This is a genomic window from Citrobacter sp. wls757 (genome assembly GCF_005280935.1).
GTDB classification, from domain to species: Bacteria; Pseudomonadota; Gammaproteobacteria; order Enterobacterales; family Enterobacteriaceae; genus Citrobacter; species Citrobacter portucalensis.
The window spans coordinates 46,824-104,494 of record NZ_SZWU01000006.1 but is presented as its reverse complement, the minus strand read 5'-3'; the positions used below and the strand labels follow the sequence as shown (position 1 = coordinate 104,494).

Here is a 57,671-nt window from a genome sequence, read left to right as displayed (position 1 = left end):
TTGCGCCATTTCTGGCACGCCCAGCCCCAGCAGCGAGAGCACCAGATTTGCCGGGATATCACCGTCAACCGCCGCACCAAGGATCCTGACCAACTTTTGACAAAAGAAGATCAAAAGCAGGATGAATAGGATCGCAAGTTGGCTTTTGAGCGTTTCCCGAACCAGATATCTTATGATTATCACTTTAAATACGCCCGTAAAAACCCGTCTTTTGCCGGAATTTAGCTTGTTTCATGGCTTAAACGTCATTTATTCTCTTGAGTCGTCGAAATCGTCGCTAAGATCATTATACTCAACGGATCCACCTCTCAGAAATTGTTCTGACGTGCCAATGCCGTAATAACGTTAAGATTAACACGAAGTCACCGCAACAGCGGGTATGAGTTACGAAAGCTTGCAATTCTATCCGTAGCCACCGCCGTTGTCTTTAAGATTCAGGAGCGTAGTGCATGGAGTTCAGTGTAAAAAGCGGTAGCCCGGAGAAACAGCGGAGTGCGTGCATCGTCGTGGGTGTCTTTGAACCACGCCGCCTCTCTCCGATTGCAGAGCAGCTCGACAAGATCAGCGACGGGTACATCAGCGCACTGCTGCGTCGCGGCGAACTGGAAGGCAAACCGGGTCAAACCCTGTTGCTGCACCATGTTCCTAACGTTCTGTCTGAGCGAATTCTCCTTATTGGGTGTGGCAAAGAGCGCGAACTTGATGAGCGCCAGTACAAGCAAGTCATTCAGAAAACCATCAATACCCTGAATGATACAGGCTCAATGGAAGCCGTCTGCTTTCTGACTGAGCTGCACGTCAAAGGGCGCAATAACTACTGGAAAGTGCGTCAGGCCGTTGAGACGGCACAGGAAACGCTGTACAGCTTTGATCAGCTGAAGACCAACAAAAGCGAGCCACGTCGCCCGCTGCGTAAAATGGTCTTCAACGTGCCGACCCGCCGCGAACTGACCAGCGGTGAGCGTGCGATCCAACACGGTCTGGCGATCGCCGCCGGCATTAAAGCGGCAAAAGATCTTGGCAACATGCCGCCGAACATCTGTAACGCCGCCTACCTGGCCTCTCAGGCACGCCAACTGGCAGACAGCTACAGCAAAAATGTTGTGACCCGCGTAATCGGCGAGCAGCAGATGAAAGAGCTGGGCATGCACTCTTATCTGGCCGTCGGTCACGGCTCGCAGAACGAGTCGCTGATGTCGGTCATTGAGTACAAAGGCAATCCGTCCGAAGACGCGCGTCCGATTGTGCTGGTCGGTAAAGGGTTAACCTTTGACTCCGGCGGTATCTCCATCAAACCAGCCGAAGGCATGGATGAGATGAAGTACGACATGTGCGGCGCAGCAGCGGTATACGGCGTGATGCGCATGGTGGCCGAGCTTCAGCTCCCCATCAACGTTGTCGGCGTGCTGGCGGGCTGTGAAAACATGCCGGGTGGCCGCGCGTATCGCCCAGGCGACGTGCTGACCACGATGTCTGGACAGACCGTTGAAGTGCTCAATACGGATGCCGAAGGCCGTCTGGTGCTGTGCGACGTGTTAACCTACGTCGAGCGCTTTGAGCCAGAAGCGGTGATTGACGTCGCGACCCTGACCGGCGCGTGCGTGATTGCGCTGGGCCATCACATCACCGGCCTGATGTCGAACCACAACCCGCTGGCGCATGAGCTGATTGGTGCGTCCGAGCAGGCTGGTGACCGCGCGTGGCGTTTGCCGCTGGGTGATGAATACCAGGAGCAGTTAGAGTCCAACTTTGCGGATATGGCGAACATCGGCGGACGTCCTGGCGGTGCCATTACCGCGGGCTGCTTCCTGTCACGCTTTACCCGTAAGTACAACTGGGCGCACCTGGATATCGCCGGTACCGCATGGCGTTCAGGGAAAGCCAAAGGCGCAACCGGTCGTCCGGTCGCGTTGCTGTCGCAGTTCCTGCTCAATCGTGCCGGTTTTAACGGCGAAGAGTGATGTAAAACGCCGGGTGCGCCTTACCCGGCCTACAACATCACTCAACCGTAGGCCGGGTAAGCGTAGCGCCACCCGGCTTTGCATTTAAATCCACAACAAGAAGCCCCATATCATGAGAAACGCAACGTTCTATATTCTGGACAATGACAACACCGTCGATGGCTTAAGCGCCGTTGAACAACTGGTGTGTGAAATTGCCGCAGAACGTTGGCGTGCTGGCAAGCGCGTGCTGATCGCCTGTGAAAACGAAAAGCAGGCTCTTCGACTGGATGAAGCTCTGTGGGCAAGACCGGCAGAAAGTTTTGTTCCGCATAATCTGGCGGGCGAAGGCCCCAGAGGTGGCGCGCCGGTAGAGATTGCCTGGCCGGAGAAACGCAATAGCAGCCCGCGCGACCTGCTCATCAGTTTGCGCGTTGGCTTTGCAGATTTTGCCACCGCTTTCACAGAAGTGATAGACTTCGTTCCTTACGAAGATTCTTTGAAACAATCGGCACGCGATCGCTACAAAGCTTACCGCGTGGCTGGTTTTAACCTGAATACGGCAACCTGGAAATAATGGAAAAGACATACAACCCACAAGATATCGAACAGCCGCTTTACGAGCACTGGGAAAAGCAGGGCTATTTCAAACCTAACGGCGATGAAAGCAAAGAGTCCTTCTGCATCATGATCCCGCCGCCGAACGTCACCGGCAGTTTGCATATGGGTCATGCTTTCCAGCAAACCATCATGGATACCATGATTCGCTACCAGCGCATGCAGGGTAAAAACACCCTGTGGCAGGCCGGTACCGACCACGCGGGTATCGCTACCCAGATGGTGGTTGAGCGTAAGATTGCCGCTGAAGAAGGTAAAACCCGTCACGACTACGGTCGCGAAGCGTTTATCGACAAAATTTGGCAGTGGAAAGCGGAATCCGGCGGCACCATTACCCGTCAGATGCGCCGTCTCGGCAACTCCGTTGACTGGGAGCGCGAGCGCTTCACTATGGACAAAGGTCTTTCCAATGCCGTGAAAGAAGTCTTTGTTCGCCTGTACAAAGAAGATCTGATCTACCGTGGCAAGCGTCTGGTCAACTGGGACCCGAAACTGCGCACCGCTATTTCTGATCTGGAAGTGGAAAACCGCGAGTCTAAAGGCTCCATGTGGCACATCCGCTATCCGCTGGCTGACGGCGCGAAAACCGCAGACGGTAAAGATTACCTGGTCGTCGCCACCACCCGTCCGGAAACCGTACTGGGTGATACCGGCGTAGCCGTTAACCCGGAAGATCCGCGCTACAAAGATCTGATCGGCAAATTCGTTGTCCTGCCGCTGGTTAACCGTCGCATTCCGATCGTCGGTGATGAACACGCCGACATGGAAAAAGGCACCGGCTGCGTGAAGATCACCCCGGCACACGACTTTAACGACTACGAAGTCGGGAAACGTCACGGCCTGCCGATGATCAACATTCTGACCTTTGACGGCGACATCCGCGAAACCGCGGAAGTATACGACACCAAAGGCGAAGAGTCCGACGTTTACTCCAATGAAATCCCGGCTGAGTTCCAGAAGCTGGAACGTTTTGCTGCGCGTAAAGCGGTGGTTGCCGCCGTTGATGCCCTGGGCCTGCTGGAAGAAATTAAACCGCACGACCTGACCGTACCTTACGGCGACCGTGGCGGCGTGGTTATCGAACCGATGCTGACCGACCAGTGGTACGTCCGTGCCGACGTGCTGGCAAAACCGGCGGTTGAAGCGGTTGAGAATGGCGACATCCAGTTCGTACCGAAGCAGTACGAAAACATGTACTTCTCCTGGATGCGTGATATTCAGGACTGGTGTATTTCCCGTCAGCTGTGGTGGGGCCACCGTATCCCGGCATGGTATGACAACGACGGCAATGTCTACGTTGGCCGTACCGAAGACGAAGTGCGTCAGGAAAACAACCTCGGCGCCGACGTTGCGCTGCGTCAGGACGAAGACGTTCTCGATACCTGGTTCTCTTCTGCACTGTGGACCTTCTCTACGCTGGGCTGGCCGGAAAATACCGACGCGCTGCGTCAGTTCCACCCAACCAGCGTGATGGTTTCCGGCTTCGACATTATCTTCTTCTGGATTGCCCGCATGATCATGATGACCATGCACTTCATCAAAGATGAAAACGGCAAGCCGCAGGTTCCGTTCAAGACCGTCTACATGACCGGTCTGATTCGTGACGACGAAGGCCAGAAGATGTCCAAATCCAAGGGCAACGTGATTGACCCGCTGGATATGGTCGACGGTATCTCTCTGGCAGAACTGCTGGAGAAACGTACCGGCAACATGATGCAGCCGCAGCTGGCTGAGAAAATTGCCAAACGTACCGAGAAGCAGTTCCCGGACGGCATCGAGCCGCACGGCACCGACGCCCTGCGTTTCACCCTGGCAGCGCTGGCCTCTACCGGTCGCGATATCAACTGGGACATGAAGCGTCTGGAAGGTTACCGTAACTTCTGTAACAAGCTGTGGAACGCCAGCCGCTTCGTGCTGATGAACACCGAAGATCAGGATTGCGGCTTCAACGGCGGCGAAATGACCCTGTCTCTGGCAGACCGCTGGATCCTCGCTGAATTCAACCAGACCATCAAAGCGTACCGCGAAGCGCTGGATAACTTCCGCTTCGATATCGCCGCGGGCATTCTGTACGAGTTCACCTGGAACCAGTTCTGCGACTGGTATCTGGAGCTGACCAAGCCGGTCATGAACGGTGGTTCCGAATCTGAACTGCGCGGCACCCGCAATACGCTGGTCACCGTGCTGGAAGGTCTGCTGCGCCTGGCGCACCCAATCATTCCGTTCATCACCGAGACCATCTGGCAGCGCGTGAAAGTGATTTGTGGCAACACTGCAGATACCATCATGCTGCAGCCGTTCCCGGAATATAACGCAGCGCAGGTTGATGAAGCGGCGCTGGCCGATACCGAATGGCTGAAGCAGGCGATCGTCGCCGTACGTAACATCCGTGCGGAAATGAACATCGCCCCGGGCAAACCGCTGGAGCTGCTGCTGCGTGGTTGCAGCGCTGATGCGATGCGTCGCGTGAACGACAACCGTAGCTTCCTGCTGAACCTGGCACGTCTGGAAAGCATTACCGTGCTGCCAGCCGATGACAAAGGCCCGGTCTCCGTGACCAAAATCATCGACGGCGCCGAACTGCTGATCCCAATGGCTGGCCTCATCAACAAAGAAGATGAGCTGACACGTCTGGCGAAAGAAGTGGCGAAAATCGAAGGCGAGATTGCCCGTATCGAAGGCAAACTTTCCAACGAAGGTTTCGTTGCCCGCGCACCGGAAGCGGTTATCGCCAAAGAGCGTGAGAAGCTGGACGGTTACGCAGAAGCCAAAGCGAAGCTGATTGAACAGCAGGCGGTCATCGCCGCGCTGTAATTGCCTATGCCGGATAGCGCTGTTCTTATCCGGCAAACGGGCACCGTCATCGTAGGTCGGATAAGCGTAGCGCATCCGACACCACAGACGATAAAGCCTCTGACGCATATGCTCAGAGGCTTTTTATTGAATTATCCTCGCTTGCGCTTCCCCTCACCGCAGTGGTATTAACTGCATATGTCTCACTTTTATGTCATGAGTTCGCTATGAGTGCCATTACCTCCGTCGCGGCAACGCTGCGCCGAATTTCTGCCGATGATAACGCCGCCATTGCCCGTGTTATCCGCAAAGTTTCCGCTGAATACGGGCTTACCGCCGATAAGGGCTATACCGTTGCCGACCCTAATCTGGACGAACTGTTCCAGGTTTACAGCCAGCCGGGCGCGGCCTACTGGGTGGTTGAGCAAAATGGTGAAGTCGTGGGCGGCGGCGGCGTTGCGCCGTTAGGATGTAGTGAACCAGGCATTTGCGAGCTGCAAAAGATGTACTTCCTGTCGAGCGCGCGCGGTCAGGGGCTGGCGAAAAAGCTGGCATTGATGGCGCTCGAACATGCCCGCGAGCAGGGTTTTAAACAGTGCTATCTGGAGACCACAGCGTTTCTGACTGAGGCAATCCGCCTGTATGAGCATTTAGGCTTTGAGCATATCAGCGAAGCGCTGGGCTGTACCGGGCACGTGGATTGTGAAGTGCGGATGTTAAAGCCCCTCTGACCTTACGCCGAGAGGCTTTAGTCGCGTTACTGCATCTCGGCTGAGAGCATCAGTCGAATAACGCCAGCCGCGCGGGCGGTTGGCAGCTTCAGCACCTGTGACCAGAGATCCTGCACTATCTCACAGGCAATTTTCTCTTTGCCGATCGCTTTAGTCGGATCGGCCATGATCTGAATATCCGGCCCATAGCGCTGTACTAGCCCAGGACTTATTGCTTGCAGATCCTGCAACGCCAGCTGTTTCTCATCTGCCGTGACCGTATGTTTGTTCGGACCATAGGCAGCACGCATCATACTCATATCACTCGCCATACGACGGTTCATGATCTCATGCGGAACCAGACGTGCCGGGTTAATCCCCCCTTTCACTGCCGGAAACAGAAAGCGGAAGCATTCGTCATCACCTATTTTGGCCACAGCAGCGATCTGCTCAAGGTTAATTTTCATATATTCAATGACATTGGCATCTGGCGCCTGCTGCAATCTTGCCATTTGTAACTGAAGAATTTGCGGCTGTATCGCGTCGATAACCTGCTGTTCGCTACTCCCTGCTTTCTTCATCTGCGCTGCCTGGCTGATAATTTTTTGTGTCAGCTCAGGTTCCTGCTCCTTAATCACCTGAAACGCCGGATTGGAGAGCATCGCCTTTTCAAACTGCTGCTCTTCGGTCAGACCATAATCCGGGCTTTCGCGTGGGATCAGGTAGTGCACATCAAACAGATTCCACGCGATAATCGCCACCACAAAAACCACCGCGCCGGAGATCTTGCCCAGCCAGCCTTTTTTGCGAAACATGCCGACGACGATAGCAATCACCGCCCCGATATAACCTGCCAACAAAACGTGTGCCCAGTTCATTAACCATCCTTATGCCAAATCATCTCTGTTACGGGGATATATTTCCCCTTCGTGTGTTTTGATTATTACGGCAGCAGCGAGCGATTTCCAGCCACCAGATTTTGCTAACAGAAACAGGAAGGATTAATCCGCGCGGCGATGGACACCGCGCGTCAAACAAAGGAACTAAGCTGGCACACCGCTGTGGAAGCGGAATTCATCGTCAGGAGAGGTGATCAACGCGGCTTCTACTTCGCCAAAAAACTGCACCCGACTACTGATATCATCGGTTGAAACCTGCTGCGCCAGCGCCAGGTAATCCTGATAGTGCCGCGCCTCGGATCGCAGCAGCGACAGATAAAACGCCTGCAAATCGTCATCCAGATACGGTGCCAGCGCGGCGAACCGTTCACAGGAACGCGCCTCAATATAAGCCCCGCAAATCAGTTTATCGATTAACGTCAGCGGCTCGTGGGTGCGTACCTCTTTGAGCATGCCTTTGGCATAACGGCTGGCGGTAATCTTGATATAGGGAATGTTGCGGCTCATCATCGCCTCACGCACCTGCCAGAAGTGATGAAGCTCTTCTTTGATAAGCAAAACCATGCTGTCGATAAGCTTGCGTCCCCACGGGTCGTCGGTTTGCGGCATCACGCTTTTGCTTATCTGTTTATTCAGCGCGATAAAATCCGGCTCATCTCCTTCTCTGAAAGCAAACGCTTCATAGGGTTTCAGCCAGTCCAGCAGCGCCTGCGATCCCTGTTTATCCGCGACATACTTACGCACCAGCAGCATCGCCGTTTGCGCCGCTTTCAGCTCACAGACGAGGTGATCGGTCAATAACAGAGGCAGATATGCCGGGTCTCGCGCTTTATCAAGCCAGGCCTGGGGCGTTTTACAGTGCAGGAAATTGTGGATCGGGGAGAGTATTTGCAGGTAATCCATACGTTGTCCTTGGCCTGCGGCAGCCTGGGCTACCGCAGGTCAGTAGATGACTTAGTGACGCACGCCGTCATCATCTTCGTCGACGAGGTCTTCATCGTCGCCGTCTTCACCTTCTTCGCCGTTCGGGTCTTCAAAATAGGTGCCCCAACCGTCGTATTCCACATCATATTTTTCAGCCAGGTTCATCAGTTGCTCAACCTGAGCATCTATCAACTCCGCATTCAGTGCACATTCGCTCAGAATGTCACAGCAAATAACCGTGTCGCCTTCTTCCACTTCCAGCTCTTCCGGCTCGGTCACTTCATAACCCAGCTTGAAGGCTTCTACTGCCGCTTTTTCCAGGGTTTCGAAGTCATCCGCGGAAAGGTGATGCTCGATGGTGTACAGCGCGTCTGGATCGCTGCCATCTTCGAGTAACTCTTCAATAATCAAGCGTGTTTCTTCACGCTGTTCTTCCAGTAGTTCCGGGTTTGCCATGGCTCGTTCCTCATAATGTCCTGCCGATACTCTTATTGTCACATACCGCTGTCATTGCCTCCACCTTTCCAGGAAAGATTTGTTAAACAAGGTTGCAAATGAATAAACATCCATATAAATTGAATTTTAATTCAATAAATGGCCTAAGCCATGTGAGGGAACCATGTCTGCGTTTTATCAGAAACATTTTTTGAAACTGCTTGATTTCACCTCTGCTGAACTCACGTCACTGCTTCAGCTCGCCGCACAGCTGAAGGCGGAAAAGAAAAACGGCACTGAAGTCGCAAAGCTCACCGGTAAAAACATCGCGCTCATCTTCGAAAAAGACTCAACCCGTACCCGTTGCTCTTTCGAAGTTGCCGCATACGATCAGGGCGCGCGCGTGACATACCTCGGGCCAAGCGGCAGCCAGATTGGCCATAAAGAGTCGATCAAAGACACCGCCCGCGTGCTCGGCCGCATGTACGACGGTATTCAGTATCGGGGCCACGGTCAGGAGATTGTCGAGACGCTGGCGGAATATGCCGGAGTTCCGGTGTGGAACGGATTAACCAACGAGTTTCATCCCACCCAGCTGCTGGCGGATCTGTTAACTATGCAGGAACACCTGCCGGGTAAAGCGTTTAATGAGATGACGCTGGTCTACACCGGTGATGCCCGCAACAATATGGGCAATTCCATGCTGGAAGCCGCCGCGTTAACCGGGCTGGATCTGCGTCTGGTCGCACCGCAGGCCTGCTGGCCGGAAGAAAGTCTGGTTGCGGAGTGCAAAGCGCTGGCACAGAAAAACGGCGGCAATATTACGCTGACCGAAGATGTCGCCACGGGCGTGAAAGGCGCGGACTTCATCTATACCGACGTCTGGGTATCAATGGGCGAGGCAAAAGAGAAGTGGGCCGAACGTATTGCGCTGCTGCGTAAGTACCAGGTTAATAGCGCGATGATGGCGTTGACCGGCAATCCGCAGGTGAAATTCCTGCACTGCCTGCCCGCGTTTCATGACGATCAAACCACGCTTGGAAAACAAATGGCACAGGAATATGGTCTGCACGGTGGAATGGAAGTGACCGATGAGGTCTTTGAATCCCCCGCCAGTATCGTATTTGATCAGGCAGAAAACCGGATGCACACCATCAAAGCGGTGATGGTGGCGACGCTGGCGAAGTAAGAGCATGGATGAAAAGAATGCCGGATGGCGATGCTAAGCATCTTATCCGGCCTAAAATCGCGCTCCCGTAGGCCGGGTAAGGCGAAGCCGCCCCCGGCAAATACGCTTATGCCACCCGCATTTTCACCACGGCTTTGCGTACCAGCGCTGGTGCACCGACCGCGCACAGCGGTTTATGCACTTCGCCCGGATAAAACACCACGAAATCACCTTCGTTCAGCACCACCGTTTTCTCCTGTACTCCTTCCGGCAGGAAGGCGATATCTTTATCCGCCAGCCAGTCAGTTTCCGGCGCGCCCGCAGGCTGCGTGCTGAAGGTCATGCCTTCCTGACCTTTGAGCAGGATCTGAATATCCAGATAGCGCGCGTGATACTCGGCGCGGCGCTGTGCAAACGGCTCCGTCATATCTTCAGCAATCAGATAAAACAGACGATCGCCGTCGATGTCGTGCTTACCTTTTTCCGTCTCATCCGTCACATGCGCTTTAATGTGTTCAATCGCCTGACGCAGCTCTTCCGGCAGCCAGGCATCCAGGTTGTGAATATTGCCGACAATCATCTCAAACCCCTTAATTAAAACATCGTTTCATTTTAGTTGTTATACGAAAAAACGGTCTGCCATACTACTGCTATTTGCCAATATTTTGCGTCAACGCATGTTTATCTCATTGTTGCTGTTTGGCATTCAGGGTGAATGAATATTCATGAGAATCGTTTGCGATGAATAATTTGTGCATTTTTCGCTTGATCCCACAACGGAGCTGAGTATAATCGCGGACAATTTGCCGGGAGGATGTATGGTTCAGTGTGTACGACATTTTGTCTTACCGCGTCTGAAAAAGGACGCTGGCCTGCCGTTTTTCTTTCCGTTGATCACCCATTCCGAGCCCCTCAATTGAGGGGCTTTTTTTTTGCCCAGGCGTCAGGAGATAAACATGGCTAACCCGCTCTATCAAAAACACATCATTTCCATAAACGACCTCAGCCGCGATGACCTCAATCTGGTCCTCGCAACAGCGGCGAAATTAAAAGCTAACCCACAGCCGGAGCTGTTAAAGCATAAGGTTATCGCCAGCTGCTTCTTTGAAGCCTCAACCCGCACCCGTTTATCCTTTGAAACCTCCATGCACCGCCTGGGCGCCAGCGTGGTGGGTTTCTCTGACAGTAGCAACACCTCTCTGGGCAAAAAAGGTGAAACACTGGCCGACACTATTTCCGTCATCAGCACCTATGTCGACGCCATCGTAATGCGCCATCCGCAGGAAGGCGCCGCGCGTCTGGCTACGGAGTTCTCCGGTAACGTTCCGGTACTGAACGCAGGCGACGGCTCCAACCAACATCCCACCCAAACGCTGCTGGATCTGTTCACCATTCAGGAAACTCAGGGTCGCCTGGACAATCTGCACATCGCCATGGTGGGTGACCTGAAATATGGCCGCACCGTCCATTCCCTGACCCAGGCGCTGGCGAAGTTCGAAGGTAACCGTTTCTACTTCATCGCCCCGGACGCGTTGGCCATGCCGCAATACATTCTGGATATGTTGAATGAAAAAGGTATCGCCTGGAGCCTGCACGGCACTATTGAAGAGGTGATGGCGGAGGTCGATATCCTCTACATGACCCGCGTACAAAAAGAGCGTCTGGACCCGTCCGAATACGCCAACGTGAAAGCGCAGTTTGTTCTGCGCGCCAGCGATCTGAACGGCGCCAGAGCAAACATGAAGGTACTGCATCCGCTGCCGCGTATCGATGAGATCACCACCGACGTCGACAAGACGCCGCACGCCTGGTATTTCCAGCAGGCTGGCAACGGCATCTTCGCCCGCCAGGCGTTACTGGCACTGGTACTGAATAGCGAACTGGCACTGTAAGGGAGAAAAAGAGATGACACACGATAACAAACTGCAGGTTGAAGCCATCAAACGTGGCACCGTGATTGACCATATTCCCGCACAGGTTGGTTTTAAGCTGCTGACGCTGTTCAAACTGACGGAAACCGACCAGCGTATCACCATCGGTCTGAACCTGCCGTCAGGCGAGATGGGCCGTAAGGACCTGATTAAAATTGAAAACACGTTCCTGACCGATGAGCAGGTAAACCAGCTATCCCTGTACGCCCCGCAGGCAACGGTAAACCGCATTGACGATTACGACGTGGTGGGTAAATCACGTCCGAGCCTGCCAGAGCGTATCGACAACGTACTGGTTTGCCCGAACAGCAACTGTATCAGCCATGCTGAGCCGGTTTCCTCCAGTTTTGCAGTGAAAAAGCGTGCCGATGACATCGCACTCAAATGCAAATACTGTGAAAAAGAGTTTTCGCATTATGTGGTGCTGGCCAACTAATTGGGGTTGGTTATGAGATCCCGGCTCCCTATAATGAGCGGGAACATTCTACTACCGCTGTAATTCAGGAGAAATCATGAGCAAGACTATCGCGACGGAAAATGCACCAGCAGCAATCGGCCCATACGTTCAGGGCGTTGATCTGGGTAGCATGGTAATCACTTCCGGTCAGATCCCGGTCGATCCGAAAACCGGTGCCGTAGCGGAAGACGTGTCCGCTCAGGCACGTCAGTCGCTGGAAAACGTAAAAGCTATCGTTGAAGCAGCAGGCCTGAAAGTGGGCGACATCGTAAAAACGACCGTCTTCGTAAAAGACCTGAACGATTTCGCAACTGTAAACGCGACCTACGAAGCGTTCTTCACCGAACACAACGCGACCTTCCCTGCGCGTTCTTGCGTAGAAGTTGCCCGTCTGCCGAAAGACGTGAAAATCGAGATTGAAGCGATCGCCGTTCGTCGCTAAGTCTCCTTGTGCCGGATGGCGGCTTCGCCTCGTCCGGCCAATGCACGGGTCGTTTACAGGCCCGGTAAGCGTAAGCGCCACCGGGCATTTATCACATCACACCAAACAGTTTCGGCAGGAACAGCGAAATCGCCGGAATGTACGTCACGAGCATCAGCACCAGGAATAGCACAAGGTAGAATGGCAACATCGCCTTCACCACCTGCTCTATTTTCTGTTTACTCACCGCACTGGCCACAAACAGCACCGACCCTACCGGCGGCGTAATCAGGCCGATCCCTAAGTTCACCAGCATGATCATGCCAAAATGAACCGGATCAATGCCGAGCGCGTTGGTCACCGGCAGCAGAACCGGCGTCAGAATAAGGATCAGCGGTGCCATATCCATCAGCGTACCGATCAGCAGCAGCATGATGTTAATACACATCAGGATGACGTATTTGTTGTCCGAGATGCTGGTGAAGGCTTCAGTGATACGCATCGGCAACTGCATATAAGTCATGACGGCCCCAAACGCGGCGGCAAAACCTATCAGGATCATGACGATAGTGACCGTCTTCACCGTGCGGAACATCAGCTTCGGCAGCTCAGACCATTTATAGTCACGATAGATAAACATGGTGACAAAGAAGGCCCACAGGCAGGCAATTGCCGCAGACTCCGTTGCGGTAAAGATACCTGACAGGATACCGCCCATGATGATCACAACGGTCATCAGGCCCCACAGCGTATCAACGAAAATCTTCAGCGCCTGGCGAAACGGTACACGTTCTCCTTTTGGATAACCGCGCTTGTGCGCAAAAGCCACGCACATCACCATCAGGCTGAGGCTTAACAGCAGCCCCGGCAGGATCCCGGCGATGAACAGCGCGGCAATCGACACCGTGCCGCCGGTCGCCAGCGAGTAAATAACCGAGTTATGGCTGGGCGGCGTAAGAATCGCCTGTACCGAACCACTGGCCGTTACCGCTGCGGCAAAGTCACGCGGATAACCTTTTTTATCCATCTCCGGGATCATTACCGAACCGATGGACGCGGTATCAGCCACAGACGATCCGGAAATAGCACCAAAAAAGGTTGATGCCACAATGTTTACCAGCGACAGTCCGCCGCGGATAAAACCAACAAAAATATAGGCAAAGTTCACCAGTCGCCGCGCAATTCCCCCTTCGGCCATAATAGCCCCGGCCAGAATAAAGAATGGGATCGCTAACAGAGAGAACTTGTTCACCCCGCTGGTCAGTTGGATCATTACCGCTTCCAGCGGAATATCAATATACCAGGCCCCAATGATGGCGCTAATGCCAACCGCGTACGCTACCGGTACCCCAATCGCCAGCATAATGCCGAGCGTAAAGACGAGAATAAATGCATCCATCTGCTTTCCTTTCTGAAATGGGGGCGGTAACTAGCTGGTCGATCCCAGCATGACAACGGGACGTTGATACTGCGGACCACGGAAAATCTTTTCTGCGATAAACAGCAGCGTTATGGCAGAGCCAATCGGCAACGGAAGATAGTTTTGCCCGGCGCTTAAAAGCGGGAATTCCGCCACGGGCTGGTCCCACAGTTCAAGACAGAGATTGGTTCCGTACCAGAGGATAAACAGGCTTATCGCCACCAACATAACGTCTGCGATTACCGAGCAATAACGGCGGGAAGCATCCCCCAGACGGTCAGTCACCATGCTCACCGCGATATGCGAGCCTGCACGATAGCTCACCGCCGCGCCAATAAAGGTGAATGTCACCATACAGAGAATAGCGACGGGTTCAGGCCATGACAGGGCGTTATTCAGAACATAACGCGCGAATATACCAATGGGGATAATGGCGACCATGACCAATAATGCGATACCGGCAATCCACATTGACACCCGATAAAGAAAATCCATTACCGATGAATAGCATTCACCCATAATTATCACCTCGAATTAATCAAAAGATTCAGGCGGAGGGTTGATATCCTCCACCTGATGAATTACTTCACATCCTGAATACGTTTGATCAAATCCTGGTGGTCTTTACCGTAATTATCCCGCACTGACTGCGTGGCTTTATAGAAATAGTCCGTATCAATATCGTGGAACTGAACGCCGTTGGCTTTCATGGTCTCCAGTGATTTCGCATTATAATCCTGCCAAAGTTTTCGTTGCTCTATCTGTGCTTCCTTGGCGAGTTTAATAATGAGATCCTGATCTTCTTTTTTCAACTTATCCCATTTAGCTTTCGAAAACAGAAAAAGCTCAGGAATAATAAAGTGTTTGCTCCAGGTATAGTTTTTCACGACCGGCAAATAGTTATGCGCAACAAACGTTGGCGGGTTATTTTCCGTGCCATCAATAACGCCGGTCTGCATGCCGCTAAATACTTCACTGACGCCCATGACAACGGAGTTAGCGCCCATCGCTTTCAGAGTATCCAGCGCTATCGGACTTCCTTGAACGCGGATTTTCATACCGTGTAAATCTTCCGGTTTCACCACCGGATTTTTGGTGATCAGGTTACGCGTGCCGGCATCCATCCAGCCGAGAAACACCAGCCGCGATTTGGTATTGGCCGTCAGACGATCGCCAATTTCCTGCCCGATCATGCCGTCGAGAACCTTATGCAGATGGTCCTCATCGCGGAAAATATATGGCAGGGTAAACACGTTAATTTCAGGGAGAATGGCGGCAACAGGCGTCATTGAGACACGAATAATATCGATAGCGCCTAATTGCGCCTGTTCAATCATCTGTTTTTCATCGCCTAACACGCCACCAGGAAATGTTTTAATCTCCAGACGACCGTCGGTCGCGGCGCTAAGTTTTTCCCCCATATGTTTGACAGCAACAACGTTAGGGTAATCAGCCGGATGCACATCTGCGGCGCGAAAAGTTTGTGCCAGCGTTGCATGACTCATCAGTAATACAGACGCGCCAATACATAGACTTAACAGGTTTTTTGTCAGTTTCATTTGTCCTTCTCCAGAAGTTCATAATATCCATTAACAGGAATAGCTTGCAGAGCAAATGACTGCCGGAATTAAAAACGGGCAGCGAGAAACTTTCTTAACGACGTTACCTGCGCAGACTAACTGGTGTAACAATTTATTTCGATGACTGCGTTCACAAAAAATCGCAGACGCTTAAAATTTTTAGCACACTGTTTCATTTTTGCAATGCAGATCGTTTTATTGATAAAAAAACAACGCAAGGAAGGCGATTTGATACTAATAACACCCGTTAGCATTTCAATAAAAATAAAACACTAATGTTGTGAGGTAATATCTTCGAATGAAAATGAGGAATGCAGGATGGTATTAACACCATCCTGCTGAGGCGTTTGATGTTTACTGCCAGCCGTAGCGACGGCTATAAAAACCTTTCACTAATTGAGTCAATGTCATGTAACCCGCCAAAATCGCAATCAGCCACGGGAAGTAGCTCAGCGGCAATGCCTGCAATTGCAGATAGCTGGCCAGCGGCGAGAACGGTAATGCAATGCCGACGACCATCACCACCAGCGTCATCAGCATCAGCGGCCACGCGGCGCGGCTCTGGATGAACGGCACGCGACGGGTACGAATCATATGCACAATCAACGTTTGCGACAGCAGGCCCACCACGAACCAGCCAGACTGGAACAATGTCTGATGTTCAGGCGTATTGGCATGGAAGACGAACCACATCAGGCAAAAGGTCAGAATGTCGAAGATCGAGCTGATCGGTCCAAAGAAGATCATAAAGCGGCCCAATTCGCTGGGATTCCAGCGCTGCGGCTTTTTGATCTGCTCTTCGTCGACGTTATCAAACGGAATCGCCACCTGGGATACATCGTACAGCAGGTTCTGAATCAGTAAGTGCAGCGGTAACATCGGCAGGAACGGTAAGAAGGCGCTCGCCACCAGCACGCTAAATACGTTACCAAAGTTTGAACTGGCCGTCATTTTGATGTACTTCAGCATGTTAGAGAAGGTACGGCGTCCTTCAATCACCCCTTCTTCCAGCACCATCAGGCTCTTTTCCAGCAGGATGATATCCGCCGCTTCACGCGCAATATCAACCGCGCCGTCAACGGAGATACCAATGTCCGCCGCACGCAGCGCCGGAGCATCGTTTATACCATCGCCCATAAAGCCGACCACATGGCCTTCGCGCTTGAGCAGCGTGACAATGCGCTCTTTGTGCATTGGCGTCAGACGGGCAAACAGCGTGGTGCGCTGAGCAAGCCGAGCCAGCTCATCATCGCTTAACCCTTCAATGCTGCTACCGACAACCACATCGCCCGCATCCAGGCCCACTTCATGACACACTTTTGCCGCCACCAATTCGCTATCGCCAGTGAGGATTTTCACCGTAATGCCGCTGGCTTTCAGCGCTTTAAGCGCAGGTGCGGTGGTCTCTTTCGGCGGATCGAGGAACGCAATATAGCCTTCGAGGATCAGATCTGATTCATCAATACGCTGGTAATCACCTTCACGCGCTGGCAGGTATTTCGTCGCCACCGCCACCACGCGCAGCCCCTGCCGGTTCAGCGTGTCCGTGACGCGTTTCACCCGACGCAGCATGTTGTCATCTAACGGGACTATCTCACCGTTGTGACGCACCTGGGTACATACGCTGAGGATCTCCTGTAGCGCCCCTTTACAGACCAGCTGGTGCACATCGGTTTCTTCTGCCACCACTACCGACATGCGGCGACGTTCAAAATCAAACGGGATCTCATCGATTTTCTGCCAGCGAGTCGAGAGCTGGCGGGCTGATTCTTCGTCCACACCTTCCAGCACCGCCGTATCCAGCAGATTCTTCAGCCCGGTCTGATAATGGCTGTTCAGCCACGCAGAATGCAGGACATGTTCGCTGGGCTTTCCAGAGATATCCGTATGATTCTCAAGTACAATTTTATCCTGAGTCAGGGTGCCGGTTTTATCGGTGCACAGGATATCCATCGCGCCAAAGTTCTGGATAGCGTCGAGGTGTTTAACGATAACCTTTTGTTTTGACAGCTTCACCGCCCCACGCGCCAGCGTTGAGGTGACGATCATCGGCAGCATTTCTGGAGTCAGTCCCACCGCCACAGACAGGGCAAACAGCGCCGCTTCCCACCAGTCACCTTTGGTGTAACCGTTGATAATAAGCACGATGGGCGCCATCACCAGCATAAAGCGGATCAGCAGCATGCTGACGCGGCTGATCCCTTTCTGGAAGGCATTCTGCTCGCTTTCCTGCTCGCTGACGCGACCCGCCAGTTGCCCGAACCAGGTATTGGCGCCGGTTGAAATCACGATGGCCTGCGCCGTGCCGCTCACCACGTTGGTGCCCATAAAGCACAGGGTATCGCATTCCAGCGGGTTGCTTTGCTGCGGATCGCGACTGGTTGCCACTTTCTCCACCGGCAGCGATTCACCGGTCAGCGAAGCCTGGGCGACGAACAGGTCACGAGCCTGCACCACGCGCAGATCGGCTGGGATCATATCCCCTGCCGCCAGCTTGATGACATCGCCGGGAACCAACTGGTCGATCGGCAGTTCAACCCAGCCGTTCTCCCCTTTCTCGTTGATGACGCGCAGCACCGTGGCGGTGTTGCTGACCATCGCTTTCAGCGCATCAGCCGCTTTGGTGGAACGCGCCTCTTGCACAAAATTCAGCAGCGTAGAGATGACGACCATCAGGGCGATGACGCCAGCGGCAAACAGATCTTCGGTGGCATAGGAAATCGCCCCGAGAATGGTCAGCAGTATATTAAACGGGTTGCGATAGCAGACCCACAGATGCACCCACCAGGGTGACGGCTTCTGTGCCGGCAACTGGTTCTCGCCATGTATTTCGCGGGCGTTCTCGACTTCTGCGGCGTTTAAGCCTTCCGGATGAGCGCCGAACGTTTTCCACAGCGCGTCTTCGTCCATCAGCGCCATTTTCAGGCAATGTTCGCTCAGCGATGGCGGGATCGGTGTGCTGGCAACGGTCTGAGCATTCGGCAACGGATCGCGATGCACCAGACGATGTGGTAAATGGCGGCTTAGCCGGGCAAACAGCTGGCGAGTCATATTTTTGAACATAGGCAGTCCCTCTGCACCAGTATAAACAGGCGCAGTAAATCCTTCAGGCGTGGCAAAGCCTTGCCTGGTGGCAATATTAAAATCACAACAGGGACGTCAGAACGTCACTGTCTTACTGTTCCGGTAAGACAGTGAAAGACAGGCTTACCGGAAAGGGTTGTTTCTCCATCTCGGGAGAGGGGTGGGATCGGGATCCATATAGCCTCCGGTAAGTGAATGATTTGCGCCGCGGATTATACGCAGAAAACCATAAGGTTTGTGGCAATTATGGCGGTATGATAAACCATGGAAACTAAACCAAACGTATACCAGACTTTGCCCATTGCGCCGCGCTTGAGTAAAGTTATTCTCTATTTGGCATAACTTCACACGCAACACGGGAAAACAGGATGCAAAATCGGCTGACCATTAAAGACATCGCCCGCTTAAGCGGTGTGGGAAAATCAACCGTTTCCCGTGTGCTCAACAATGAAAGCGGCGTGAGTGAACGCACCCGCGAACGCGTTGAGGCGGTGATGAATCAGCACGGTTTTTCCCCTTCCCGCTCCGCACGCGCCATGCGCGGACAAAGCGACAAGGTGGTGGCGATTATCGTCACGCGTCTGGACTCGCTTTCGGAAAATCTCGCCGTGCAGACCATGCTGCCCGCCTTTTATGAACAGGGCTACGATCCGATCATGATGGAAAGCCAGTTCTCGCCCGAGCTGGTTGAAGAACATCTCGGCATGCTCAGACGCCGCAACATTGATGGCGTGGTGCTGTTTGGTTTTACCGGCATTACTGAAGCCATGCTCGCCTCCTGGCAAGATTCTCTGGTGCTGCTGGCAAGAGATGCCAAAGGCTTTGCCTCCGTCTGCTATGACGATGAGGGTGCCATTCGTACCCTGATGCAGCGTTTATACGAACGCGAGCATCGCCATATTAGCTTTCTTGGTGTTCCGCATAGCGATGTGACCACTGGTAAACGCCGCCATGAGGCCTACCTGGTATTCTGTAAAAAACACAAACTACATCCTGTGGCCGCGCTGCCGGGTCTGGCCATGAAGCAGGGCTATGAGCAGGCCGCCAACGTCATCACCCCGGAAACCACTGCCTTAGTCTGTGCGACGGATACCCTTGCCCTTGGCGTCAGCAAATATCTGCAGGAGCAGCGGATTGAGAACCTGCAGTTGGCAAGCGTGGGCAGCACGCCGCTGATGAAATTCCTCCATCCGGAAATTATCACCGTCGATCCTGGATACGCCGAAGCCGGGCGACAAGCGGCCTCGCAGCTGATCGAACAGATCAACGGCCGCAGCGAACCACGACAAATCGTTATTCCTTCCACCCTCTCCTGATCGCTTTCTGAGCATTAATTTGTGATCTTCGCTGCGTTTCGGGAACGTTCCCATTTTTAAATATTCATCGAAGATATACTCTGGCGCCAACAACGAGAGAGTTGCCGAATGACGACGCAACAGCGTCTTTTCCGGTCTACGGGGAACACACACCATCATGAGCAAAATAAAACAAGCAGACATTGACCGGCTAATTGAGCTGGTTGGCGGGCGCGACAATATCGCTACAGTGAGTCACTGCATTACTCGCCTGCGTTTTGTGCTGAATCAGCCTGCAAACGCCAGACCGAAAGAGATCGAATTGTTGCCAATGGTCAAAGGCTGCTTCACCAACGCCGGGCAGTTTCAGGTGGTAATTGGCACCGAGGTGGGCGATTACTACAAAGCGCTGTTGGCGACCACCGGACAAGCCAGTGCCGACAAAGAGCAGGCAAAGAAAGCGGCGCGGCAGAACATGAAATGGCATGAACAGCTGATCTCTCACTTCGCGGAGATCTTCTTCCCGCTGCTGCCAGCGCTGATTAGCGGCGGCCTGATCTTAGGTTTCCGTAACGTGATCGGCGATCTGCCCATGAGTAACGGGCAGACGCTGGCGCAGATGCATCCTTCGCTGAAAACCCTCTATGACTTCCTGTGGCTGATTGGCGAAGCGATCTTCTTCTATTTGCCGGTCGGGATTTGTTGGTCGGCAGTCAAGAAAATGGGCGGTACGCCGATCCTCGGTATTGTGCTGGGCGTGACCCTGGTTTCTCCGCAACTGATGAACGCCTATTTGCTCGGTCAGCAGGTGCCGGACGTGTGGAACTTCGGCCTGTTCAGTATTGAGAAAGTGGGCTACCAGGCGCAGGTCATTCCGGCACTGTTGGCCGGGCTGGCGCTCGGGTTTATTGAAACACGCATGAAGCGCATCGTCCCGGATTACCTGTATCTGGTGATCGTCCCGGTGTGCTCGCTGATCCTTGCGGTATTCCTTGCGCATGCCTTTATCGGTCCATTTGGCCGCATGATTGGCGACGGTGTCGCGTTTGCGGTCCGTCATCTGCTGACCGGCAGTTTTGCTCCGATTGGCGCGGCGCTGTTCGGCTTCCTGTATGCCCCGCTGGTGATCACCGGTGTGCATCAGACCACGCTGGCTATCGACATGCAGATGATTCAGAGCATGGGCGGTACGCCGGTATGGCCACTGATCGCACTGTCGAATATCGCTCAGGCCTCTGCGGTGGTCGGGATCATTATCTCCAGCCGCAAACACAACGAACGTGAAATCTCCGTTCCAGCCGCGATCTCCGCCTATCTCGGGGTAACTGAACCAGCGATGTACGGGATCAACCTGAAATACCGCTTCCCAATGCTGTGCGCGATGATCGGTTCCGGTCTCGCCGGACTGCTGTGCGGCCTGAACGGTGTGCTGGCGAACGGGATTGGCGTCGGCGGTTTGCCGGGCATCCTCTCCATCCAGCCGACTTACTGGCAGGTCTTTGGTATGGCGATGGTCATTGCGATTGTCATCCCAATGGTACTGACCTCATTCGTTTACCAGCGTAAACACCGTCTGGGCACATTACAGATTGTCTAACTTTTCTTCGGGGCGCAGTTGCGCCCCAGCGTATTTCCAGGAAACAACCATGAATATTCCCCACTGGTGGCAAAACGGCGTTATCTATCAGGTTTACCCCAAGAGTTTTCAGGACACCACCGGCAGCGGCACCGGAGATTTACGCGGCGTGACGCAGCGCCTCGACTATTTGCAAAAGCTGGGCGTTGATGCCATCTGGCTGACGCCGTTCTATATTTCGCCGCAGGTTGATAACGGTTACGACGTCGCAGACTACACGTCTGTCGATCCGGCCTACGGCACGCTGGAAGACTTTGACGAACTGGTGGCGCAGGCGAAAGCGCGCGGCATCCGTATTATTCTCGACATGGTGTTTAACCACACCTCAACCCAGCACGCCTGGTTTCGTGAAGCGCTGGATAAAGACAGCCCGTATCGTCAGTTTTATTTCTGGCGCGACGGCACGCCAGACTGCCCGCCAAATAACTGGCGCTCCAAGTTTGGCGGCAACGCCTGGGGCTGGCACGCCGAAAGCGAGCAGTACTATCTGCACCTCTTTGCTCCGGAGCAAGCCGACCTGAACTGGGAAAACCCGGCGGTACGCGCCGAGCTTAAGAAAGTATGCGAGTTTTGGGCCGATCGCGGCGTGGACGGACTGCGCCTCGACGTGGTGAATCTTATCTCTAAAGACCAGGACTTCCCGAACGATCCCGACGGCGATGGACGGCGTTTTTATACCGACGGCCCGCGCGCGCATGAATTTTTGCGTGAGATGAACCGCGATGTTTTTACCCCACGCAACCTGATGACGGTCGGCGAAATGTCTTCCACTACGCTTGAACATTGCCAGCAGTACGCCGCACAAGATGGTAGTGAACTGTCGATGACCTTTAACTTCCACCACCTGAAAGTGGATTATCCCAACGGTGAGAAGTGGACGTTAGCAAAACCCGATTATGTGGCGCTAAAAACCCTGTTCCGCCACTGGCAGCAGGGCATGCACAATCAGGCCTGGAACGCGCTGTTCTGGTGTAACCACGATCAGCCGCGCATCGTGTCGCGTTTTGGCGATGAAGGTAAATACCGCGTTCCGTCGGCCAAAATGCTGGCGATGGTGCTGCATGGCATGCAGGGCACCCCCTACATCTACCAGGGTGAAGAGATTGGCATGACCAACCCGCACTTTCGCCAGATTACCGATTATCGCGATGTGGAAAGCCATAACATGTTTGCCGAGTTGAACGGCCAGGGACGCGATGCGCAAGAACTGCTGGCGATCCTCGCCAGTAAATCTCGCGATAACAGCCGCACGCCGATGCAATGGGATAGCAGCAAACACGCGGGCTTCACCCCCGGCGAGCCGTGGATCAATCTGTGTGACAACGCAGCAGACATCAACGTGGCGGCAGCACTGAACGATACCGACTCGGTGTTCTACACCTATCAGAAGCTGATCGCCTTGCGCAAAGCGGAGCCGGTTATCACCTGGGGCGACTACCAGGATCTGCTACCGGACAGCCCGCATCTGTGGTGCTATCAACGAGAGTGGCAAGGGCAGCGGCTACTGGTCATTGCCAATCTGAGCGGTACCTTTCAGAGCTGGCAGCCAGCCCAGACCGACGGAAACTGGCAGGTGCTGATGCACAACTATGCCGAGGTTGCCAGCCAACCTGGGGACATGACACTGCGTCCTTTTGAGGCCGTCTGGTGGTTGCAAAAATAGCTTGCAATTATGTTCAGGCCCGGTACGCATAGCGCTACCGGGCGTTGCTACATACGCTTAGCTTACCCTTCTGTTTTTGCTGAATAATTAATCAGAATTTTCTGCCTACAATTTACAATCGGCTGTACTGCCCGTCATCTGTACGCTCCGATTTTTACTTTGCGCTACATCAAATAAATCGTAAACATCCTTGATGCAAATCACTACATATAGAACTTAAAATGCACGCCGACCCAATATGTTGTATTAATCGACTACAATTGCTACAACTACAGTGCACCGTTTAACGGTGGAATTGTGGATAAAGTGGGTCAGGATTGCGGGAAGTCATTGGCAATAGAGATGAATAAAGCCATGACCGCTTCCCCAACCTCTGTGGATAACCTGTTCTTATAAATATGGAGTGATCATGACACCGCATGTGATGAAACGAGATGGCTGTAAAGTGCCGTTTAAATCAGAGCGCATCAAAGAAGCCATTCTGCGTGCAGCTAAAGCAGCGGGAGTCGATGACGCAGATTACTGTGCCACCGTCGCAGAAGTCGTTAGTAGCCAGATGAATGAGCGCAGCCAGGTCGATATCAACGAGATCCAGACAGCGGTTGAAAACCAGCTGATGTCTGGTCCGTACAAGCAACTCGCCCGTGCGTACATCGAATATCGCCACGACCGTGATATACAGCGTGAAAAACGTGGCCGTCTGAACCAGGAAATTCGTGGTCTGGTTGAGCAAACCAACTCTGCTCTGCTGAACGAAAACGCCAACAAAGACAGCAAAGTGATCCCGACCCAGCGCGACCTGCTGGCCGGTATCGTCGCCAAACACTATGCGCGTCAACACCTGTTGCCGCGTGATGTCGTCCAGGCGCACGAGCGTGGTGATATTCACTATCACGATCTCGACTACTCTCCGTTCTTCCCAATGTTTAACTGCATGCTGATCGACCTGAAAGGTATGCTGACGCAGGGCTTTAAGATGGGTAACGCGGAGATTGAGCCGCCAAAATCCATCTCCACCGCGACGGCCGTCACCGCGCAAATTATCGCGCAGGTTGCCAGCCATATTTATGGCGGTACCACCATTAACCGTATTGACGAAGTTCTCGCACCGTTCGTGACCGAGAGCTTTAATAAGCATCGCAAAACCGCTGAAGAGTGGCAGATCCCAGATGCCGACGGTTATGCGCATTCCCGTACCGAGAAAGAGTGCTACGACGCATTCCAGTCCCTTGAGTATGAAGTGAATACCCTGCATACCGCCAACGGTCAGACGCCGTTCGTTACCTTCGGTTTCGGCCTGGGAACCAGCTGGGAATCGCGTTTGATCCAGCAGTCCATTCTGCGTAACCGCATTGCTGGCCTGGGTAAAAATCGTAAAACCGCCGTGTTCCCGAAACTGGTGTTTGCGATTCGTGACGGTCTGAACCACAAGTTTGGCGATCCGAACTATGACATCAAGCAGCTGGCGCTGGAGTGCGCGAGCAAGCGTATGTATCCGGATATCCTGAACTACGATCAGGTGGTTAAAGTGACCGGCTCGTTCAAAACGCCAATGGGCTGCCGCAGCTTCCTGGGCGTATGGGAAAACGAGAACGGCGAACAGGTTCACGATGGCCGTAACAACCTCGGCGTTATCAGCCTTAACCTGCCGCGTATCGCGCTGGAAGCTCATGGCGATGAAGCCACCTTCTGGAAACTGCTCGACGACCGTCTGATCCTGGCGCGTAAAGCGCTGATGACCCGCATTGCGCGTCTGGAAGGCGTGAAGGCCCGCGTTGCACCAATCCTGTATATGGAAGGGGCCTGCGGCGTGCGTCTGAAAGCAGACGATGACGTGTCAGAAATCTTTAAAAACGGCCGCGCATCGATTTCTCTGGGTTACATCGGCATTCACGAAACCATCAACGCGCTGTTTGGCGACAAACACTTGTACGACAGCGAGCAGCTTCGCGCTAAAGCTATCGCCATTGTGGAACGTCTGCGTCAGGCGGTCGATCAGTGGAAAGACGAAACCGGCTACGGCTTTAGTCTGTACAGTACACCAAGCGAAAACCTGTGCGATCGTTTCTGCCGTCTGGATACCGCCGAGTTTGGCGTGGTGCCGGGTGTTACCGACAAAGGTTACTACACCAACAGCTTCCACCTCGACGTGGAGAAAAAGGTTAACCCGTACGACAAGATCGATTTCGAAGCGCCGTACCCGCCGCTGGCGAACGGAGGTTTCATTTGCTACGGCGAGTACCCGAACATTCAGCACAACCTGAAAGCACTGGAAGACGTCTGGGATTACAGCTATCAGCACGTGCCGTATTACGGGACCAACACGCCAATCGATGAATGCTACGAGTGCGGCTTTACCGGTGAGTTCGAGTGCACCAGCAAAGGCTTTACCTGCCCGAAATGTGGTAACCACGACGCCGCGCGCGTGTCGGTCACCCGCCGCGTATGCGGTTATTTAGGCAGCCCGGACGCTCGTCCGTTTAACGCCGGTAAGCAGGAAGAAGTGAAGCGCCGCGTTAAGCATTTAGGTAATGGGCAGATCGGTTAATTTCGACAGTATTATTGCCTGGCGATGTGACGCTTTTCGCAAAGCAATTGGCGCCAGGACAAGGCGGCAAGCAAGCGAATCCCGGGGAGCTTACATAAGTAAGTGACCCGGGTGAGCGAGCGCAGACAACGCAGTAATGGCGTCAATTGAGAAGCGAAAATGCGATACCATCAATACTATCCTGTCGATATCGTCAACGGCCCAGGAACCCGCTGCACCCTGTTTGTGTCGGGATGCGTGCATGAATGCCCTGGCTGCTATAACAAAAGCACCTGGCGACTCAATTCCGGCCAGCCGTTTACCAAAGAGATGGAAGACAAGATCATTGCCGATCTGAACGACACGCGAATCCCTCGCCAGGGTATTTCGCTGTCCGGCGGCGATCCGCTGCATCCGCAAAACGTGCCGGATATCCTGCAACTGGTACAGCGTATTCACGCTGAGTGTCCGGGGAAAGATATCTGGGTGTGGACTGGCTACAAGCTTAATGAACTCAACGCCGCGCAAATGCAGGTGGTGGATCTCATCAACGTGCTGGTCGATGGTAAATTTGTGCAGGATCTTAAAGACCCGGCGCTGATCTGGCGCGGCAGCAGCAACCAGGTTGTACATCATTTGCGTTAATCGCTAAAGCCGTTTGTTTGCATCGTGATAAACGGCTGAATGTTCTCGCTTACCTACCGCGACAACAAACACGACCACAACCTCATCCCGAACCTGGTACACCAGACGGTACCCGGACGATTTAAGCTTAATTTTATAGCAGTCAGGAAGACCATTTAAACGGGCAGAGTCAATTCTGGGGTTCAACAACACGTCGGCCAACTTCTTCTTAAACTGAGTCTTCACCGTATCACCCAGTTTATGCCACTCTTTTAAGGCTCTCGGGTCGAATTCCAGTTCATAAGTCATCCAGACTAACCTTGATTCCCTTTTGCGGGCTGGCAAGCCTTTCCCGGACTGTCTGAATGAGTGCATCTTCACTGTCGCTAAGGGTGACGGTTTTCACCGGCATGCGCCCCGTTTCCGCGACGTACTGAAACAGTAATCGCACAGCTTCCGTTGGAGTAATATTCAGTTTTTCCAGCACGGCATAAGCCTCATTTTTGAGTTTGTCATCCAGACGGACGTTCAGCGTGGCCATTATGCCTCCAGTAAAATCGAATGTGTAATGCAGTTTAGCATTACACTCGCATTACATCGAATTCTGGATAACGCCTCTCAAAAACGGCTCACACACTCCATCGCAACCGCTTTGAACTCGGTGAAATGACGGCACGCGCAGAGTCGCGTCATCGCGCGTTCGCGCAGGAAGGTGACGAAGATATCGTAGATAGCCATCGCCTCTTCGTATTCACTCTTGCTGATGGCGAGCAAGAAGATCACGTGGGCCGTTTCATCGCCCCAGGCGATACCCTGTGGGGCGAGGATGGTGTAGACCACCGTTTTCTTTGCCAGCAGACCAAGGGCGTGCGGCAAGGCAATGCTGTCACCCAGCATGGTGCTGACGATGGCCTCGCGCTCAACCACCGAATCAAGAAACTCCGCGTCGACAAAACCTTCATCCTGCAACTGACGGCATAAGGTTTTGAACAACGTTTGTTGATCCATTGGCTCGTCAATCACACGAAAATGGGCGGCATCGAAGAATTTGTTCAACATCCACGGACGGGTTCTGTCGACCAGCACCAGTTTGCCAATCTGCTCCAGCTGATAATCGGTAGGGAACGGCGCAATCATCACCACCGGCTTATCTTTTTCACCAATCCGCGCGGTTGAGATGACAAAATCTTCGCTGATGCTTTCCCGCTGTTCGTAGTCGCGAAGCGTTACGGTATCGACGATCTCTATCTGCGGATACTTACGCGCCAGTACCGCTTCAATCATCCGCGCCATCGCATTTCCGGCATCGCATACCAGCAGAACCTTCGGCTGTCTCTGGTAACCGATGTTGTAACTACGCTCCAGCCCGACGCCAATATGCAGCACGAGGAAGCCAATCTCATTTTCACTGATGGTGTACGGCGTATATTTTCCCCATCCCGAGACGGCGGCCAGCGTCATGTCCCACGCCATGGGGTAGTGCTGTTTAATATTTTCCAACAGCGGATTGGGGATCATTATCTGGTAACGCACCCGGGTGATCATCGTCTTAATATGCGTCAGCAGGTCAGCATGCAACTGTTTGTCATTCAACAGGTTGTAGTTGTACTGGGTGTTGATAAAACGCAGGATGTAATTGACCAACGCTTCGTCATCATCCGCATTGATAGCACTGGGCGCGATATCCTGAACCTGGCGGGCAGCAATATGCACCTGTAGCCAGTTTTCTTCGGAAACGGAAAGCGGTTTGTCTGCCAGGCGGTGCAGTACCGCCGCGATTTCCCGCGTGGCCAGGCACACCGATTGATCGGCCTCTTCTGCGGCAAAATCCGGGAGTGGATATCCTTCGCTAATCCGCCGTACCGCCACCGCGCAGTACAAGCGTAAAAACAGCTCGCCCTCATCGGTCAGACGAATATGGAAACGGGCAAAAATGTCCTGCAAAACGGGTTGCAACTGTTCAGGAAGCCCCGCATTCAGCGCTTCTTGCGTCACTAACGGATGCTGCGGATCCTGCTGCGCCAGCGTCCACAGCAGATCGGTCAAACAGGCGCGGATCGCCATTTCGCTGCCGAACAGCTTCATGCCGTGACGGGGACGCGTTTCCAGCGTCAGATGATAACGTTGCAGATGCTCGCGCACCTCAGCCATATCGTTTTGCAGCGTCGCGCGGCTGATAAACCATTCATCAGCCAAATCTTCCAGCTTCAGCGAGAAAGCCGACGTCAGAAAACGCACCACCAGCCAGTGTATCCGTTCCTGGCTGGTGCGTGGGATGCGCAGCAACGTATTGGGCTGCTGCGTTTGCAGGGTGTGAAAGCTTGCCGGGTCATCAATTTTGAGCTGATAACCATTACCCCGGCTGAGGACAAACTGTGCGCCGTACTGGGTGAGCAGCGCGTTTAGCGCGGTGATATCCGCCCGTACGGTGCGTGTGGAAACCGACAACCGCTGCGCCAGCTCGTCCTGTGGAAGCGCTTCGTTTTGCAACATGTCAAACAGCTGTGCTAAACGTTGGTTGGGGAATCGCACGTCAGTTTCCTCATCAGTCAGTTAGCCTACGCAGGCCCGGGTCATCGCCATCAGCTGGCGTACGTCGTCCGGACGAGTGTTACCACTCACCTTATCAATAATCGAACTATAGATGTGAGGAATGATTTTACTCACTCCGGCATCGAGGGCAATTTGCAGGATTTCAGTGAAATTATCCAGATCGATACCGCCGGTTGGCTCCAGCCAGAAGTCATGACGGGCGCAGGCCTGCGCGACCGCAATGTACTCGTCACGGCATTTCAGGCCGCCCATCGGGAAGTATTTAATTGAGCTACCGCCCATGTCTTTGAGCAGCGCAATCGCGGTTTCTACCGACACAATACCGTCCGGCGACTGGCTGCTTAGCGGACCAGTGGAGATTTTCACCCTGCCCGGCGTGCCGGTTGGCGAGACCAGACCATTGACCACTGTCTCCTGCTGGCCCAGCAGCGCGCGACTGGTGGCCACGCCGGTAAAGACCTGATTGACATGCTGTGGCTGCACCTGACGGGAGATTTCACTGACCATCGCCGACTGGTTAGGATCGCCCGCCCCCAACCCCACGGAGAGCGCATTGTCGATAAGGGCCGCGTATTCACGCATATCCGCTACCGCGCTTGCGACATCCGGGTAATTTTTTGACAACACGCCAACCAGCACGTGTCCTTCCGCCGCCGCATAAATATCCCGGGCATTTTCTTTGGAGCCTGCCAGCACGTTCAGGCAGACGCGGTCGCGATAAAAGTTAGGGGTCAGTTTCATGCGTTTTTCTCCTGCGAAATCACTTCACCAATTCGACGGGCCACAATCTCCAGCTGCGCGCGATCGACGCTGCGCACATCGGCTTCGATAATGCCTTCATTGGCTTTGTAACCACGGAAGTAAATCGCGTACTCCCCCTGTTTGAGCGCGTCGACCAGTTCCCCCGTGGCGATCCCGGTTACCGCTTCATCAAACTTAATTTCCGTGCGTGCGATGTCGCGCCCTGCACTATCCCACACCACGCGGGCGCTCACGCCGTTAAGCTGGTTCAACGCATTAATGAACGGCGTCATTTTCTCGACCATCTCCGCGCCGCTCTCTTTCTGCGCGTTCAGATACAATTCGATGGCACAGGTCAGTCCAAGAATTCCCTCTTTGCCCACCTTCATCGCCCGGCCAATCCCCGCCGTCTGGCGCTTCACCCACTCAACATATTGGGTTTTACCAATCACCAGACCGCTGGTTGGTCCTTCTATCGCCTTGGCGCCGCTATAAATCACCAGATCTGCACCAACCCGGTAGTAGCACTGCAAATCCTCTTCCGCCGCCGCGTCCACTATCAGCGGCAGATTATGCGTACGCGCCACCACCGCAGCCTGCTCCACGCTGAGCATACTTTTCTGGACGCAGTGGTGAGATTTGATATACAGAATGGCCGCCGTACGCGGTGTAATGGCCGCCGCCAGCTGTGCCGCGGAACATTCGTTGGCATAACCGGCTTCCACTAACTTGCCGCCGCCAAGCGCTACCATGGTGCCCACCGGTGCGCCAAAGTTGACGTTGTGACCTCTGGGCAGCACGATTTCGTTGTTCTCGATGGGCGTGACGTGCAGGTTCTCCAGCAGCCAGTCGCTGTCTTTAACCAATACGCCAGCCACCGACAGGGCGATCCCGGCCGAGGCGCAAGAGACAACCGTTGCCCCCTCCACTTCCAGTAATTTCGCGATGTAGTCGCCGGTTTTATTGACCAGGTCTTTCATCTCGAAATATTGGTTCATCCCCGCCATCGCGGCTTCAACCACTTCTGGTCGCGGCGTGGAAACGCCGAGCGCCGTCATGCGGCCGGAGGTATTAATCACCTGTTTTAAATCGTATTTCTCAAAAATCGAAGGCATGTTCCGCGCTCCCTTGTTCGGTCATATAGCCCTTGCCCGCACGTATTGCGGCAAGCGGCACCAGCAGTTGTTCAGCCTGCAGGCTGTCGTTTTCTGCATCTACCAGCACGGTTGGCTGGCGCTTAAGCGTAAAGAGGGTTAAATCGGCATCCAGACCGATCTGCAGCCGCCCCTTCTGTTTCAGGCGCAGACCATCGGCGGCATTGGCGGTAACGCATTCAATGACCTGCGGAAGCGACATCCCAATGGCGAGGAATTTCGACATCACATTCGCCAGGGAATGCACCGGGCCGCTGATACGGTTACGACAGTAAATATCGGAGCTGATGGTGTGCGGCAAAATACCCAGTTCGATAGCGCGTTTTGCCACCGCAAAGCTCAGGCTGGCGGTGCCATGCCCAACGTCCAGACGCACGCCGCGTGAAATCGCCCGCGTCACTGACGCCCGCAGCTCGCCTTGCGGCGTCAGAATGCGATTCGGCTTACCGTTGTAACAGTGGGTAATGATGTCACCCGCGCTCAGGCGTTCGGCGATCTCATCTAGGCCCGGCGGGTTGTTGCCGATGTGCACCATCAGCGGCAGGTCACCGTTCTGCGCTTGCATCGCTTTGGCGCGATCCAGCGGCGTGATGCCATTTTCACCGACTACGCTGCTGCTCATACGTGCCTTCAGACCGACGATAAAATCAGGGTGGCGTTTCACCGCCTCTCGCACCGCATCAGCGTCAATATTGACCATGTTGGCCAGCTCGTTCTGGGCAATAAGCCCAACGCGGGAGATATTCAGCAACGCGTACACTTCGGTGGCAGCTTCCCGGGTCAGGGTGTAAAAATCGTCGATGTCATCCGCTCCGGTGCTGCCCGCATCCACTACGGTAGTGACGCCGGTCGCAATACCAACGCTATCCGGCTGGTCGTGGTAAATCGGGGATTTCGGGTAGCAATGAACGTGGGAGTCAATCCAGCCTGCGCTGACGTAGCACTCACCGCCCAGCTCAATGGTTTTCAGCGCCGGGCCATCAACGTCACCCAACGCCGCTATCTTGCCGTCTTTGAGCGCAATATCGCTCACCGTATCGTCAACGAGGCGCGCACGGCGCAGGAGTAAATCAAACATGTCTCTCTCCTGTTGAAATGGGGGCGGTCGTGTAGGCCTGATAAGCGCAGCGCCATCAGGCGTCATTGTCGGATGGCGGCTGCGCCTTATCCGGCCTACAACGACACACCATCAACTAATGGCAATCGGGAAGATGGACCCGAGGATCATTGCGCCGAGGATCGCCCCGCCGGTAATCGGTTTTTGCCACAGGTAAAACAGCAGCGCACCCGCCAGAGAACCGATTCCGATAGGAATAGAAGCCGTCATCGCGCTGAGGATAATCAACGGTCCGAGGAAGCGTCCGGAGGCGTTACCGGCCCCCATCATGACGTCCGCACCGTAGGTCGAGTCGCTCTGGTTGATGGTGAACTTACGCGCCAGAATGATGATGTAGCCAATCGCCAGACCAATCACCAGACCGGTGACCAGCGAGGCAGCGAAGTTGGCGACCGGGAAGATAATGCCCGCGCCCAGCAGCAGCGCCGGAACACCTAACCCAACCCCGGTTTGAATCGCCCCGCCGATATCCAAAATCCCCACCAGCGAACCTTCAATGATGCGGGCAAACAGGAAGCTTGCGCCAAATGCCGCCACTGCTCCGTAGGATCCGGTATCCATTCCCGCCTTCAGCATCGCCACAAAAGCCACTTCGTTAAATGCGCCAATACCGTACAGGTAGTACATGTGTGTTCCGGCAAACACGCCAGAGGAGAGCAGGCCCACGAAGATCGGGAACGACCAGTCAGCGAACCAAAAACCTTTATTCTGTTCCATGATGACCTCCGTTATTTGCCGCTGAGCGAGTTGTGGATAAGTTCGAGCCAGTTAGGCACGGTCAGATGGAAGGATTCGATCATCTTCATATCGAAGCCACGGAAGAAGCCGCTCAGGACAAACAGCGCGACGATAGCCACCATCATCACTTTAGTGACGTGGTTCCAGCCGCTCTCTTCAACACCTTTGCCGATCAGAATGCCGAGAACCAGACCCGGAACGGCGTTACCCATGATCAGCTGCGCCGCGCCGCCAAAAACGGTGGCCCAGAAGCCAGATTTCTTACCGGCGTCGATCGCCGCCAGCCAGAAGATTACTGGCATCACGGTGTTAACCAGCAGGTTAGCCGCGGGCACCAGCACCTTGACGGCGGTAACCTGCAACGCTTCCGGTACGGATGATGCGGTGAGGTTCAGGAAGGTCACCACGATCATCCCGATAACGCCGCAGGCAATTGCCATGCGTTTGGGGTCGTGCAGCGTTTCACCGACGTTGCGATTTTTAATCATCAGCGCGGCGGCGCCCCAGTTGGGGATGATGCGATGGTCGACGTCCTGCGTGAACGCCCCCGCCGCAACAGAGGAAGCCCAGGCGTTAAAGAAGAAACCCAGGCCGAACGAGAAGTGAGAAGCCGGATCCCCTTCGCAGGAATTCAGTTCTCCCAGAGTACGAAACGCGCCCATCCCTTGAGTGGTAGGCGCATGAAACATGCGTGCAGCCCCAGCGCCGACACCAACGCCAACCAACGCGCCGATGATGAGCGATTTTATTAATATTATCAGGAACATAATTATGCCTTTTAATAGAAAAATCAGCGTTGCGTAACGAAATCCACCTTGTCGAGATTGATGGCAGTCACGTTGACGGTCACGTCCAGCTCCACGCTGAAAGTGCGTCTTTCCCGGCGCAAAAAGAGGAATAAAAACGCCTCTTTACGCACCGATTCACGCGCTTGAACAACCTGCACATCCTGTGGCTCAATACGCAGTAAGATATGCGGCGACGCTTTCATCACCGCAGCCTGAACGTGGTTCAGGGCATCGGCAAAGGCGCGAGCTTTGGTCTCGCCCTTACCCGTGACTCTCACCGTGGTGGTGAATTGCTCTTTCATGCTTAAGCGCCGTGTTTCTTTTGCCACGCCTGCACCAGGCGCTCGCCGAGCTCTTCTTTGTCCATAAAGCCGAATCCCAGTACGTTGCACCCTTCGTTGATGGCGGTTACCCCTTCATCGACCGAGCGCATGCCGTATTTCGCCTTGTAGCCGTATTTGGTCTGCGCGGTAATCGCTCCCGCACCACCGCTGCCGCAAAACGAGATACCAAAGGTGGCGTTTTCCGCTTTCATCACGTCACCCAGCTTCATATCTGCTGCAACGCCCGGCACCACAACGGCACGGCCACCCGCTTTCTCTACGCCTGCCGCCACTTTCTGGCCTTTACCCAGACGATCGCCAATCACTACGGTAATCTGTTCCATCTTTTGCTCCTTAAAGGTTGTCTTTCGCGACTTCGAAGTGCACCGACAGCAGCCAGGCCTCTTCCTCAGGAAGATTGCCAAACTCGGCGACCACGTCGCGGGCAAGCGCCATTGATTCGGCAGATATTTCATCAAACAAGCTGGCATCGACCTCTGGTAAGGGTTCACCCGTTACCGAGCGGTGCGCCATGGCGCGAACATGCGACGTCAGCATCTGTTCCTGTACGGCGTTGGGAATAATGTTGCGTTCACGCAGCAAGGCATACACCTGCGCCAGCATGCGGTCGGCCAGTTCCACCGATTCCCCCATGTCATTCATTACAGCTCCGTTATTCACTCGTCTTACCCCGTTAATGTCTCTGAGGGTAAATTAGCGACGGAGGTTATGAGTTTGTAGCGAGTTGTTTTCCACTTCGAAGTGGAAAGGTGTGCAGCGATAGTGATCTGTGCCGCAAAAAGAGCTGGAACCACGATTTATCACTGGAAGAATGTGATTGAGATCGCAAGAGCGAGCAGAAAAATGGAAGGAAGTGCGAACAATGAATGGGCGATAAAAATGAAAAAATGTGATGGGGATAGCGTTTACTTATGGGACGTGCAGTAGCGGGGTGTTGTATCCGACCTACGGGTATGCAGGCCGGATAGCGCAGATTAGCGGAACTTCTTGTGGTTTTCGTTGCGCGTTGTTTTCAGCTCTTCCGCAACGGCTTTCGCCTCTTTAACTTTACCTTCGTTCGCCAGCTTCAACGCACCGTCGATCTGGCCGATCAGCATGTCAAAACCGTGACGGAAATCCTTCATCTCCGGGCTGTCCGGGGATTTGTTTTCCAGCTTCGGCGGCGTTCCCTTTTGCGCGTCCAGCGCGGCTGCACGCATTTTGGTTAACGCATCTTTCAGTTCAGTCGCATTGTCCGTTTTTTCGACGATTTTCAGGTTGTCGTTGAGGATCCCCATATCGTCTTCAAGATCGGCTGCAAACGCAGAAGAACCAAGAACCAGCGTTGAAGCTGCGACGATCGCTAACAGGTGTTTACGCATTGCTCACTTCCTTTTTTATTATTCAAAAATAAACAAACGCCAGATACCCTCAATAATTCACGCCACAGCTTGAAGTATGACGGGTATTATTGCCCGGCGATCTTCATCTCCGGCAACAGGACCGAACCACACTGAATATTACTGCGCGTTTCAATATCGTTGCCGACGGTGACGATATTACGCCACATCTCTTTTAAGTTACCGGCGATGGTAATTTCACTCACCGGGTACTGAATTTCGCCGTTTTCGACCCAGAAGCCCGCCGCGCCGCGCGAGTAATCGCCGGTAATGCCGCTTACGCCCTGTCCCATCAGCTCGGTAACCACAAGACCTGTGCCCATCTCTTTGAGCAACTGCTCGAAGCTTAGACCCTGTCCCGGAATTCGCCAGTTGTGGATCCCGCCTGCATGACCGGTGCTCTTAAGCCCCAGCTTACGTGCAGAATAATTGGTCAGCAGCCACTGAGTCAGCACACCGTCTTTAATAATGTCGCGGCGTTTGGTCCGTACGCCTTCGCTGTCGAACGGTGAAGACGCCAGCCCTTTCAGCAGGTGCGGATGTTCTTCAATGGTCAGCCATTCCGGCAGAATTTGCTTGCCCAGCGAGTCGAGCAGGAAGGTGGATTTGCGGTACACCGAGCCGCCCGCAATGGCGCCAACCAGGTGTCCGAACAGTCCGGTCGCCACTTCATTGGCGAAAATCACCGGCGCTTTCATGGTGGAAAGCTTACGTGGAGACAGGCGTGATAAGGTACGGCGAGCACAGTCAGCCCCCACCCACTCCGGCGTTTGCAGATCGCCCATCGCCCGACCAATGGTGTAGGCGTAATCACGCTCCATATCACCATTTTCTTCTGCGATTACGCAGCTGGAAAGAGAATGGCGCGTGGAGCAGTAGCCCTGCAGCATACCGTGGCTGTTGCCAAACACTTTGATGCCATAGTGGCTGTTAAAGCTGCCACCTTCGGTATTGGTGATGCGTTTGTCGGCCTGCAACGCCGCCTGTTCAGCGCGGGCAGCCAGTTCGATAGCTTCGTCAGGGGAAACTTCCGCCGGGTGGAACAGGTCCAGATCGGGCGCATCGAAGGCCAGCAGTTCTTTATCTGCCACGCCCGCGCACGGGTCCGGCGAAGTGTAACGTGCAATGTCCAGCGCGGCCTGCACGGTGCGTGCAATCGCCTGCGGGCTTAAATCGGTGGACGATGCGCTGCCCTTACGGTTCTGGTGATAAACCGTAATCCCCAGTGCACCATCGCTATTGAATTCGACGTTCTCCACTTCACCATAACGGGTGCTGACGCTAATACCCGTGGTCTTGCTTACAGCGACTTCCGCGCCATCCGACTTACCTGACGCTAATTCCAGTGCTGTCGAGACTGCTTCTTCCAGAATCTTACGCTGCGCTTCAACTTGTGAGATTACTTTCATCGCAAATGCCATAATGTAGAGAGAGTTTCTCTGAAGTCTAACAGAGAACCGTTTTTCAGTGCGCATCTTAACTGGTAACATTAGCCTCTTTTTTTAAGGAGCCTGACATGACTAAGCAGCCCGAAGACTGGCTCGACGACGTTCCCGGTGATGACATCGAAGACGAAGACGATGAAATTATCTGGGTCAGTAAAAGTGAAATAAAACGTGACGCCGAGGAGTTAAAACACCTGGGTGTGGAACTGGTAAAACTGGGGAAAAACGCGCTGGATAAAATCCCGCTCGATGCGGATTTACGTGCCGCGATTGAGCTGGCCCAGCGTATTAAGATGGAAGGTCGCCGTCGTCAGCTGCAGCTGATTGGCAAAATGTTGCGCCAGCGCGATGTTGATCCTATCCGTCAGGCGCTGGACAAGCTGAAAAACCGTCACAACCAACAGGTCGTTGTCTTCCATAAGCTGGAGCAACTGCGTGACCGTATGGTTGACGGTAGCGATGAAGCTATCGAAGAAGTGATGAACCTGTGGCCTGACGCCGACCGTCAGCAACTGCGTTCGCTGGTGCGTAACGCCAGGAAAGAAAAAGCGGGCAACAAGCCGCCAAAATCTTCCCGCCAGATCTTCCAGTATCTGCGTGAACTGGCGGAAAACGAGGCGTAATTCGTCGGCTATGACTCTTATAAGGGTAATAAATTACCCTTATAAGACATTTATATTATCAATATAATAATCAACACTATTCTTTCTAGCTATTTTTAATAGTGCTCAAATATTGTTGCAGTCAGCACCCGAAAGTGATTGAATCTGAATTCTGAACGGAAGCGCTTCGGATAATATTTATATTCACAAGGATTATAAAATGGAGAAAAAATCAATTAATGAAAAATGGCGAGAGCGTTTTGACTTTCTGAGCACACATGGATTGCCAGGAACATCATCTTATACAAAAATTTATAGAACAATGAAGTTTGGACAGAGGATAAGTATAGGAGTCAACTTATATGCTTTTTTCTTCGGTTTCGTTTACTTCTGCGTCCTGGGCTTATGGAAAAAGGGACTGGTATTATTTTTGGGCGTAGCGGCCATACAGGCCGCACTGATCGCAATAGAAACTGTGGCAGATATTGATATGAATGCCTTTGCCAAAGTCATAAATATTGGATACTCCTGTGTATGCTCTTATTTAGTCAATACTGCCTACTACCTGCGCATGGTGAAAGGTGTTGAAAGTTGGAATCCGTTCCAGGGGTTAACCCGAAAAAGCGCAGAAGCGGTGTCAAACCTGCCATCACGTCAGTATTAATCTCACAGGGAGCATATTTGTCTCCCTGCTATTATTAAAAAGCAAATAATAATGTGGTAGATATGTACATCGCAGCTGATAAGCAGGTGATAATGAAAGCACAAAACGCCTTTAAACGATAATTCGACGATATCATTCCGGCAATACTCATCGAAAAACCAATAACAAAAAAGAGTATTCCAACCATGACGAAAAATATCGCCATACCATCACCATCATCAATACCTGCGGTTATGAGATACAAGAAAAAGCAAATTGCAAGAATTAACCCAATGAAACTTACCCATAGAGAAACCGTTACCATTTCTCTGTTACCATCACATGAAGAGACTATACTCGCTGTCATATTAAGGAGGCTGATCCTTGTATTGAATAATAAAACAATGTTTTCAATATGCAGAAAAATTATATTTATTGCAATGACCTATCAGAATAGGAAAAAGAAAGCTGACGACATTAACTTTCTTTTTTATTTAGAGAAACAAAGTTTAGCGAAACGAGCTTGCCGGATGGCGGTGCAAATACCTTATCCGGCCTACGATCCGTTGTAGGCCCGGTAAGCGTAGCGCCACCGGGCATTTTTTTACTCTTCTTCTGCCTGAGCTTTCTTCGCCATACCATCCAGCAGTTTTTGATGAATACCGCCAAACCCGCCGTTGCTCATCACCAGAATGTGATCGCCAGGCTGTGCGGTTTTCATCACCATATCTGCCAGTGCATCCACATCGCCGCTCCAGTGTGCCGGCTGAACGCAGGCTTCAGCGACTTCTGCTACCTGCCACGGAATGTGCGGGGGTTGCAGCAGGAACACTTCGTCTGCACGCCCTAACGACGGCGCCAGGTCATCTTTGCACAAACCCATTTTCATGGTGTTCGAGCGAGGTTCCAGCACCGCGATGATGCGCGCCGTGCCGCCCACTTTACCGCGCAGTGCCGCAAGCGTTGCCAGAATGGCCGTCGGGTGATGGGCAAAATCGTCATACACCGTCACGCCGTTGGCTTCACCGCGCAGCTCAAGACGGCGACGAGCGTTGATGAACGAGCCCAATGCATTGGCCGCATCCGCAGGCACGACGCCAACATGACGCGCGGCTGCAATCGCCATCAGGCCGTTGTGCATGTTGTGCTCGCCCACCAGGCCCCACTTAACTTCGCCGACTTTTTCACCGTCCAGCCACACTTCCCACTCGGAGGCATCGGTGGTCAGCTTTTTCGCCTGCCAGTGACCTTGTTCGCCCACCAGCTCTTGTTCGCTCCAGCAGCCCATCGCCATCGTCTGTTTCAGATTGATGTCGTTTTCCGGGTAGATGATGCGTCCCTGGCCCGGCACGATACGCACCAGATGGTGGAACTGTTTCTGAATAGCTTTCAGATCGTCAAAGATATCTGCGTGATCGAACTCAAGATTATTGAGGATCAGCGTGCGCGGGCAGTAATGTACGAATTTAGAACGCTTGTCGAAGAACGCACAGTCGTACTCATCCGCTTCAATCACGAAGAAATCGCTCTCGCCGAGGCGCGCGGAAACCTCAAAGTTGCCCGGAACGCCGCCGATCACAAAGCCAGGTTTATAGCCGCAGGCTTCGAGGATCCAGGTCGCCATCCCGGCGGTGGTGGTTTTACCGTGCGTACCCGCAACCGCCAGTACCCAGCGATCGCGCAAGACAAAGTCATGCAGCCACTGCGGGCCAGACATGTACGGAATGTTCTTTTCCAGCACCGCCTCCACGCACGGATTACCACGGGTCATGGCATTGCCGATGATCACCAGGTCCGGCTGCGGGTCGAGCTGGCTGGCATCGTAACCCTGAATCAGATCAATGCCTTGCTTCTCAAGTAAGGTACTCATCGGCGGATACACATTGGCGTCCGAACCGGTTACTTCATGACCGAGCGAGCGCGCCAGCATCGCCAGACCGCCCATGAAAGTGCCACAAATTCCCAAAATATGAATGCGCATACGTCACTATCCTTTTTTAATCTGGGGGCCATTTTACGCACATGTCCGGCAAGTGAGAAACGCATTTCAGGATATTCCGCAGTTTGCTGGCGCGATTCACCTAAGCGCAACAAAGGAAATATTTGTTAATATTGTTGCGGTCGCTTTACTCCACATAAATTGCAGGGAAAGTGTTATGAAAACGTTAGGTGAATTTATTGTCGAAAAGCAGCACGAGTTTTCTCATGCTACCGGTGAGCTCACTGCTTTGTTGTCGGCAATAAAGCTGGGCGCCAAGATCATCCACCGCGATATCAATAAGGCCGGTCTGGTCGATATCCTGGGTGCCAGCGGTGCTGAGAACGTGCAGGGAGAGGTTCAGCAAAAACTCGATCTGTTCGCGAACGAAAAACTGAAAGCTGCACTGAAGGCGCGCGACATTGTGGCGGGCATTGCCTCAGAAGAAGAAGATGAAATCGTCGTCTTTGAAGGCTGTGAACACGCTAAATACGTTGTGCTAATGGATCCGCTGGATGGCTCATCCAACATCGATGTTAACGTCTCTGTCGGTACGATTTTCTCTATTTACCGCCGCGTAACCCCAGTCGGCACACCGGTCACGGAAGAGGATTTCCTGCAACCGGGCAACAAGCAAGTTGCTGCAGGTTACGTTGTTTATGGTTCTTCCACCATGCTGGTGTATACCACCGGCTGTGGCGTACATGCCTTCACTTACGATCCTTCTCTGGGCGTATTCTGCCTCAGCCAGGAACGTATGCGCTTCCCGGCGAAAGGCAGCACGTACTCCATTAACGAAGGTAACTACATCAAATTCCCGAACGGCGTGAAGAAGTACATTAAATTCTGCCAGGAAGAAGATAAGCCAACCCAGCGCCCGTATACCTCGCGCTACATTGGCTCTCTGGTTGCAGATTTCCATCGCAATCTGCTGAAAGGCGGGATCTACCTGTACCCAAGCACCGCCAGCCACCCGCAAGGGAAACTGCGTCTGCTGTATGAATGCAACCCGATGGCCTTCCTGGCCGAGCAGGCGGGCGGCAAAGCCAGCGATGGTAAAGAACGCATTCTGGATATCACCCCAGAAAGCCTGCACCAGCGCCGCTCCTTCTTCGTGGGTAACGACCATATGGTTGAAGATGTAGAACGCTTTATCCGCGAGTTCCCGGACGCGTAAGTATCATTCATCGCACGGACGTAGGCCGGATAAAACGCGTAGCGTTGCCATCCGGCCTACAAAATCCATCGTCTGCTTACGCTTTCTGTAGCTTAAATACGGCCATTGCTTCGATTAGCGCTGAAGACTGCTCTTCCAGCGAGCGGGTAGCCGCTGAAGACTGCTGTACCAGCGCCGCGTTTTGCTGCGCCGTTTCATCCATCTGAATTACCGCGATATTCACCTGCTCTATGCCGCGACTCTGTTCCTGGGACGCACTGGCAATTTCACGCATCAGTTTGGTCATACGCATAACCTCGGTCGCGATTTCATCCATGGTTTCGCCCGCCTGCTGCGCCAGTTCACTGCCTTCCCCCACATGGGTGTGCGAATCGCTGATTAGCGTACGGATCTCTTTGGCCGCCTCGGCGCTGCGGCTGGCCAGATTACGCACTTCACCTGCCACAACCGCAAAGCCCCGCCCCTGCTCACCAGCCCGCGCCGCTTCAACGGAAGCATTGAGCGCCAGAATATTGGTCTGGAAAGCAATGCCATCAATCACGCTGAGGATGTCGGCGATTCGGCTGGAACTGCCTGAAATATCGCGCATTTTCTCGATCACATAGCATACCATTTCGCTACCGCGATCGGCGGTATCCGACACCGATTTTGCCAGTTGGTGCGCCTGTTCCGCGTTCTGCGCATTCTGTTTCACCGTCGCCGTGAGTTCTTCCATGCTGGCGGCGGTCTGCTCCAGCGAAGTGGCTGTCGATTCAGTGCGTTGCGCCAGATGCTGGTTACCGGCCGTCAGTTCACGACTGCCAATATCAATTTGCGAGCTGGCATCGCGTACGCGCTGTACCGAGTCGCCCAGCGCATGGCGCATATCATCCATTGCTGCGTTCAGGCGGTTGAATTCGGCGCTGGCCGACAACGCGGTAACCGTCGACAAATCCCCCGTTGCCAGACGTTCCAGTTGCTCAACCATGTTATCCAACGGTTTGAGAAACTTATTTCGCAGCATAAACCAAATGACCGCCAGCAATGCGATAGCAGCCAACATTGCAGCGCTCATAATACCGTGATAAATCAACGAGGTAATGACACGTGTAGACGCATATAGCCCCATGCCACCGGTCAGTAGCAGAAGGAACGTCAGCAGAGACAATAACACCAACAAACTTGATCGAATTGAAAGGGATTTTGGCATCGTTATATTTCCGGTTGTAGGGTTAAAACAGACCTGTACAGAACCTATCGACTACAACCGGAAAAAGTTTAGGTATTTAAATGTTTTGTGCAAAATCAGGATGTTACTTTGGTGTTGCCGCCGTACCCACTCGGGTAACCGGCGAGCTTTGACGATTTTCCCAAAGCACCGTCAGACCGCGTTGTAACGCTATAAATATAAACAATAAAATGCCAATCGCGATCTTCGTCCACCAGGAACTTAATGTGCCGTCAAAATTAATGTAGGTCTGGATCAGCCCCTGAATGGCGACGCCAAACAACGTCCCTAACACTGTACCGACCCCACCGCTGAGCAGCGTTCCGCCAATCACAACTGAGGCTATCGCATCCAGTTCGACGCCAACGCCCGCCAGCGCATAGCCCGCCTGGGTGTAAATGGAAAAGACAATGCCGGCAAGCGTCGCAAGCCCGGTAGACAGCATATAAATGCGGATGGTGGTGCTGCGGGTTGAGATGCCCATCAGGTTGGCAGAGGTGGCGTTGCCGCCAATCGCGTAAACCTGATTACCAAAGCGCGTACGGTGCGCCAGGAATATGCCGATGACGACAACCGCCAGCATCAGCAATCCCATCGCGCTCAGGCGACCACCGCCGGGAATTTTCCATGCCAGGCTTGAGAGCGTGTCATAAACCGGATGGTTAATTGGGATGGATTCTTCAGAGACCAGATAGCTGACGCCGCGCAGGAAGAACATTCCCGCCAGGGTGATAATAAATGCCGGGATCTTCAGCGCATCAATCAGTAACCCCATAAACGCACCAAACGCGCAGCCCATCAGCAAAACCAAAGGGAACGCCAGCAGCGGAGAAATGCCCCAATAGCCAATGGCCTTTGCCAGAAATACACCGGTAAAGGCGATCACCGAGCCAACGGAAAGGTCGATCCCGCCAGAGAGGATTACGAAGGTCATGCCTACGGCAATGATGCCCAGAAAGGCGTTATCGGTCAGGATATTGCAAATGACCCGGGTGGAAGCAAAAGCGGGAAACTGCGTCAGGCAGTAGAGATAACCCAGCACAAACACGCCGAGGGTGATCATCAGCGGTAAATTACGTTTTATCATGGCCACGCACTCCTTTTATCAGGCTGATAAAGCGTTGTGATTGCACAACCAGCACACACAACACCACCACGGCTTTGACCACCTGATTCAGTTCCGGCTGGAAGCCCGACAGCAAAATCCCGGTGTTCATGCCCTGAATAATCAATGCGCCTACCACCGACAGCAGCAGGTTAAAGCGCCCGCCCATCAGCGAACCGCCGCCGATAACCACCGCCAGGATGGCATCCAGCTCCAGCCATAATCCGGCGTTATTGGCATCTGCCCCGCGAATATCCGCTGTGACGATAATGCCAGCGATAGCCGCGCACAGGCCGCTCAGCACATAGGTGAGCATCACGATAATGCGGGTGTTCACCCCGGCATTTTTTGCCGCACGAATGTTGATACCCACCGCTTCGATAAACATACCCAGCGCCGTTTTCCGCGTCAGCAGCCAGAACACCACCAGCGTGAGCAGTGCAATAATTACCGGCGTGGGGAATAGTAAGAGCGAGCCGCTGCCAAACCATGACAGTTCGGGCGAGTTAAAGGTGACGATCTGCCCGGAGGTGATAAGCTGCGCCACCCCGCGCCCGGCCACCATCAGGATTAGCGTGGCGACAAACGGTTGGATCTTGAGGATGGCCACCAGAATCCCGTTCCACAGCCCAGCCAGAATGCCGGAGCCTAAGGCGGCAAGCAGCACTACCGGCAGACTGTGCCCGGCCACCGTCATCGCCGCAGTAGTAGCGCCAGCAATAGCCATGACTGCCCCCACGGAAAGGTCGATGCCGCCGGTAGCAATCACCAGCGTCATACCAATCGCCAACAGCGCCACGGGCGCGGCACGGTTGAGAATATCAATCGGGCTACCGAACAGCCGACCATCCTGCAAAATCACCTGGTAGAAATGCGGGGCGACCAGGCTATCCACCAGCAGCACCAGCAGTAACGCCACCAGCTGTGGCATCCCCTTTGGCCAACGGAACCGCCGTTTAGACGGATTGGATTGAGGGAGAGATTGAGGCATCACCATAGTCTCCTTAGGCCGCAATGGCGTTCATGATCGCCGGTACGGACAGTTCAGCCAGGGGGATCTCGGCCACCTGTTTGCGATCGCGCATAATAATGACCCGATCGGCATAGCCCACTAACTCTTCCAGTTCGGATGAAATGACCAGCAGCGCCAGACCATCCGCGCACAGCGTTTCGATCAGGCGAATGATCTCCGCATGCGCGCCAACGTCGATCCCTCGCGTGGGTTCATCGAGGATCAGGAACTGCGGTTTGGTCAGTAACCAGCGCGAGAGCAGCACTTTTTGCTGATTGCCGCCGGAGAGAAATTCGATCGGTTGCTCAGCGTTCGGAGTACGAATACCAAGCTGGCGGATAAAACGCTCGGCAATCTCGTTTTGTTCTTTCCGTGGGATAGGCCGCAGCCAGCCGCGCTGTGCCTGCAATGCCAGAATGATGTTTTCCCGCACCGAAGCGGCGGCAATAATGCCATCCGTTTTGCGATCCTCCGGACAGAAACCGATCCCCAGACACGAAGCCTGATGTGGCGATCGCAAGGTCTGCTGTTTGCCTTTGATCAGCGCTCTTCCGCTGTCGGCGGGTTTAATACCGAAGATCACCTCCGCCGTTTCCGTTCGCCCGGATCCCAGTAGTCCGGCGAGACCGACGATCTCACCGGGACGCACCTGTAGATCAAATGGCGCGATGGTGCCTTTTTTGCCAAATCCGCTGAATGCCGCCACCGGTTTATCACTCAGCAACGTGCGGCCCGCACGCTGTAGCGCATGGGTATCCAGTTCACGGCCCAGCATCATTTTGACCAGTTCGATCTGAGGCAGTTCTCGGGTTTCACGGCAGCCAACGAAGCCGCCGTTACGCAGAACGGTAATGCGATCGCTGACCTGATAAACCTGATCAAGAAAGTGGGTGACGAAGATCAGGCTGACGCCCCGATCGCGCAGATGTCGCATCAGGCCAAACAGCATTTCAACTTCCTGGGTATCAAGGCTGGCGGTCGGCTCATCGAGGATCAGCACTTTCGCGGAGAGATCGATCGCCCGACAGATGGCGACGATTTGTTGCATCGCCACGGAAAAGCGGTTCAGCGGCTCGCGCACGTCGAGGGAAAAACCGTATGACGCCATCAGTTCCGTCGCACGTTTTTCCATCTGCTTGCGCCGGAGCAGGCCAAAGCGCCGCGGTTCGCGACCAATAAATAAGTTATCGGCAACCGACATATTGGGCAGCAGGTTCACTTCCTGGTACACGGTGCCAATCCCCAGTTGTTGGGCATGGGCAGTGTTTTTGGGGGATATGGGTTGGCCTTCGAGCCAGATAGTGCCGCGATCGGCATGGTAAACGCCGGTCAGCGCTTTGATGAGCGTCGATTTGCCGGCTCCGTTTTCTCCCAGCAGCGCCATAATTTCACCGCGACGCAAGCTGAAATCCACGTTATCCAACGCCTTGACGCCGGGAAAGAATTTGCTTAATCCTTCGGTGCGGAGGATTTCCTGATGTTGGTCGGTGGTCATGGTTCCCCCTGCATCACGCCGGATGGCGCTACGCTTATCCGGCCTACAAAAGAGCGTAATGTAGGCCGGGCAAGCGCAGCGCCCCCGGCATTTTCATGAAGGCTTAGTAGCCCATGTTTTTCTTCTTCTCTAACTCTTCTTTTGCCGTATCCGGCAGATAGAGGATCGACTTGGTAATGGTCAGCTTCTCAGGCATCGTGCCGTCTTTTTTGAATTTCTCCAGTGCGTCGAATGCCGGGCCAGCCATATTTGGCGTCAGTTCGACGCTGGCGTTGGCTTCACCGTCAATCATCGCTTTGTAGATATCCGGTACGCCATCGATAGAACCGGTGAGAATATCTTTGCCAGGTTTCAGGCCCGCTTCTTTGATCGCCTGAATCGCACCGATCACCATGTCATCGTTGTGGGCGTAAACCATACAGATGTTCTTGCCGTTGTTTTCCGCTTTGATAAAGCTCTCCATCACTTCTTTCCCTTTACTGCGGGTGAAGTCACCGGACTGAGAGCGAATAATTTTGATGTTTGGCGCACTGGCAATAGCTTCAGCAAAGCCTTTCTTACGATCGATCGCCACGCTGGCCCCAACGGTCCCTTGCAGCTCAACGACGTTACACGGCTTGCCGTCCACTTGTTTAATCAGCCAGTCGCCGATCAATTTACCTTCCAACACGTTGTCGGCGGTGACGGTGGTCATATAGAGAGATTTGTCTTTTACATCGATGGAACGATCGAGCAAAAAGACCGGAATGTCGGCATCTTTAGCTTCTTTTAAAACCGGCTCCCAACCCGTTGCCACGACCGGCGCAATAAAGATGGCGTCGACGCCCTGCGCAACAAATGAGCGGACTGCTTTAATCTGGTTTTCCTGCTTTTGCTGGCCATCAGCGATTTTCAGCGTAATTCCCCGCTTTTCGGCCTCGCTTTTCGCGACGTTGGTTTCTGCGGCGCGCCAGCCGGATTCAGAGCCAACCTGCGAAAATCCTACGGTTAAAGGGGCTGCCATTGCCATAGACGACATGGCTGCCGAAACTGCTGTGACTAAAAGTAAGCGCTTCCACATAAGTGCGTCCTCGTAGGGTGATTATTGTTGGTTAATTAACCGTTGCGAAAAAACTATAGACAATTGAGCATGTAACGGATTGCGTTACATCACACTTCAAAAAAGTAAATAAAACGTTAATCACAACTTTGTAATCGCTTTCATCTCGCTATGAAAAATGCGGCTGAAGATATGGATTTTTCTGTCACGAAAGAGAGATAAAAAGAAGAAAATGCACGCAGAGAAAGCGAAAACAAGCGGAGACATTCCGCGCGAGTTGGCTATAATACCCGCCACTTGTTTGCCATAGCTTATTTAAAGGAAACAGACATGAGCTTACTCAACGTCCCTGCCGGTAAAGACCTGCCGGAAGATATCTACGTTGTTATCGAGATCCCTGCAAACGCAGATCCGATCAAATACGAAGTTGACAAAGAGAGCGGCGCCCTGTTCGTTGACCGCTTCATGTCCACCGCGATGTTCTATCCGTGCAACTACGGTTACATCAACCACACCCTGTCTCTGGACGGTGACCCGGTAGACGTTCTGGTCCCGACTCCGTACCCGCTGGAGCCAGGTTCAGTGATCCGCTGCCGTCCGGTTGGCGTACTGAAAATGACCGACGAATCCGGTGAAGATGCGAAACTGGTGGCGGTACCGCACACCAAGCTGAGCAAAGAATACGATCACATCAAAGATGTGACCGACCTGCCGGAACTGCTGAAAGCGCAGATCACCCACTTCTTCGAACACTACAAAGATCTCGAAGCGGGCAAATGGGTGAAAGTTGACGGTTGGGACAACGCTGAAGCTGCTAAAGCTGAAATCGTTGCTTCCTTCGAGCGCGCGAAGAAGTAAGTTCGCGTTAGCTTAAAGCCCTGAACGCCAGCCCCTGGTTAGTAAGGGTTTTTTAATTTCTACTTTCTTTTCCCCCTCCCCTTCGCTGTTTTCTTTTTGACCTACCAGATTGGGTAGTCACATTTCATTTATCTTAATTGCGAATGAGATTAGATCTCATTATCATTCTCAGCATGTAAATAAATGTGAATAAAAGTCAATGAACCTCCACAATGTGAAGTCCCTGAAACGCTATTCCTGCGTGGCTCTCGCCACAGCACTGTTATTTACCAGCCTGTCCAGCGTGGCGCAGACGCTACCTGAGCAAGATTTTCTGACCCGCGACGTTGGCAACGGCGTGTATGAACTGGCGGTTGATAGCCAGCAGAATGCGCTTTTTGCTGCCTCGTCGCCGTCGTTTGATAAAGATAAAACCAGCGGGCTTATCTATAAACTCGATCTGGAGAAGCTCACCACGACTGAAGTTATCGAAACCAGCCGTCGTGCCTTTGCCACTGCCCTGGATGCAGGAAACCAGGTGCTCTATGTCGGCAACACGCTGGAGGGTTCGGTCACGCTCATTGATACCCGCAGCGGTAAAGAGCTGGCGATACTGCAACTGAGCGAAGCCAAAAACCCGAAAGAAATTGTCCATACCCGCGAAATGGTGCTCGATAAACAGCATCACCGCCTGTACGTTTCCGGCGTGGCTGAAAAGGGTATTGTCTGGGTGGTGGATACGCAAAAGCGCGAGAAAATCGCCACCCTTGAAAACATGGGCCAGTATCCGACCGGCATGGCCGTAGATGCCAATAAGAACCGCCTGTATGTCGTAAATGGCCGCAACGAACTTATTACGCTGGATACCACTAACCATCAAATTATTAACCGCTTTAGTATTGAGCCAGGCAAAAAACATTTTTTCCTGAATATTGCTTTGGATGCAAAAAATAATCGCGCATTCCTGACCGATCCTGATTTAGCGGATGTACTGGTTGTTGATATTAATACCGGTAAGGTTATTGCCCCCATTAAGGTTATCAACTCGCTGGCAGTGATATATAACGAAAAGCGCCAGGAAGTGTATATCACCCACCGTAATGCAAAGCGCATCAGCATTGTGGACAGCAAGACTTATCAGGTAAAACAAAGCATTGAAACCAATGCGTTACCTAACAGCCTGGCGCTCTCGTCTGATGCCAACACCCTGTATGTCAGCATCAAACAGCCGGAAAAAATGACCGGTGTGAAGCCCGACTACGTGCTGCAAATCGACCTCTCCAAATATTAATAATTAAAAACGCTTCTGACACCTTGCAGCTTTTCTGGGCTGCAAGGTGATGCTTTTATTTTTTACTTTTCAGGTGTCTATATTATGAAAACGCGTCAACTTATTACGCTGACAGGGATCGTTGCATTCTCAGGCGGTGTTATTTTCCCCACTCAGGCAGAAGAACTCACCGAAACCTCACGCAATAGCGAAGATGAAATGGTGATCACCGCATCCGGGTTCTCGCAGCAAAAGCGCGAAGCGCCGGCCACCATTTCCGTTATCGATCGTAAAACGCTGGATATTCAGCCGGACCGTAGCATTGGTGAAGCGATTAAAAACCTTCCTGGCGTCTCGGTCACCAACAGCAGCGGTATGAACGCTGGCAGTATTATGATTCGCGGCATGGACCCGTCCTATACCGCGTTTATGGTCAACAGCGTCAAACAAAATACCGGTGAATCTCGCCCTTACGGACATGACATCGGTACTGAAGCCAACTTCTTACCGCCGATGGAGGCCATTGAGCGTATCGAAGTTATCCGCGGGCCCATGTCCTCGCTGTACGGCTCAGATGCCATCGGCGGTGTGGTCAACGTGATTACCAAAAAACCGTATGGCGCAAAAGAGTGGACGACGGCAATTGCCGCCAATACCTGGCTTCAGGAACACCAGTATTTGGGTAATACCAGCCAGATGAATCTGTTTACCATGGGGCCGATTGTGCCCGATGTTCTCGGCCTTAGCGTAGCGGCCGACTGGCTCGACCGTCGCGATGACGATCGCAATAACTATTTCGGCAAACACAACCGTAAATCCGTTGATATGACGCTGGGCCTGGCCGCTAGCGAAAATAACCTGTTCGACCTCAATGTGGTCACCGGTGAGCAGGAGAAAAACCGTACCCAGAAGCGCGGCGCGCCGTGGTCATGGCTGTTCGATCGTAACGCCGCCACCTTAACGCATACCGGCTGGTATGCCGACGACACCATTGCAACGACCAACTACATAAACTATGAAAAAGGCCGTTCGAAGTACGTTTATGACGGCCAGTCGCCGCAGTATGTACAGATGGAGAACTACGTCGCTAATTCGCAAACCACCTTCACGCTCGACAACCATAAACTGACCGTTGGGGCGAATTTCACCCGCGAAGAGCTGAATGACCGCTTTGATGTGGCCAACAAAACGCTGCCCGGATCTGAGCCAGTGACAAAAATCAGCCGTAACGGTTGGGCATTGTTTGCTGAAGACGGCTGGAGCATTGACGACTTCATCCTGACCACATCAGCGCGTATGGACCAGGATGATAACTTTGGCACACATATTACGCCGAAAATGTACGGTAACTGGGCCTTCAGCAATGACTGGGCGCTGAAGGGCGGCGTTTCCGCAGGTTATAAAAAACCTGAGCTGCGTGCGACATCCAGCGACTTTGTCACCCCATACGGCTCGACCGTACCTTATCCCTTCCTGACCGTCGGTAACGACGATCTGAAACCAGAACAAAGCGTTAACTCTGAGCTGGGCCTCTACTGGACGGGGAATGCGCTGTCACTGGATAGCACCGTCTTCTATACGCAGTTCAAAGACAAAATTGCTGAACAAACCATTTGCGAAACTACATCGACGAATCAGTGCTCCGTGAATGGCTACAAGGCGGACTCCGTCAGTAAATACTTCAACGTCAGCAAGGCGGACGTGTACGGCATAGAACTGAATGCCGACTGGCAGATTAGCGCCGATGTAAAAGCCAACGCTAACTACACCTGGAACCATAGCGAACAGAAAAGCGGCGTAAACAAAGGCTACGCGCTCAACGATTATCCGCGCCATATGGCGAACCTGTCGCTGAACTGGGCGGCAACGCAGAGTCTGGACGTATGGAGTACGGTGAATTACCGCAGCAGTAACCGCAACAGCGGCAATAACTATAAGTACGATGACTACACGATGGTCGACGTAGGCGTACGTTATAAGCTCAATAAGCACACGCAGCTGATGGCAGGGATCTACAACGTGCTGGATGAAGATCCGAAACTGACGACTGCATGGAATGAATCCGCGCAGGTGGAAGGACGCCGCTATAACCTCGGCGCGCGCGTGGAGTTTTAAGCCTTTAATAAACAACGCCACCCGAAGGCGGCGTTGTTTATTCTGGTAGGCGATATATCAGTACTGGTCTCTGTCTAACCAGTTACCGCTTTCAATCAGCGTTAAGCCATCAACCGGACGTTGGTACACGTACATCCATGCACTTCCGTACGGCGTTTGAATTAACTGGCGTGCGTATTCACCGCCGCGGGTACGCAGAGCGTCAAGCTCTGCCAGCGTGGCGTTATCAATACGATAAACTTCCCCGTGTACTGTTCCATTTCCCGGAACCGCGCCTGGATAGTGGCCCAGGCTGTACAACTGGTAGTTATCGATACTGAAATTTCCCAGCAACAGGGCATTGGTCATCCAGTGGCTGTTGCCTTGTTTGGTTCGTAAACTGCCGTAGACAAATATTCGCATTGCTAAAACTCGAACTGATAGAGCAAATCAAGTGCCTGATCTACGCCAGACACTGCTTCCAGATATAGCTTAGGCATCAGACGATAACGTAGCGTGAGTGTCGCTAAGGAGTCAAATATACCCACACCATATTTCACCTGCAGACCTGGCAGTACGTATCCGCTGACAACCACCTGAGATGAGTCGCCCACCCCTTGCGTGTCCAGTGCCAGATTGCTTACGCCAAATGTCTCCCCGATTTTACCCACAACCTGACCACTTTGTGCAACCCCCAGACCAATAAGCATTGAAGTCATCGCTGCGCTATCGCTCTGTTCGCTATCCAGCCCTTGTCCACGTAGCAGGTAGGAAAGCGCCATTTGCTGCGACATTGCCGGGTCGGAGAAGATCTCCGCCTTCGGTTCATCGGCGGTACCGGTGACGCGAACGCCAGCGATCACGTCGTCTTCGGTGGCATCTGGGTTACGAATCGCTTCGATGTTGAGCAACGGCTGATCCGGCGGACCGGAGAACAACAGCTCGCCCTTACGCACAATCAGATCCTGACCATAGGCGTGGAAGCGACCGCTCGGGATATTAATTTGCCCGTTAAGTCCCAGACCTTGCTTATCCTGCACCACTTTCAGATCGCCCGTCAGACGCGCTTTCAGACCAAAGGCGTCAAGACGCACGTTGTTACCGACGTGGATATTCAGGTTGCTGTTGATCGGAATACCGGCGGTCTGCGGTTTCTCGGGCTGCAGGTTGTTGTTAAGCATAACCATATCGCTGGAAACCCCAACCGCGCTTTCCGGCAGGTCATGTACCACGATACGCGCCCACGGCACATCCACGTTACCATCGAGAGTAAACAGGCTCGGCGTGGCTTCAAAGACCACGTCCGGCGATACGTCGAGGCGGACCATCGGCGGTACGGTAATACGCACCCTGCTGCCTTTAGCCGCAACACGCGCCCGCCAGTTGTCTATCTGACTCCAGTCGGCATCGCCGCTCAGGTTAATTTCTCCCTGCTGCGTACGCACCACGCCCGCCAGCGTTGAGCGTGTTCCATTGAAGTTAACGGCTAACTGGCTTGGCTGCATGTCAAACGGCATGAAGTTACCGTCAATATCCAGACCACTCAGTTGCAGCTGTCCGAGCAACTGCGGGCTTTGCACATCGCCGCCCAGCCGCAGGTTGGCGTTGATCATCCCTGCCGCTTTTTCACCGCGCGAGAAGATGGGGTTCACCATCGCCAGATTGAAGTTGCGAATATTGACGTTACCGCCCAGATTACGACGCCCTTGCGGGTCCGTTACCTGCACCTGTCCGTCAAACTGCCCGTTGTTGGTCAGACGAATTAGCCAGCCCAACTCGGCACGGTTATTGTGCAGGTCGGCGGTCAGATTCAGCGTTTCAAACGCCACGGGGAGCGGGGCATCATTCACGCTTTGCGTGACCTTCACGTTACGTCCGCTCAGGGTGACCTGCCCCTGTGGCAGCCCCTCTTTGGTGGTATCCCAGCTCACATCAGCTTTGCCAGTGAACACACCGCTGGCCTGGGTTGTCTCCGGCATAAACGGTTTTAGCATCGCCAGGTCGAAGCGGTTAAGATTCACCACCGCGCGACCTTCTGCACCGGCATCAATGGTTTGTGGTACGCACAGCTCCGCATTCGGGTTGTTCCAGCAGTGCGGCCCGATACTAATTTTCTGTTCTTGATTACGATAATCCAGCGCGATAGCCCGGTTGAGCGACCACGGACCGACCGGCGTCTGGAAGCGGGTATTGCTTAACTCCCCTTTCCAGCGCTGTTCTTTGCGATCAAAGCTCCCGGCAAGATCCAGTTGCCCTGAAACCGGCTCACCCTGAATGCGTAACTGCAGTTCATGCTGCTTTTCACTGCCTTTGGCGTTGAGCGTCACCAGACCAATATTCACGTCAGGTTGTACAATCCGCTCTACGCGAACGTTGAGATTACCGGCGATTTGCTCGGCCGATTTCACATCGCCTTCGACGCGCACCTGAGCAACGGAAAGTTCCTGCCAGCGCAGACCACGGGCGGTAATATCCGCCAGCAACTGCGGCGCTTCAACCGTACCGCGAACTTTTACCAGCCCTTTCGCCGTACCGCCCAGCCCCGGCAGCGCGTTATCCAGGCTTGGGGCATCAATCGTCGCGTCGAGGTTGAGGTCTTTAACCCCCAGTTCGCCTTTTACGTCCGCACTGTTGCGTCCCAGCTCCAGATGAAGGCCCGGAATCGTCCACTGCAGGTAGCTGTTCCCCTTCAGCGAACCGTTCACATTGACCTTGTTCTGCTTCACGTTGCCGGTCAGCTTCAGCTCCGGAACCTCCATCTGCCAGCTTCCGCCGTACAGACTGCCGCGCGTTTTCACCAGGCCATTCAGTTTTGACGGCCAGTCCGGGATCGCTTTCGCGGTATTGATACCATCCAGCGTTAGCTCCCCGCGCCAGCTGATCGCCTGCTGCCAGTCCACCAGCGCTTTCAGCTCGGTTTTCCCTTCCAGCGCCGCAACGCTGAGTTTGTCGAGATTAATCTGCTGCTCGTTGCCTTTGGCGTCCAGCGTGATAGTAGCCGGAGGAATATCCTGACCTTTCACGGCGGTACGCATCGACAGCGTATAGTCGGTCATCTTGCCGGTCAGTTTGAGCTTGATGTCATCGGCCTGGAACTGTTTCTCACCGGTAAACGGCCAATAAACCTGCTTACTTACCACCTCAATGTTGAGCGGCAATCCGGCTTCTGCCAGGCGCGTCTGTGCACGCAGGTCCATATCTACCGGACCAGACAGATTGACGCCGACTTCCAGCTGTTCGCGCAGCGCACCGCCGACCTTCAGCTTCACCTTTTCGCCTTTTAACGGGTCGATGTTTAGCGTGCTGTTTAACGTAATATCAACCGGCCACGTGTCGGTCAGTTGCGCCGTGCCGCTGGCTTTTACCGTTCCCTGATTCGAGTCGATATCCAGCGCGTCGAGCTTCATGTTGCCGTCAATGCTGCTCACTTTCAGCAGCATACTATGTACTGTTAAATCCGTATCCCCGGTCACACGCAGCTGCTCGCCGCGAAACTCTTCAATATTGAGATTGAGCGGCAGATGGACATCGGTCATTTCCGGCAGCACCGGTTTTGAGAACAGATCTTTTAGCGTTTCCCCCAGCGGCTTTTCATCCGGCTGCGGGTTTTGAATCTTCGGTTCGACAACCTCTTCCTGTGCCACTTCCGCCACTTTAGGCAGAGCAATCAGCAGCCCCTGTAATGACGTTGGCTTCAACGTCAGCGTTTTTTCCTGCCAGTTCAGGCCAGAGGTAAAATCCAGCACTGAAACCGTGGTGTCATCGATTTTGATATTGATGTTGTTCAGCGCCACGCGCGAAAGCGTGATGGGGTAAGGCGTGGAAAGATTAAGCGGACCGCTCTCTTCTTCCTCAACCGGCGCGGATGGCGGCATCTTTTTGCTGTCGATCGCCACGTTGATGTTTTTCAGCGCCAGATCGTTGACGCACAGGCTGCTGTCCCACAGACAGTTAAGCCCCACGGCCAAATGCACTTCACCAGCATTCACCGCCACGCCAGGCTGGTCGTAGCGAATATTTTTCAGTGATAGATCCCGCCAGCCGCCGGTGACCTGACCAATTTCCAGACCCGGAACCCAACGATTAGCGGCTTTGAAGATCAGATGCAGGCCCGAGGTGGTACCGACGAGGAACGCCACCGTGCCTAACAACAGCAGGATAAAAACCAGCACGCCGAGGCTTATCTTCTTCCATAAACTCATAATTCAGGCCCCAGACCGATGTAAAACTGTAAACCATGTTCATCTTTGTCGCCGACCGGGACGGCAAAGTCGAGCTTGATAGGTCCAACCGGCGATTGCCAGCGTACGCCGACCCCGGCACCGGTTTTGAAATCGCTTCGGCGAATGTCGCTGACCGCTTCACCGCTATCGACAAACATCGCCCCCCACCATTTACCGGTCACGTTGTACTGGTATTCCAGCGAGCCGGTTGCCAGCTTGGAGGCCCCTTTCAGCTTGCCGTCGCTGCCTTCCGGCGAAATAGATTTGTATTTATAGCCGCGAATACTGCGATCGCCCCCGGCAAAGAAACGCAGGTCCGGCGGCACTTTGTCGAAGTCGCCGGTTTCAATCCAGCCGAGATTACCGCGCATCACAAAACGATGCCTGTCGTACAGCGTGCGGATCCAGACGTTTTGCGCCTGGAAAACGGAGAAATCAACATCTGAACCCCAGGCGGTGTTCGAGTAATCAATAGAGTAACGCTGAGAGTCGCCCCAGACAGGCATCAGGCCGCCGCGTGAACGCGTCCGGCTGATCATCACGCCCGGATAGAGCAGCATAGTGGTGTTGGTGACGTTACCCTGGGTAAAGTGGTCGAGGCTCCAGCGCAGGTTAATCGCGCGCTGCCAGCCGCTGGAGAGGTCCCAGTAACGGGAAACCGCAAGCGTTGTGGAATCCTGCTCGGTGTCGTTTAAATCGGTACGCTTAAAGCCGCCCTGTACCAGGTAATACTGCTCCAGCGGGTTCTTTAACAGCGGCATTTTATAGCTGAAATCAAGCACCTGCTCTGGCGCCGAGATACTGGCGCTGGTCGTCAGGCTGTGACCGTAGGAGTTCATCCACGGCTTTTTCCACGAGGTCTTCACCCGTGGCCCGACGTCAGTTGAATAACCGACCCCGGTTTCGATGGTGTTTTCGGTTCGCGGTGAGACCACGCCTTTCAGGGGTAGCACCTTGGTTTTGCGGGCTTTATCAAACTCCGGTGCGACGACCACGGAATTAAACCATCCGGTCGCCGACAGACGACGGTTCAGTTCGCCCAGATCTTTCGACTCGTACTCTTCACCTTCTTTAAAGGGCACCAGATTTTGCAGATACTCATCGCGAATTTGCGAGCCTTCAAAAGTGACATGCCCAAAGCGATAGCGTTCGCCGCTGTTGTAATCGATATCCCAGAACGCCTGGCGCCGCTCAAGCGCTATCCCGAGCTGGCTTTTATTAAATTCACTATCGAAGTAGCCTTTGCGCAGCGCCACGCTGGTGAGTGACTTTTTGAAGTTGTCATAGTCCCCCTGATTCAGCACGGTACCGATTGCCGGGCGTGTTTTCAGCAGATCCAGATAATCTTTATCCGTACGCGCGCCACCGCGCAAAATCACCTCAGTGCCACCAATCAGCACCGGCTCGCCGGGGGTCACTTTGGCAATCAGCACCTGGCGGCCTTTTGCCGGCGGTGGACGCAGTTCAAAATCAATGGTCGGCTCAAAGTAGCCCAGCGCTTTTAGCCCTTCGCGGATGGCATCATCAACGCGCGCACGAAAGCGTCGGTCTGGAGTGACTTCATCACTTTGAATCGTGGACAGTTGCGCACGGACGTTTTTCTCCAGCGGTCCTGATAATCCTTCGACCTGTAAGCGAACATTCGCGGCGGCGGCGGAGCCACTTAAGCACAGTAATCCCACCCAACATAACTGACGGATATATGGCACATTTTCTCCTGAATATCCTTTTTTCCCACCCCTGGAAAAAAATACTATGCCGTTCCTCGGCTTAACAAAAAATCAACAATAAGAGTTGAAAAACAGACGACAACCCAAATATTTCTTATGTTTAACTCTAGACGTATTCACGCCGTTTATTGTGGGCAAAGACGCGTCTCGTTACAACCTTAACCCAAATGACTGATTTCGGGAGAACGGCCATGAGTTTATTTGATAGAAAGCATCTTGTTACTCAAGCAGATGCGCTACCTGGACGCAACACCCCGATGCCAGTGGCAACGCTGCATGCGGTTAACCAACATTCGATGACCAACGTGCCCGACGGTATGGAGATAGCTTATTTCGCCATGGGATGTTTCTGGGGCGTTGAGCGTTTATTTTGGTCATTGCCAGGGGTCTACAGCACGGCGGCCGGGTACACCGGCGGCTACACCCCAAACCCAACCTATCGTGAAGTGTGTTCTGGCGATACCGGGCATGCCGAAGCGGTACGCATCGTCTATGACCCGCATGTTATCAGCTACGAACAACTGCTGCAGGTGTTCTGGGAAAATCACGACCCGGCTCAAGGCATGCGTCAGGGGAACGACCAGGGCACGCAGTATCGCTCCGCCATTTACCCGTTAACGCCGGAACAAACCGCCGCCGCACAGGCCAGCCTTGAACGTTTTCAGGCAGCAATGACCGCCGCAGGCGACGAGCGCACCATTACCACGGAAATCACTACGGCAACCCCGTTCTATTATGCCGAGGACGATCACCAGCAGTATCTGCACAAAAATCCTTACGGATATTGTGGCATTGGTGGTATTGGTGTTTGCCTGCCCCCACAAGGATAATTTCCCCCTCTGGCGACTTTACAGTACCTTACGCTATACTAGCTT

At 53.5% G+C, this 57,671-nt stretch carries 54 protein-coding genes (1 of these 54 only partly in view); 22 read left to right on the top strand and 32 right to left on the bottom strand.

What is annotated here, in order from left to right; all coding sequences use genetic code 11:
• Both FDW94_RS23675 and FDW94_RS23595 read right to left on the bottom strand, forming a co-directional pair.
• Positions 1-183, bottom strand: part of the annotated coding region (locus tag FDW94_RS23675) for an LptF/LptG family permease (protein WP_249358204.1) (this coding region is incomplete at its 3' end). 247 nt of the annotated region lie to the left of the window's left edge; 183 of its 430 annotated nt are in view.
• A 62-nt stretch (positions 184-245) separates the two neighbouring features.
• Complete coding sequence (locus tag FDW94_RS23595) at positions 246-296, bottom strand: hypothetical protein (RefSeq protein ID WP_212723231.1); 51 nt, start codon at positions 294-296, stop codon at positions 246-248.
• A gap of 153 nt (positions 297-449) precedes the next feature.
• Here FDW94_RS23595 and pepA point away from each other — a divergent pair, with 153 nt between their 5' ends.
• From pepA to FDW94_RS00890, 4 genes are all read left to right on the top strand, one after another.
• A complete protein-coding gene (gene pepA / locus FDW94_RS00905) occupies positions 450-1,961 on the top strand; it encodes a leucyl aminopeptidase (protein ID WP_003025870.1) in 1,512 nt (503 codons plus the stop codon).
• A gap of 112 nt (positions 1,962-2,073) precedes the next feature.
• Positions 2,074-2,517: a DNA polymerase III subunit chi gene (gene holC / locus FDW94_RS00900; RefSeq protein ID WP_003830256.1), complete on the top strand. Its 444-nt coding sequence runs from the start codon at positions 2,074-2,076 to the stop codon at positions 2,515-2,517.
• Positions 2,517-5,372 (top strand): valine--tRNA ligase, encoded by a 2,856-nt coding sequence (locus FDW94_RS00895; protein WP_137376979.1) that lies wholly within the window; start codon positions 2,517-2,519, stop codon positions 5,370-5,372. Before holC ends, FDW94_RS00895 begins: the two co-directional genes overlap by 1 nt.
• 206 nt (positions 5,373-5,578) lie before the next feature.
• Positions 5,579-6,082 (top strand): GNAT family N-acetyltransferase, encoded by a 504-nt coding sequence (locus FDW94_RS00890; protein ID WP_003830259.1) that lies wholly within the window; start codon positions 5,579-5,581, stop codon positions 6,080-6,082.
• 26 nt (positions 6,083-6,108) lie between these two features.
• On the opposite strand, the gene FDW94_RS00885 is transcribed toward FDW94_RS00890, so the two are convergent.
• The 3 genes from FDW94_RS00885 to rraB all read right to left on the bottom strand — a co-directional run bounded on the left by FDW94_RS00885 (position 6,109) and on the right by rraB (position 8,340).
• Positions 6,109-6,939 (bottom strand): topoisomerase II, encoded by an 831-nt coding sequence (locus FDW94_RS00885; RefSeq protein WP_100271583.1) that lies wholly within the window; start codon positions 6,937-6,939, stop codon positions 6,109-6,111.
• A gap of 165 nt (positions 6,940-7,104) precedes the next feature.
• Positions 7,105-7,863: a tRNA isopentenyl-2-thiomethyl-A-37 hydroxylase MiaE gene (gene miaE, locus FDW94_RS00880; RefSeq protein ID WP_137376978.1), complete on the bottom strand. Its 759-nt coding sequence runs from the start codon at positions 7,861-7,863 to the stop codon at positions 7,105-7,107.
• 51 nt (positions 7,864-7,914) lie between these two features.
• The gene (gene rraB, locus FDW94_RS00875) at positions 7,915-8,340 is read right to left on the bottom strand and encodes a ribonuclease E inhibitor RraB (protein ID WP_003025845.1); all 426 of its coding nucleotides are present in this window, start codon (positions 8,338-8,340) and stop codon (positions 7,915-7,917) included.
• Positions 8,341-8,503: 163 nt separating this feature from the next.
• Here rraB and argF point away from each other — a divergent pair, with 163 nt between their 5' ends.
• On the top strand, positions 8,504-9,508 hold the full coding sequence (gene argF, locus FDW94_RS00870) for an ornithine carbamoyltransferase (protein WP_100271585.1): 1,005 nt from the start codon (positions 8,504-8,506) through the stop codon (positions 9,506-9,508).
• A 106-nt stretch (positions 9,509-9,614) separates the two neighbouring features.
• On the opposite strand, the gene FDW94_RS00865 is transcribed toward argF, so the two are convergent.
• Complete coding sequence (locus FDW94_RS00865; RefSeq protein ID WP_048215052.1) at positions 9,615-10,067, bottom strand: YhcH/YjgK/YiaL family protein; 453 nt, start codon at positions 10,065-10,067, stop codon at positions 9,615-9,617.
• A gap of 238 nt (positions 10,068-10,305) precedes the next feature.
• Here FDW94_RS00865 and pyrL point away from each other — a divergent pair, with 238 nt between their 5' ends.
• From pyrL to ridA, 4 genes are all read left to right on the top strand, one after another.
• On the top strand, positions 10,306-10,407 hold the full coding sequence (gene pyrL / locus FDW94_RS00860) for a pyr operon leader peptide (protein WP_003025819.1): 102 nt from the start codon (positions 10,306-10,308) through the stop codon (positions 10,405-10,407).
• A gap of 36 nt (positions 10,408-10,443) precedes the next feature.
• Positions 10,444-11,379 carry an aspartate carbamoyltransferase gene (pyrB, locus tag FDW94_RS00850; RefSeq protein WP_003025818.1) on the top strand — a complete coding sequence of 312 codons (936 nt, stop codon included), beginning with the start codon at positions 10,444-10,446 and terminating at the stop codon, positions 11,377-11,379.
• 13 nt (positions 11,380-11,392) lie between these two features.
• Positions 11,393-11,854 carry an aspartate carbamoyltransferase regulatory subunit gene (gene pyrI, locus FDW94_RS00845; RefSeq protein WP_003025816.1) on the top strand — a complete coding sequence of 154 codons (462 nt, stop codon included), beginning with the start codon at positions 11,393-11,395 and terminating at the stop codon, positions 11,852-11,854.
• Positions 11,855-11,930: 76 nt separating this feature from the next.
• A complete protein-coding gene (gene ridA / locus FDW94_RS00840; RefSeq protein WP_000047544.1) occupies positions 11,931-12,317 on the top strand; it encodes a 2-iminobutanoate/2-iminopropanoate deaminase in 387 nt (128 codons plus the stop codon).
• 91 nt (positions 12,318-12,408) lie between these two features.
• On the opposite strand, the gene FDW94_RS00835 is transcribed toward ridA, so the two are convergent.
• From FDW94_RS00835 to mgtA, 4 genes are all read right to left on the bottom strand, one after another.
• A complete protein-coding gene (locus tag FDW94_RS00835) occupies positions 12,409-13,695 on the bottom strand; it encodes a TRAP transporter large permease (protein WP_003830349.1) in 1,287 nt (428 codons plus the stop codon).
• A gap of 30 nt (positions 13,696-13,725) precedes the next feature.
• Positions 13,726-14,235 (bottom strand): TRAP transporter small permease, encoded by a 510-nt coding sequence (locus FDW94_RS00830; RefSeq protein ID WP_043018240.1) that lies wholly within the window; start codon positions 14,233-14,235, stop codon positions 13,726-13,728.
• A 62-nt stretch (positions 14,236-14,297) separates the two neighbouring features.
• Positions 14,298-15,275: a TRAP transporter substrate-binding protein gene (locus FDW94_RS00825; protein WP_008786055.1), complete on the bottom strand. Its 978-nt coding sequence runs from the start codon at positions 15,273-15,275 to the stop codon at positions 14,298-14,300.
• Positions 15,276-15,650: 375 nt separating this feature from the next.
• Entirely contained in the window at positions 15,651-18,347 is a 2,697-nt protein-coding gene (gene mgtA, locus FDW94_RS00820; RefSeq protein WP_170974211.1) for a magnesium-translocating P-type ATPase, read from the bottom strand.
• A 401-nt stretch (positions 18,348-18,748) separates the two neighbouring features.
• Between mgtA and treR the strand changes: the two genes are divergently transcribed.
• The 5 genes from treR to nrdG all read left to right on the top strand — a co-directional run bounded on the left by treR (position 18,749) and on the right by nrdG (position 26,146).
• Complete coding sequence (treR, locus tag FDW94_RS00810) at positions 18,749-19,696, top strand: trehalose operon repressor TreR (protein ID WP_125363017.1); 948 nt, start codon at positions 18,749-18,751, stop codon at positions 19,694-19,696.
• Between the two features lie 157 nt (positions 19,697-19,853).
• Positions 19,854-21,272, top strand: coding sequence for a PTS trehalose transporter subunit IIBC (treB, locus tag FDW94_RS00805; protein WP_048215055.1), 1,419 nt, complete (start codon positions 19,854-19,856; stop codon positions 21,270-21,272).
• Positions 21,273-21,321: 49 nt separating this feature from the next.
• Complete coding sequence (treC, locus tag FDW94_RS00800; protein ID WP_137376976.1) at positions 21,322-22,974, top strand: alpha,alpha-phosphotrehalase; 1,653 nt, start codon at positions 21,322-21,324, stop codon at positions 22,972-22,974.
• A 409-nt stretch (positions 22,975-23,383) separates the two neighbouring features.
• Positions 23,384-25,522: an anaerobic ribonucleoside-triphosphate reductase gene (gene nrdD, locus FDW94_RS00795; RefSeq protein ID WP_003830363.1), complete on the top strand. Its 2,139-nt coding sequence runs from the start codon at positions 23,384-23,386 to the stop codon at positions 25,520-25,522.
• A 159-nt stretch (positions 25,523-25,681) separates the two neighbouring features.
• On the top strand, positions 25,682-26,146 hold the full coding sequence (gene nrdG, locus FDW94_RS00790) for an anaerobic ribonucleoside-triphosphate reductase-activating protein (RefSeq protein ID WP_032942191.1): 465 nt from the start codon (positions 25,682-25,684) through the stop codon (positions 26,144-26,146).
• Between the two features lie 3 nt (positions 26,147-26,149).
• Here the strand turns inward: nrdG and FDW94_RS00785 are convergent, their stop codons facing one another.
• From FDW94_RS00785 to pmbA, 13 genes are all read right to left on the bottom strand, one after another.
• Positions 26,150-26,434, bottom strand: a complete 285-nt coding sequence (locus FDW94_RS00785; RefSeq protein ID WP_048227188.1) for a type II toxin-antitoxin system RelE/ParE family toxin — start codon at positions 26,432-26,434, stop codon at positions 26,150-26,152.
• Positions 26,424-26,666 (bottom strand): type II toxin-antitoxin system RelB/DinJ family antitoxin, encoded by a 243-nt coding sequence (locus FDW94_RS00780; protein ID WP_003830370.1) that lies wholly within the window; start codon positions 26,664-26,666, stop codon positions 26,424-26,426. The genes FDW94_RS00785 and FDW94_RS00780 overlap by 11 nt, the downstream gene beginning before the upstream one ends.
• A gap of 77 nt (positions 26,667-26,743) precedes the next feature.
• Complete coding sequence (locus FDW94_RS00775) at positions 26,744-28,657, bottom strand: BglG family transcription antiterminator (protein WP_137376975.1); 1,914 nt, start codon at positions 28,655-28,657, stop codon at positions 26,744-26,746.
• A 21-nt stretch (positions 28,658-28,678) separates the two neighbouring features.
• Positions 28,679-29,419, bottom strand: coding sequence for a KDGP aldolase family protein (locus FDW94_RS00770; protein WP_048215061.1), 741 nt, complete (start codon positions 29,417-29,419; stop codon positions 28,679-28,681).
• Entirely contained in the window at positions 29,416-30,534 is a 1,119-nt protein-coding gene (locus FDW94_RS00765) for a DgaE family pyridoxal phosphate-dependent ammonia lyase (RefSeq protein ID WP_032942188.1), read from the bottom strand. Before FDW94_RS00765 ends, FDW94_RS00770 begins: the two co-directional genes overlap by 4 nt.
• Positions 30,518-31,651: an amidohydrolase/deacetylase family metallohydrolase gene (locus FDW94_RS00760; RefSeq protein ID WP_137376974.1), complete on the bottom strand. Its 1,134-nt coding sequence runs from the start codon at positions 31,649-31,651 to the stop codon at positions 30,518-30,520. The genes FDW94_RS00765 and FDW94_RS00760 overlap by 17 nt, the downstream gene beginning before the upstream one ends.
• 111 nt (positions 31,652-31,762) lie before the next feature.
• Positions 31,763-32,407 carry a DUF4310 family protein gene (locus FDW94_RS00755; RefSeq protein WP_003830379.1) on the bottom strand — a complete coding sequence of 215 codons (645 nt, stop codon included), beginning with the start codon at positions 32,405-32,407 and terminating at the stop codon, positions 31,763-31,765.
• 11 nt (positions 32,408-32,418) lie between these two features.
• Positions 32,419-33,195, bottom strand: a complete 777-nt coding sequence (locus FDW94_RS00750; protein ID WP_003025764.1) for a DUF4311 domain-containing protein — start codon at positions 33,193-33,195, stop codon at positions 32,419-32,421.
• Between the two features lie 23 nt (positions 33,196-33,218).
• Positions 33,219-33,518 (bottom strand): DUF4312 family protein, encoded by a 300-nt coding sequence (locus FDW94_RS00745; RefSeq protein WP_003025762.1) that lies wholly within the window; start codon positions 33,516-33,518, stop codon positions 33,219-33,221.
• Positions 33,519-33,520: 2 nt separating this feature from the next.
• Complete coding sequence (locus FDW94_RS00740) at positions 33,521-33,883, bottom strand: SFCGS family glycine-rich protein (protein ID WP_003830384.1); 363 nt, start codon at positions 33,881-33,883, stop codon at positions 33,521-33,523.
• Between the two features lie 10 nt (positions 33,884-33,893).
• Positions 33,894-34,202, bottom strand: coding sequence for a glycine dehydrogenase (locus tag FDW94_RS00735; RefSeq protein WP_003025758.1), 309 nt, complete (start codon positions 34,200-34,202; stop codon positions 33,894-33,896).
• Positions 34,203-34,534: 332 nt separating this feature from the next.
• Positions 34,535-34,921: a cytochrome b562 gene (gene cybC / locus FDW94_RS00730; RefSeq protein WP_063941640.1), complete on the bottom strand. Its 387-nt coding sequence runs from the start codon at positions 34,919-34,921 to the stop codon at positions 34,535-34,537.
• 86 nt (positions 34,922-35,007) lie between these two features.
• Complete coding sequence (pmbA, locus tag FDW94_RS00725) at positions 35,008-36,360, bottom strand: metalloprotease PmbA (protein ID WP_048215065.1); 1,353 nt, start codon at positions 36,358-36,360, stop codon at positions 35,008-35,010.
• 95 nt (positions 36,361-36,455) lie between these two features.
• On the opposite strand from pmbA, the gene yjgA reads away from it, so the two are divergent.
• From yjgA to FDW94_RS00710, 3 genes are all read left to right on the top strand, one after another.
• A complete protein-coding gene (yjgA, locus tag FDW94_RS00720) occupies positions 36,456-37,007 on the top strand; it encodes a ribosome biogenesis factor YjgA (RefSeq protein WP_008786039.1) in 552 nt (183 codons plus the stop codon).
• A 199-nt stretch (positions 37,008-37,206) separates the two neighbouring features.
• Positions 37,207-37,650, top strand: a complete 444-nt coding sequence (locus FDW94_RS00715) for a DUF2628 domain-containing protein (RefSeq protein WP_137376973.1) — start codon at positions 37,207-37,209, stop codon at positions 37,648-37,650.
• A gap of 185 nt (positions 37,651-37,835) precedes the next feature.
• Complete coding sequence (locus FDW94_RS00710) at positions 37,836-38,201, top strand: hypothetical protein (protein WP_137376972.1); 366 nt, start codon at positions 37,836-37,838, stop codon at positions 38,199-38,201.
• A gap of 32 nt (positions 38,202-38,233) precedes the next feature.
• Here FDW94_RS00710 and mpl read toward each other — a convergent pair whose 3' ends face one another.
• A complete protein-coding gene (gene mpl / locus FDW94_RS00705) occupies positions 38,234-39,610 on the bottom strand; it encodes a UDP-N-acetylmuramate:L-alanyl-gamma-D-glutamyl-meso-diaminopimelate ligase (protein ID WP_137376971.1) in 1,377 nt (458 codons plus the stop codon).
• Positions 39,611-39,785: 175 nt separating this feature from the next.
• On the opposite strand from mpl, the gene fbp reads away from it, so the two are divergent.
• Positions 39,786-40,784 carry a class 1 fructose-bisphosphatase gene (fbp, locus tag FDW94_RS00700; protein WP_003830390.1) on the top strand — a complete coding sequence of 333 codons (999 nt, stop codon included), beginning with the start codon at positions 39,786-39,788 and terminating at the stop codon, positions 40,782-40,784.
• 76 nt (positions 40,785-40,860) lie between these two features.
• On the opposite strand, the gene FDW94_RS00695 is transcribed toward fbp, so the two are convergent.
• From FDW94_RS00695 to ytfQ, 5 genes are all read right to left on the bottom strand, one after another.
• Positions 40,861-41,973, bottom strand: a complete 1,113-nt coding sequence (locus tag FDW94_RS00695) for a methyl-accepting chemotaxis protein (protein WP_137376970.1) — start codon at positions 41,971-41,973, stop codon at positions 40,861-40,863.
• 103 nt (positions 41,974-42,076) lie between these two features.
• Positions 42,077-43,078, bottom strand: a complete 1,002-nt coding sequence (gene yjfF, locus FDW94_RS00690; RefSeq protein WP_008786036.1) for a galactofuranose ABC transporter, permease protein YjfF — start codon at positions 43,076-43,078, stop codon at positions 42,077-42,079.
• Positions 43,065-44,087 (bottom strand): galactofuranose ABC transporter, ATP-binding protein YtfT, encoded by a 1,023-nt coding sequence (gene ytfT, locus FDW94_RS00685; protein ID WP_003830397.1) that lies wholly within the window; start codon positions 44,085-44,087, stop codon positions 43,065-43,067. The genes yjfF and ytfT overlap by 14 nt, the downstream gene beginning before the upstream one ends.
• Before the next feature lie 13 nt (positions 44,088-44,100).
• Positions 44,101-45,603 carry a galactofuranose ABC transporter, ATP-binding protein YtfR gene (gene ytfR, locus FDW94_RS00680; protein ID WP_137376969.1) on the bottom strand — a complete coding sequence of 501 codons (1,503 nt, stop codon included), beginning with the start codon at positions 45,601-45,603 and terminating at the stop codon, positions 44,101-44,103.
• 103 nt (positions 45,604-45,706) lie between these two features.
• Complete coding sequence (gene ytfQ / locus FDW94_RS00675; protein ID WP_003025728.1) at positions 45,707-46,663, bottom strand: galactofuranose ABC transporter substrate-binding protein YtfQ; 957 nt, start codon at positions 46,661-46,663, stop codon at positions 45,707-45,709.
• A gap of 309 nt (positions 46,664-46,972) precedes the next feature.
• Between ytfQ and ppa the strand changes: the two genes are divergently transcribed.
• The 3 genes from ppa (at position 46,973) to FDW94_RS00660 (ending at position 50,864) form a co-directional block, all read left to right on the top strand.
• Positions 46,973-47,500, top strand: coding sequence for an inorganic diphosphatase (ppa, locus tag FDW94_RS00670; RefSeq protein ID WP_003025726.1), 528 nt, complete (start codon positions 46,973-46,975; stop codon positions 47,498-47,500).
• Positions 47,501-47,699: 199 nt separating this feature from the next.
• Positions 47,700-48,770, top strand: coding sequence for a YncE family protein (locus FDW94_RS00665; protein ID WP_137376968.1), 1,071 nt, complete (start codon positions 47,700-47,702; stop codon positions 48,768-48,770).
• An 84-nt stretch (positions 48,771-48,854) separates the two neighbouring features.
• On the top strand, positions 48,855-50,864 hold the full coding sequence (locus FDW94_RS00660) for a TonB-dependent receptor (RefSeq protein WP_020996258.1): 2,010 nt from the start codon (positions 48,855-48,857) through the stop codon (positions 50,862-50,864).
• A 57-nt stretch (positions 50,865-50,921) separates the two neighbouring features.
• Here the strand turns inward: FDW94_RS00660 and FDW94_RS00655 are convergent, their stop codons facing one another.
• Genes FDW94_RS00655 through tamA form a run of 3 tightly spaced genes read right to left on the bottom strand, consistent with a single transcriptional unit; the run spans position 50,922 to position 56,775 of the window.
• A complete protein-coding gene (locus FDW94_RS00655; RefSeq protein ID WP_003025723.1) occupies positions 50,922-51,266 on the bottom strand; it encodes a gamma-glutamylcyclotransferase in 345 nt (114 codons plus the stop codon).
• A 2-nt stretch (positions 51,267-51,268) separates the two neighbouring features.
• Positions 51,269-55,045 carry an autotransporter assembly complex protein TamB gene (gene tamB / locus FDW94_RS00650; RefSeq protein ID WP_079934466.1) on the bottom strand — a complete coding sequence of 1,259 codons (3,777 nt, stop codon included), beginning with the start codon at positions 55,043-55,045 and terminating at the stop codon, positions 51,269-51,271.
• On the bottom strand, positions 55,042-56,775 hold the full coding sequence (gene tamA / locus FDW94_RS00645) for an autotransporter assembly complex protein TamA (protein ID WP_137376967.1): 1,734 nt from the start codon (positions 56,773-56,775) through the stop codon (positions 55,042-55,044). Before tamA ends, tamB begins: the two co-directional genes overlap by 4 nt.
• Before the next feature lie 212 nt (positions 56,776-56,987).
• Between tamA and msrA the strand changes: the two genes are divergently transcribed.
• Entirely contained in the window at positions 56,988-57,626 is a 639-nt protein-coding gene (gene msrA, locus FDW94_RS00640; protein WP_003830412.1) for a peptide-methionine (S)-S-oxide reductase MsrA, read from the top strand.
• The last annotated feature ends 45 nt before the right edge of the window (positions 57,627-57,671 follow it).

Coding starts and splice junctions, on each gene's coding strand:
- pepA (WP_003025870.1), top strand. CDS start 450: ATGGAGTTCAGTGTAAAAAGCGGTAGCCCGGAGAAACAGCGGAGTGCG.
- holC (WP_003830256.1), top strand. CDS start 2,074: ATGAGAAACGCAACGTTCTATATTCTGGACAATGACAACACCGTCGAT.
- FDW94_RS00895 (WP_137376979.1), top strand. CDS start 2,517: ATGGAAAAGACATACAACCCACAAGATATCGAACAGCCGCTTTACGAG.
- FDW94_RS00890 (WP_003830259.1), top strand. CDS start 5,579: ATGAGTGCCATTACCTCCGTCGCGGCAACGCTGCGCCGAATTTCTGCC.
- FDW94_RS00885 (WP_100271583.1), bottom strand. CDS start 6,939: ATGAACTGGGCACACGTTTTGTTGGCAGGTTATATCGGGGCGGTGATT.
- miaE (WP_137376978.1), bottom strand. CDS start 7,863: ATGGATTACCTGCAAATACTCTCCCCGATCCACAATTTCCTGCACTGT.
- rraB (WP_003025845.1), bottom strand. CDS start 8,340: ATGGCAAACCCGGAACTACTGGAAGAACAGCGTGAAGAAACACGCTTG.
- argF (WP_100271585.1), top strand. CDS start 8,504: ATGTCTGCGTTTTATCAGAAACATTTTTTGAAACTGCTTGATTTCACC.
- FDW94_RS00865 (WP_048215052.1), bottom strand. CDS start 10,067: ATGATTGTCGGCAATATTCACAACCTGGATGCCTGGCTGCCGGAAGAG.
- pyrL (WP_003025819.1), top strand. CDS start 10,306: ATGGTTCAGTGTGTACGACATTTTGTCTTACCGCGTCTGAAAAAGGAC.
- pyrB (WP_003025818.1), top strand. CDS start 10,444: ATGGCTAACCCGCTCTATCAAAAACACATCATTTCCATAAACGACCTC.
- pyrI (WP_003025816.1), top strand. CDS start 11,393: ATGACACACGATAACAAACTGCAGGTTGAAGCCATCAAACGTGGCACC.
- ridA (WP_000047544.1), top strand. CDS start 11,931: ATGAGCAAGACTATCGCGACGGAAAATGCACCAGCAGCAATCGGCCCA.
- FDW94_RS00835 (WP_003830349.1), bottom strand. CDS start 13,695: ATGGATGCATTTATTCTCGTCTTTACGCTCGGCATTATGCTGGCGATT.
- FDW94_RS00830 (WP_043018240.1), bottom strand. CDS start 14,235: ATGGGTGAATGCTATTCATCGGTAATGGATTTTCTTTATCGGGTGTCA.
- FDW94_RS00825 (WP_008786055.1), bottom strand. CDS start 15,275: ATGAAACTGACAAAAAACCTGTTAAGTCTATGTATTGGCGCGTCTGTA.
- mgtA (WP_170974211.1), bottom strand. CDS start 18,347: ATGACTCGCCAGCTGTTTGCCCGGCTAAGCCGCCATTTACCACATCGT.
- treR (WP_125363017.1), top strand. CDS start 18,749: ATGCAAAATCGGCTGACCATTAAAGACATCGCCCGCTTAAGCGGTGTG.
- treB (WP_048215055.1), top strand. CDS start 19,854: ATGAGCAAAATAAAACAAGCAGACATTGACCGGCTAATTGAGCTGGTT.
- treC (WP_137376976.1), top strand. CDS start 21,322: ATGAATATTCCCCACTGGTGGCAAAACGGCGTTATCTATCAGGTTTAC.
- nrdD (WP_003830363.1), top strand. CDS start 23,384: ATGACACCGCATGTGATGAAACGAGATGGCTGTAAAGTGCCGTTTAAA.
- nrdG (WP_032942191.1), top strand. CDS start 25,682: ATGCGATACCATCAATACTATCCTGTCGATATCGTCAACGGCCCAGGA.
- FDW94_RS00785 (WP_048227188.1), bottom strand. CDS start 26,434: ATGACTTATGAACTGGAATTCGACCCGAGAGCCTTAAAAGAGTGGCAT.
- FDW94_RS00780 (WP_003830370.1), bottom strand. CDS start 26,666: ATGGCCACGCTGAACGTCCGTCTGGATGACAAACTCAAAAATGAGGCT.
- FDW94_RS00770 (WP_048215061.1), bottom strand. CDS start 29,419: ATGAAACTGACCCCTAACTTTTATCGCGACCGCGTCTGCCTGAACGTG.
- FDW94_RS00765 (WP_032942188.1), bottom strand. CDS start 30,534: ATGCCTTCGATTTTTGAGAAATACGATTTAAAACAGGTGATTAATACC.
- FDW94_RS00760 (WP_137376974.1), bottom strand. CDS start 31,651: ATGTTTGATTTACTCCTGCGCCGTGCGCGCCTCGTTGACGATACGGTG.
- FDW94_RS00755 (WP_003830379.1), bottom strand. CDS start 32,407: ATGGAACAGAATAAAGGTTTTTGGTTCGCTGACTGGTCGTTCCCGATC.
- FDW94_RS00750 (WP_003025764.1), bottom strand. CDS start 33,195: ATGTTCCTGATAATATTAATAAAATCGCTCATCATCGGCGCGTTGGTT.
- FDW94_RS00745 (WP_003025762.1), bottom strand. CDS start 33,518: ATGAAAGAGCAATTCACCACCACGGTGAGAGTCACGGGTAAGGGCGAG.
- FDW94_RS00740 (WP_003830384.1), bottom strand. CDS start 33,883: ATGGAACAGATTACCGTAGTGATTGGCGATCGTCTGGGTAAAGGCCAG.
- FDW94_RS00735 (WP_003025758.1), bottom strand. CDS start 34,202: ATGAATGACATGGGGGAATCGGTGGAACTGGCCGACCGCATGCTGGCG.
- cybC (WP_063941640.1), bottom strand. CDS start 34,921: ATGCGTAAACACCTGTTAGCGATCGTCGCAGCTTCAACGCTGGTTCTT.
- pmbA (WP_048215065.1), bottom strand. CDS start 36,360: ATGGCATTTGCGATGAAAGTAATCTCACAAGTTGAAGCGCAGCGTAAG.
- yjgA (WP_008786039.1), top strand. CDS start 36,456: ATGACTAAGCAGCCCGAAGACTGGCTCGACGACGTTCCCGGTGATGAC.
- FDW94_RS00715 (WP_137376973.1), top strand. CDS start 37,207: ATGGAGAAAAAATCAATTAATGAAAAATGGCGAGAGCGTTTTGACTTT.
- FDW94_RS00710 (WP_137376972.1), top strand. CDS start 37,836: ATGACGAAAAATATCGCCATACCATCACCATCATCAATACCTGCGGTT.
- mpl (WP_137376971.1), bottom strand. CDS start 39,610: ATGCGCATTCATATTTTGGGAATTTGTGGCACTTTCATGGGCGGTCTG.
- fbp (WP_003830390.1), top strand. CDS start 39,786: ATGAAAACGTTAGGTGAATTTATTGTCGAAAAGCAGCACGAGTTTTCT.
- FDW94_RS00695 (WP_137376970.1), bottom strand. CDS start 41,973: ATGCCAAAATCCCTTTCAATTCGATCAAGTTTGTTGGTGTTATTGTCT.
- yjfF (WP_008786036.1), bottom strand. CDS start 43,078: ATGATAAAACGTAATTTACCGCTGATGATCACCCTCGGCGTGTTTGTG.
- ytfT (WP_003830397.1), bottom strand. CDS start 44,087: ATGCCTCAATCTCTCCCTCAATCCAATCCGTCTAAACGGCGGTTCCGT.
- ytfR (WP_137376969.1), bottom strand. CDS start 45,603: ATGACCACCGACCAACATCAGGAAATCCTCCGCACCGAAGGATTAAGC.
- ytfQ (WP_003025728.1), bottom strand. CDS start 46,663: ATGTGGAAGCGCTTACTTTTAGTCACAGCAGTTTCGGCAGCCATGTCG.
- ppa (WP_003025726.1), top strand. CDS start 46,973: ATGAGCTTACTCAACGTCCCTGCCGGTAAAGACCTGCCGGAAGATATC.
- FDW94_RS00665 (WP_137376968.1), top strand. CDS start 47,700: ATGAACCTCCACAATGTGAAGTCCCTGAAACGCTATTCCTGCGTGGCT.
- FDW94_RS00660 (WP_020996258.1), top strand. CDS start 48,855: ATGAAAACGCGTCAACTTATTACGCTGACAGGGATCGTTGCATTCTCA.
- FDW94_RS00655 (WP_003025723.1), bottom strand. CDS start 51,266: ATGCGAATATTTGTCTACGGCAGTTTACGAACCAAACAAGGCAACAGC.
- tamB (WP_079934466.1), bottom strand. CDS start 55,045: ATGAGTTTATGGAAGAAGATAAGCCTCGGCGTGCTGGTTTTTATCCTG.
- msrA (WP_003830412.1), top strand. CDS start 56,988: ATGAGTTTATTTGATAGAAAGCATCTTGTTACTCAAGCAGATGCGCTA.